The organism is Legionella quateirensis, assembly GCF_001467955.1.
Lineage (GTDB): Bacteria > Pseudomonadota > Gammaproteobacteria > Legionellales > Legionellaceae > Legionella > Legionella quateirensis.
Genome location: NZ_LNYR01000034.1, coordinates 33,007 through 76,464 on the forward strand (window position 1 = coordinate 33,007; position 43,458 = coordinate 76,464).

A 43,458-nucleotide genomic window follows, 5' to 3' on the forward strand; every position below is an offset into this window, starting at 1 on the left:
TGCATGTGGCACTGTGCCTGCATTTGGAGATCCTTCACTGCGTTCAGGATGACGAAATTCTCGGAATTGAACACATCACGTCATCCCGAATGTAATGAGGGATCTCCTGCATGTGGCACTGTGCTTGCATTTGGAGATCCTTTACTGCGTTCAGCATGATGAAATTCTCGGAATTGAACACATCACGTCATCCCGAATGCAATGAGGGATCTCTTGAATGTGGCACTGTGCAAGCTCATGTATGCGGCAAAAAAAAAAGCAGGCATCAAAGCCAAGAAGATGGCGCAGTTGTTTATTGATAAAGCATTGGGTAGTCTGAGTAGTTGAAGCTGCATTGTGCACATCGCTTATCATGCCCAATCAATCGAATGGGCGTAGTAATTAGGCCAAAATTTTTCTCATAAAATGGCAATCTCTATCATCAACCCATTTTGAGATAGTGCCAACACATTCAAACCCTAATTTTTCATAAAAAGGACGTGCTTGGAAATCAAAAGTATCCAATTGAATATAAAGACATCCTTTCATTTTACTAAACTGTTCGAGTTTAAAAAATAATTTCTTACCTAAACCCTGATTGCGAAAATGTTCATGCACCCAGAATAAATCAACACGCGCATATTTTCCTTTATAAAAACCTGTTAAGCCTGCTATGACGTCGGATCTGGAATCTATTATGTATATATTAAATGGTTGTGAAGGCTTTGAACCGAAATAAGGGGAATTAAAGTCAATTATTCCTTTTTTAATGACATTATAAACAGCAGAGTTTTCTGTTTCATCCACAAAGATTTTTTCATTTGCAACATTATCCATAGTCTTTACCCTCTAATATATGTTTACAGAACCGCAGTCTATTGTGATTTCGTTATTAGCCACTGGAAGAATAAAGGCAATGAGAAGGTGGCAGCAGACCCTAACTCAACATAATAAATTTTCTTTTGATAAAAGAAAATAAATTCTGAAAATTGGGTGTTTGAGCAGGATAAGAATTTTATATTGTTTTTGGAATGTTGAAATTTCCAAGTGTACTAAATACAAAGAATTAGTATCGATAAGTTCAACTGCCTTATTTTGTTAAAGGCAGATTCAAACTACTTCAATTTCAACAGGAGCAAGGCCTTTTATACCGAGTTTTTTAGCGGCACCATAGGATAAATCAATTATCCTGTTCGATAAAAAAGGACCTCGATCATTTATTCGAACCACAATCGACTTGCCATTATTCAGGTTTTTAACTCGTACCCGGGTAGCAATTGGGAGTGTTGGATGAGCAGCCGTCATCCCATACATGTTGTAGCGCTCTCCGGTCGATGTTTTTTTATTCCGACCATTTGACCCATACCAGGAAGCCACTCCTTTTGCTTTATAATGTTTGGCTGATTTCATCACATGATATGTTTTCCCTTTGATTACATAGTGACCGGGACTATTAGCTTGCTGATGCGTACAAGCAACCAGTAACAAGGGGAGTAAAACGGTAATGAGTCGGTAAATATTCAAAAAAATCGCATGATAGTTCATATAGTTATCTTCTACTTCCACTACAGATATTTAAAATATACGTAATTAATAAATCACGAGAAACAAGGTCATTTCTTGCTAAGAAAATCGTCAATAAGTAACACCTTTTTATCATTTGCCTTCATCATTGTTTTATTGATTATCTCTGTTTTTGGATGAAGTTGTACCAACAAATTGTGCTGTATAACTCGCTTATTATATCACAACAAGGATAACTCTATACCCCCCGGGCTTTTCATGTGGGGATGCACCCGGCTAACTTGGTTTTAGTGTGTTTCAACCAGAGGCGAAACGTTATTCAGATCACACACTAAATAGGAATAATACCTTGGTAAATACCAACCTAGTTTTTGGAGTAGGGCTTGTGTTTTGCTGGGTTCTAATTGATTCTTGTCTATCGAAAAGACTAACTCATGCTGATCGGTTTCTGGCAGATAAAGAAGTTTGACTTTGGCTTCTTTGAGGCCGTAATGTTGCATGATTGCTTCAAGTAATTCTATTGAGGCAGTGGGCAAGATCTGCTTTGGTACGTCGCTGATGAGGATATCCATCCCTTCTCGAATAATAGAAACCTGTGGTTTATTTGTATTGAACACGTGATCTTCTGGTTCAGAAAAAGTCCGATAAAGATGAAAACCAAGGATGTCGCCATAACTGAGATCGATAGCTTGTTTTGGATTGCGTGCCTCAATGGCTATGCCAACTCCTTCATTGATTAAGAAGGTATCGATGAGCTCAGGAATAGTATAGATTGTTATGTTACTTCGATCTTCAACTATGCTAGTAAGCTCAAGATTATAATAGGTGAGGCCCGCTGGATTAAAGATGATCTCAGGTTCACCACTAGTGAAGACAGCATAGGGCAGGCAATTTGTTAGACAATGATACCAAGCAGCGCGTCTGTTTGCATGTTCGATCTCTAGCAGTGCTCTTAGTTCTTGGGTGGCTGTAACAGAAGTCGAAGTATTCATAAAGTATGTATTTATTTATAAAAATACATTGTATCAAAATAGCACAACAAATAATATTAAATGTCCCAAAAGCATGTAATTTTTCGGAGGGGCAGCAAGCGTAGAGCCTGTTTTGAATTACTTGGGGGAGCGGTGGAAGTACCTCTAACCATGGGCTATACTGTTCATACTGTTAACGAAACTGAGGCTCATCATGCAACAAAAAACTCCAATAGAATTAATAAAAATTAAAAAAATTGTTGCAGAGATCCACGAGTTTCCAGCTAAGATTGATTCTACAGAGCAGGCTAACAATGCACGAAAGGTACTGAAACAATACGCGTTATTATCTGAAAAAATTGAGAGGAACGTATTAATCACTATTGCACAACAAACAGATCTTGCAAAAATTCGTACAGAAGAGTTCAAAGCTATAAGACGTTCATTAAAAGAAAAAGCAAATTTAATTCTGCATGCAAAAGACAGCAATAAGGTTCAAAGTGAACAACGTGCAAAAAAATCCGTAAAAACATCAGCTCCCAAAAAAACCTCAAAAGCTACTGAAGTAACGGCGGCAAAAGAAACAAAACCCCAAAAAACCGTGAAAAAATCGTCATCTTAACCTAAAAATCCACTGCTTATTGTGTTAAAACTTAATAATCAGGCGAATTATTAGATGAAATTGTAGGATAGGGGGCAAGTCCTTTGATAAAGTGATGGACTACTTCTGTATCAGGAAAATTCTTTCTAGCCCGGGATCTGAATTTAATTCAGCCACAAGGTTTAGCTCTTCTTTTGTTAACAAGCTCAGAAGTGTGCGTTGGGTTTCGATTTTTAGCAGCAGAGTATAGTTCCCAGCGAAATGAGTTATTGAGTCAAAGATTCAATTATGATGATTGCTGACGTGATAGTATAATCCAACTCATCTATGTATAAAAAATGTGATGTAAAAAATGCAATTCACGGACAGAGACTGGTTTTTGGAAGAGTTACCTGAACACGTTGATTATAGTTGGTTGTTAAGGTTAATGAAGGTTTGGGTAGAGACAGAAGCTTTGCCTTTTAAGATGGGTGTTTTAGCGACAGTAGATGAAAAAGGGTTTCCAATAAGCCGTACAGTCGCAATCCGAGAAATAAACGAACAGGGATTGCTTTTTTTTACCCAGCTGGGTAGCGCAAAAGTGACACATTTTTTAGTTAATCCCTATGTTTCTTTTACTTTTATGTTACCGAATACACAAAGACAAGTTACTGTCTTGGGTAGAATTAACCCACTTGGCGAAAGCGAAAATATTAAAAACTGGGAGACTTATGAGCTAGAGCGAAGGTTGCGTTTTTTAGTCTATGGCACAAAGTCCGGACAGGCGATAAAAAAACAACAGGAGTTAGATGACGAGTTAGTTGCTCTAAGGGAGCAATATAAAAAGACTCTCCCAGAAAGACCTCGAGAGTATGTTGGTTATACGATTGTTCCTGAAGAGATAAAATTTTATCAATTAAATGAACATCGGTTGTCGGACTCAATAACTGCAAAACGTACTGATGAAACCTGGATTTTACGGCGATTTGTTCCTTAATCAGTATACTTGGATATAAGTACGTGCAAGAGAGTGTAATGTCCCTAAACCCCATGAGATTGAGATATAGCCTATTATTGAATTAAGATGGGTGTTATTTAGTCATATTAAGGTTAAATAATGGAAAATCATTCAGGTATTATGAACTGGGCAACCGCTAGTTTGAACTCTAAAGGTTATTCTTTAGTAGGACAGCCTGAAATGATTCAAGAGACACCCTGGTCTAATGTGATTCGTTTGCCTACTTTACAATGTGATGTTTTTTTAAAGCAACCTGCGCCATTACTTGCTAATGAGGCTCGTGTTATCCAATTTTTGGCCCATCAATTTAATTCAAATGTGCCCTGCATCATTGCTGATAACGATGAATTACACTGCTTCCTCATGAAAGATGCCGGAATTTCACTACGTAAATACCTCAATGAAGAGAATAAGCCAGACTTACTGTGTCAAGCAATCAAGCAATTCACTGCTTTTCAACGATCCACCGAAGGCTCTATCCAACCCTTTCTTAAGCTAGGAATTCCTGATTGGCGATTAAATCAATTGCCTGGTCTATATTGGGAGATAATCAATGACAAAGATTTTTTAAAAGAGGATGGAGTGACAGAATCAGAGTTGGAACAGTTGAATTATTTATATCCACTTGTAATAGAGCAAATTAAGGCCTTATCCCAATTTGGGATTTGTGAGACCTTGGTTCAGCCAGATTTCAACACAAACAATATATTAATTGATCCTGACACACAGAAATTCACCCTGATTGACTTGGGTGAATTGGCCATTTCCCACCCATTTTTCTCCTTACACAATTTCCTATATACCGCTACTGTCCATCATGAGGTAAAAGAACAGGATTTAATATGGCATCAAATGTTAGAGGCATGCCTTGAAAATTGGTCAGACTTGTGGCCAAAAGCTAAATTATTAGAAGGATATTTGTTATCCAAAACGTTGTGGCCTATATATTCTGTGTGCGTTAATTATCATTTCATGCATTGCGTGGATCTTCAGGCTTTAAATTCCTGGTATGTAGATAAACCTAATCGATTAGCCAGTACTTTTAGGCATTACATTAATTCAATGCATTGCTCCAAACTCCTATGATTTGGGTGTGGTACTTTATTGCACTTCGGGCTATCCTTTAATGCTCATTATTTAGCACCTCTTTTTTTGCAGACTATTTCAACAGCTCAATGCTATATCTATCACATTCTTTATTAATTACCTATACGAAAAGTGCATACCCTATACAGCATCGGCCTCTTTATCTTCAGATTTGTTTAATACTCTCTTTGTAAGATTGTCCATTCGAGTTTCTCTGATTCGTCCTAAAGATCCAGAGTGTATTGAAAAAACTCATGCAACATCGCAACTTAAATTATAGGAATTATATTATGCCAACCCTTTATGAAGTCCTTGGAGTCGAACCTTCAAGTACGTTTCAGGAACTTAAAAAAGCCTATTATAGAAAGGCCATTATACTGCATCCGGATAAAAATAAAGACGAAGATACAACAGAACGCTTTAAAGCGTTACAAAATGCTTGGGCTCACATTGACAGTCCAGATAAAGCCCAAAAATATTATGATGCTTATGAGCGGTATCCGTCTGATAAGAAACCGGATTTTAATGAGGATATTGTCAAGGAGAATTTTGCAGATTTTGACTGGAATGATCGGTCATCCAGTTATTCATCCAGTCCAGGGCCTTCATTCTCAGCGCCTAGGCGAGACACTCCTGTTTTTGAAGAGCCAACCGAAGGCTTGCGTGTTTACCGTGATGATGTTGCCGATCTCTTCATTCCAGTACCACTACCCAAGCAATTCGTAGACACACTGTCGCCGGAAACCTTTCAAAACCCAGCGCTGTTTTCTAGGGTAGCAGATCTGTTGAATGAACATTTTATGAATAGTGGTGCCCAGGTTGGAGTATCCGAAAAAGAAGCTTTGGATATTATCAATCAGCATAGCCAAAGGAGTGCTCATATTATCGTTCGAGTACATGTACATTTCAGAGATATGATGGATGACAGAATTAGCGAAAAGAACATGAATGATTATCGTCTTAATGCAAAAAGAGGCAAATATCTCTATGTTTTTAAAGGCACACAATTTGTCGAGGACAGTATTTTTTCAATAAAACCTGTCACTATTGGGGATTACACAGATACTTTAAGAGATCAAGACTCAATTTGGAGTATAATGCTGCATTGGCCGGAATTGTATGTTCATCCCCTATCTGATGCTAAAGATATCTTTACAATTCCACTTACATCTCAAGCTGGTCTTATAACCCGACAAAATCGTTTGGAACTCGATGGAGCAAAAGTCGTAGACTTAATTGCCGCTCAGGATGATAAGGTACGTTTAGTCAGTTCAGTACATGAAACCAGTGACTCAGGGACACAATTAAAACAAGGTACTACAGAAGAAATAATCTTGGAACAGAGTAGTATTTTGGAGCAATTTAATGAGGAGAGTGTAAAGGAACAATCAGAGCTTGTACCTGTTGAACAACCTCTAGAATCCATTTATAAGGAATTGCAAATAGAAAGCCAGGTTCATAGTGTTTCAGAGGCCAGGATTAATGAAGTCGAGGAAGAATTAAATCACCAAAGGCATGTAAAACAAACGCCATTAATTCAAAGTGAGCATGAGGATTTAAAAATACTTCAAGGCAATGAAGATGCCTCTGCTATTGCAACGATTGATTCACTTATTAAAATTTCTAAAGAATATCTATATCATTTGAATCAATCTCATGACAAGAGTAGGTTATTGCATCTAAAAAAATCTGCAATATGCGATCTGATCCTCTGCCTGAAAGATAATGAGAAGTTACCTAAGGAACGATTGGTCGCATTTCATAACACCTTAGAAGGAACTAAGGAAACAATTAAAGAGCATCGAGATCCCTTATGGCAACGATTTATGAGAGATAGTATTCGATTTCTATCTTTAGTTTTTAGCGGCGTCGGATTCTTTCGAATGGCTACCGGTCAATCACCACAATTCTTTAAACCAAGCCACGGTGAGGAGTTTATAGAGGATGTGTCTAAGAAAATGAGTAATACCTTCTTCACCAATTAATTATTCCACTTAATAGTACTTAGCTTCTCCCAATGTTCGGAGGAGCTAAAATATCATCAGCACGTTCTCGGCACCTTAATAATGTATGATTTAATAGATAAAATAATGATGTATCTATAGATTTAGATCGGGCTGGCTGGAGATCCCAATAGAACACGAGTTCAGGCGGGGTAAAAAAATGTTGCTTCATGCTTGTTATAAAATAAATTCAAAATACGCGAGTTCGTGAGTTCCTGAAATTGTTTTATCGATGCCAAATCGGATTTTCCTTGGAGTTTAATAGTAAAAATCAATTGTTTTGCTTTGCCAGATTCTATCCATTTCTTGATGAGGGCATAAGCGCGATCAGGATAGCAAGCTACGTCCGATAACACCCAATCATAACTGTGTTCTATAGTCCGAGGATCTAAAGCAAAAGCGCTCTGTTGTAAAAAATGAACTCCAGGAAGTTTCGCTATTTTTTCATCCAGTTTCGCTTTATCAACCGCAGTAACGGTTGCGCCCAGAGATTGCATGACGTATGTCCAGCCCCCAGGTGATGCGCCAAGATCTAAAACTGTATCACCTGGTTGGGGATATTTTCCCAGCAGAAACAATGCTTCCCATAATTTTAAATAGGCGCGGTTGGGTGGATTAACTTTATCTTCTATGAAGAAACATTGCCCCTGTGGCCATTTCTTTAATCGTTGAGCACTATAAATCAGGGTATTGTGATCCAGAAGACAAAAGGCACCAATTGTAGGCAGTTCAATATCTCTGGCGAAATGGCGAGTAATGGAAGGGCATTTGCGGAGTTGTTCTTCAATTAAACGGGATCTTCTGATGTGATTCACCGGGTGTAAATACCAGAATTTTCCAGCTTGACGAAGTATTTTAACCGCCTCTGAAATGGATTGAAATGATGCAATTACGGGTTCAAGCCAAATATCTTGTGCAAAACAAACATCGAGTTTTTTGTGGGGAGAAAAGACTAAATCTTCAACTGATTCCGTTAGCCCTCCTAGCTCGACACAAAGTTCAGTACGAAATTCAGGTTTGGTAACGTATACGGCAGCAAGATTTTTCAAAGTTTCCATAGGATTTGTCTAATTTAATAATAAAACCCGAGAGGGGATTTTTAATACAGCTATAAATCAGTACTTACTAAAAAGTCCTCACAACGTAGGAGCTGAGCGATTTTCGTAAGTCCTGTAAATAATAGAAACAGATTAAGTATACACAATACGGGTGCAGTAAGTAATCATTTGATTCTAATTAATAATGGAATATTATGAATGGTGACAGGGATGGTTTGTGTTGTTTTGATCAAATTGATTTTTATATTATCACTTTGATTTTTAATTGGTGATTTATGCCGTCTTCTCAGATTATTGGAACTTCAGAACAGGTCGCGCAACTGGCTTGTGACTATTCGCGATCCTACATTTTGATGGGCAGTACCCAGCTTGTTAATAATTCTTATCTTGCAATTCAAAAATATTCCCTGAACAGAGCCATATTTGATTTGAGATACGCGTGCAGGGAGTCCCGGTTATATGCGTTGGAAATAGATAAAGCAATCAAGCGATTTTACGATACCATTGAACTCTGTAAAAAATATTCATTAGGCAATTGTTATGAACTGGCTTTAATGGCTTTAGATTATGTAGTTCATTTCGCGCCTCAGGTTGAAGCGGAAGTGTACACTATCACTGGAGGGGATCATGCACTTTTAGTGATCGGAAAGGAGAAAAACAGTCATCCTAATAAGCCAGAAACATGGGGTAATAACGCATATATTTGTGATCCCTGGGCTAATGAGATCTATCCAGCCTTACACTATAAATCCAGGACTAAAAATTTTTATCGTACTGTAGACAGTCAATCGGGTACTTATATTAATCACATACAGAATTTTAATCCGCTGAGACACTCCTTGTCGCCTATGAAGGATGCGAATACTCATCATATCCGGCAAACACAATCGGAAGATCATCTTAAAAAAATTGTTAAATTCTTTGAGGAAAAAAACACGTATATTCTTAATGCAATGAATTTTCTTGAAGGAAGGTTAACGGCAATAGCAAACCGATTAATTGAGAAATATGGAAAGGACAACGAAAAAAGTAGGGTAATTAGCAAAGTAATGGAGCAATTGAACAATTCAGCAGCCGCTATCAGGGAAAGTATCAACAAACATTATAATCTCGGTGATTACAGAAATTTACGGGATACATTAGAGAATTCTTTAAAACAGAATGTGAACGTGTACGCTCAGGCCATTAAAATAAGCCAGAAAGAAAATGAAGCTTTATCTCAATATCATAATAAAAACGCGTTCAGTACCTTGATACTCCAATTTTTTAATATTCCTCCCACTACAGCACGATTAACCAAAGAGGCTTTACACACAGCAACAGATGAAGTTCAACGAATTTTGCATGAGGAACGTAGTACCTGGTCAATTAAATAAGGTCACAGAGTGCTTTGGATTAAAATGGAAGTCGCTAATTAATAGTGCTAAAGGAGAGATTATGTTAGGAGTAGCAATCGTTCTATTTTTGATAGCAGCTGTTTTTGGGATTGTGCTTATAATAGCAGTATTACAAGATAAGCCTGTTTTACTTTCTGCATTGTTTTTGCATGGGACTTTTGCTGCAATAGCGCTGTTGATTTTGTTCTGTTATCTGCTTGTATCAGGGATATCTGGATTATTTATTACCAGTTTAGGAATACTCACTGTTGCGGCACTGCTGGGAGCTAGTCTGGTGTTTATCGATATTAAAAATAAAACAGTGCTAAAACTGGTAGCAGTTTTACACCCATTTATTGCTATTGCGGGTTTAATTATGTTGATTATCGATGTTTTGCCTTAACTGCGCTGGATAGATAACATAAGCAAATTCATTTTGAAACTCCGTTTCAATTGAGGACCATAAAGAATCCTCCAAAGCAGGTTGAGCTTTGGGGATTTCAAGAAGAACGAAGAGGCATAATTGCTGAGTTGTTTGGATGCAGCAGACCTTAAAACCGGTTTTTTTTATACTTTAGAGGCCTGTATTGCTCGCTTATCCTGGGTTTTATCGGTGCTTTTCTTGGATTCATTAAACAGTAAAGAGCTATGGATGCTAAATACGGTAATCCAAATAAAATGAGCAGATGTTTTATTGTGCCGGAAAGTGCTATATCCAAAGGGATGCTGAGAGCAAGACTGAATTGAACAATTCGGTTTTTGATAAAATCAGGGATGAACAGTTGTATCATATTTTTTTTATCCATTACTTATTTAGTCAAGACTTACGATTCAACTTCCCAAGTTAAGATGATGGGACTTTTCGTAAGTCCTGTTCGTGTTAAAAAATCAGTAAAGTCTGTTTAATCATGTACACGATTAATTGCAGACCCATTTGTTCTCTGCGATGATGGAGTAGACTTCATTGTCACCTATAACTATATGGTCCAGTAATCGAACGTCTACCAATTCAAGCGCATCGCGAATGCGTTCGGTAACTTCCAGATCCTGGTGACTTGCATCTGAAACTCCAGAAGGATGGTTGTGAGCAAGAATTAAAGCCGCTGCGTTAAGTTGAAGAACCCGCTCTATAATTGGCCGTGTATGTACTGTTGCAGAATTAATTGTCCCTGAAAATAATTCCTCATAGGCTATAATTCGGTGTTGATTATCAAGGTATAGGGCAGCAAAAGTTTCATTTTTATAATCCCGTAACCTTTTTTTCAAATAGGCATAGGTCTGTTTGCTGTTGGTAATCTGAGAGTCTTTTTGTAAATGGATAAAGTCACTACGCCGGCAGATTTCCTTTACTGCCTGTAATTGCAGGTAGCGGACTTCTCCCAGGCCGGGAATCTGCTTGAAGTTCTGGGCAGTGGCATTCAGTATTGCCCGTAAATCACCAAGATGCTTTATCAGATCATAGGCTAATTGCAAACATGATTTTTTTCTGCTTCCGGAACTGATAAATACTGCTAATAACTCAGTATCAGAGAGGCTTTGAACGCCGTAATTAAGTAATTTTTCACGCAGATCGAACCGCGGTGTTGATTGGACAACCGTCATTTTGTATTCCTTTTATATTCCTTTATTGCGAAGTTTATGCTTTGATCGGTGGTATTCTTATAAAAAATGGTCAGTCATGCAAGATTTTATTGATAAAAAAATCCTTCTGGGGGTTTGTGGCGGTGTTGCTGCTTATAAGTCAGCCTATCTGGTAAGAGAGTTAACTCGACTTGGAGCCGATGTCAAAGTGGTAATGACTCAGTCCGCTCAGCAATTTATCAGCCCTTTATTGATGCAGGCTTTATCCAGTAATGAGGTACGTACCGATTTATTTGATATGCAATCAGAACATGCTATGGGGCATATCGAATTGGCGCGATGGGCTGATTTTTTGTTAATTGTGCCGGCCTCCGCAAATTGTCTTGCTAAAATGGCTCAAGGCATTGCAGATGATTTATTATCTACTTTGTACCTGGTAGCTGAAACGCCAGTAATCGTTTGCCCAGCCATGAACCGCAGTATGTGGGCTCATCCAGCAACCCAGGCAAATTGCGAACTTTTGAAAGAGCGTGGCGTACTTTTTGTTGGACCCGAAGAGGGGTCTCAAGCCTGTGGTGAACATGGATTGGGACGGGTCAGTGAAGCTGAACAGGTCATTAGTGCTTTGCGTTTGTATGAGGTTCATCAGCTGCTGGCTGGAAAAAATGTGTTGATCACCGCTGGACCCACTCGAGAGGCGATTGATCCAGTACGCTATTTAAGTAATTACAGTTCTGGAAAAATGGGCTTTGCTTTAGCTGAGGCGGCTGCCATGGCTGGAGCACAAGTAACACTGATCAGTGGGCCTAGTACTCTATCCGCTTCGGCAGGAGTAGAACTGGTTCGGGTAGAGTCAGCGCAATCCATGTTGGATGAGGTAATGAATCGTTTACAGCAAGGAACTCTATTTATAGGAGCGGCAGCTGTTGCTGATTATAAAATGGTGACTCCTTCAGTAGAGAAAATGAAAAAAAATAATCATGAAGAATTAACACTTAATTTAGTCAAAAATACCGATATTCTCAGTACGGTTTCTGCTAGCGGTAAAGCCGGTTATGTCGTAGGCTTCGCCGCTGAAACGACTGACCTGATTGAGTATGCCAAAGAGAAATTAAAGCAAAAAAAACTGAATATGATTATCGCGAATCAGGTGGGGAAAGGTATGGGTTTTGAGAGTGATGACAATCAAGTCACTGTAATTACAAAAAATAACCAAATTGAACTCGACTTGGCCAACAAAACGCGACTGGCCGGACAAATTATTGCAATCCTTGCAGCAACTCTGCAAAATGACTCCCATTGAACTTATTGGAATTAATGATGCAGCAGGTAATACAATTAAAAATTCTGGACTCACGAATTGGGGACACGATTCCCTTACCTACTTATGCTACTGGCGGCTCCGCTGGTCTGGATCTTAGGGTTTGCATTTCTGAACCCATTCAGATAGCCCCTCAGGAAACGGTTTTGTTACCGACTGGACTCTCTATCTATATTGCGGATCCCAAATTGGCGGCAGTTATACTGCCTCGATCGGGTTTGGGGCATAAAAATGGCATCGTATTAGGAAACCTGGTGGGTCTGATTGATTCAGATTATCAGGGCGAGTTAAAAATCTCTTGTTGGAACAGAAGTCAGGAACCTTTTACGATTAACCCTGGTGAACGGGTCGCTCAATTGGTTTTTATACCGGTAGTCCAGGCTGCCTTTGAAGTCGTTAATTCTTTTACAGAAAGCAGTAGAGGTGAAGGCGGCTTTGGTAGCTCAGGGAGACATTAGATGATGTATCAGCAAGTACAAATACCTCGTTCCGTTTTTCGCGCTTACGATATTAGAGGCGTCATAGGGCAAGATTTGGACGAACACTCTTTTTATACCATTGGTTTAGCAATTGCCTGCTATCTGCAGACTTTAAATCGAACACAGATTTATTTGGCTCGCGACGGTCGTCTTACCAGTCCGAGTCTGTCCATAGCCTTAAAAACGGGACTTCTGGACAGTGGAATTGATGTGGTGGATCTTGGCGCTGTAGCTACACCTGTTATGTATTATGCTACCCATACTCAAGGTCTGGATTGTGGGCTAATGGTTACTGGAAGCCATAATCCAGCGGAATATAATGGCATTAAAATGGTGTTGGCTGGGAAAACCTTAACTCAGGAAGATATAGACACACTTTATGAATTGGTCGAAGAGGGTCAACGCATACAGGGTAAAGGTAAGGAGACGTATCTTGATGTAATGGGTCATTATACCCATCGTATAGTCAGCGACATCCAAATAAAAAGACCGCTGAAAGTTGTGGTTGATTGTGGAAACGGCATCGCGGGACCAATAATTCCTGCAGTATTGTCAGAGTTGGGCTGCGAGGTTATTCCATTATATTGTGATGTGGATGGTCGTTTTCCCAATCATCATCCTGATCCGACCATAGAAGCGAACTTAGCGGATTTAAAGGAAGCAGTAGCTCTTCATCATGCCGATATAGGTTTAGCATTTGATGGAGATGCTGATCGCCTGGGATTGATTACCAATTCAGGGGAGATGATCTGGCCTGATCGTTTAATGATGCTTTTTTCCCGGGAGGTATTAAGCCGAGTTCCCGGAGCTACCATAGTTTATGATGTGAAATGTTCTACTCATCTGGAACAAGTAATTAAGGATGCAGGTGGAACTGCAAAAATGTGTCCTACAGGCCATTCTATTGTTAAGGCAGTAATGAAAGAAGAGCAGGCTGCTTTGGCTGGTGAAATGAGCGGTCATCTGTTTTTCAAGGATCGCTGGTATGGATTCGATGATGCGTTGTACAGTGCTTGCCGATTATTGGAAATTATCAGTTCCTCTGATTTAACGGTTAGCGATCAATTCAAGTTGATACCCAATAGTATCAATACTCCGGAATTAAAGATCACTATAGCAGAGCATGAAAAATTTATTTTTATGAAATTGTTTAGTGAACACGCTGATTTTCCAGATGCGCGAATTCTTACAATTGATGGCTTGCGAGTGGAGTTTGCCAATGGCTGGGGATTATTACGGGCATCGAACACTACCCCTTGCCTGGTCGCTCGATTTGAAGCAACAGATGCTGATAATCTGTTACACATTCAATTATTATTCAGAAGGCAAATTCAATTATTAAATGCTGGACTGGTATTACCTTTTTAAAGTTTAAACTTATCAATCCAGTTTAGAAAGGTACTGATGGGCTTGCAGTTATTTTAAATACGATTGTTTTTTTTGGAGTCATTATCATCAACAACTTCAGGCCTGTTTTCGGTAATAGTAGATGAATAACGTTGAACGAATAATTGATGCGGGTTTACCTTAAGTCGGTATTCTGAATCGTTTATCAGGCTGTTCAGCTCCATTTTGGTTGATGAATTACCGTATAATCCCCGGATGGCCCTGACTATCCAAAGACTGCTGCGTAATTGGCTGATAAAGAGAAACTCTGAAGCTATGGGATTATTTTTTGTTCCATTAAGATCTTTTTTTAATTGTTTTATCTCTTCTGATGAAAATGAGTGTATATGTTGACGGATTACGTTTACCGCAAATATTTTTTTGTTTTTAAGACTTAAATCGTGATCTTTGCTAATCTCGCCCATCACGTCTTTTAAATCAGCATAATTCTCGATCTTTCGATCATAGTATTGGGAGTGAAAACGGTAGTTTTCTATATCAACACCTTTTGATTCGATTACTTCAGCAACTTTCGGTGTCATTTTTGCACCCTGTGCCAGAAGATGTCTGATGACGCAAAAGGGATCTTTGCCTGGATTGATCTTTTCAGAACCCACTTCATAGGATTGGGCCATGTCCGCAGCAGCTTCGATGGGGAGCTGTCCATCGGAGTTTGCAGTATGTAGATAATCGCTAAATGCTTTTTGACTTTCATCAAAACGGTATTCGCCCAAGCGAATAGTAACATGCAGAGGATTATCGCCTTCTTTGATCAGTGTTTCACTTTCAGAGGAAGATAATTTTAAATAATGGTCGGATTGACTCTCGATATCTTTTTGAATTGAGGGGATTAACGATTGCTGGTTTATAAGAGACTCTGCCATGTACTGATTGAATTCTTGTTTAATGGCGTGCAAATCGTTTTTTCCGAGCTCACTGTTTAGGTATGCGCGAAATTCGGGAATAGAGAGTAGTACTGCTCGTAACTTTATGATTCGCTCATGTGTAGCCTGAGTTATCAAATTAATTTCAGAGGCGTCCCTGGGATTGGACGGATCTAAATGTAAGGCCATAGCACTTTTCATTAATTGTTCAGGAACCATCATGCATTTCAGAAATCGTTTCCACTTATAATGATTGAATTCCGGATCATTTTTTAAACTGATAAATGCATTTCGTTCATTAGCATTAGTGTAAACTCTATCATCATTAAATTTGACAGCAAACCGATCTTGAGTCGGCCAATAATGATTTCCAGAATCCCGAAGATCTGGAAAATTGCGCAGATCTCTGGGCGAAATATTAAAAGACTTCTCTCCATACGACCAGTTAGTGGCCCGCAAATCGATAAACGACATAATGCTGTCACTGAGCATCAGATCATGATCTATATTAAAAAAAACGATATGCGGTTTGTTGTTCTTGATAATGGTATAGATCCCGAAATTCCCTTTATGTAAGTCATCTTCTTCCAGCGTGTATTTGTTAACAAAAGTACTGGCAAGAGAATCCATATCGATAGTAAGAGCTCCTTGAGCTCTTTGTTCCATTATGGCGCTGAAAAAGCCATGTGGAAGCTGATTAAGAAATTGATAGGGGATATCTGCGGAATTTTTTACTTTGACATTATCGAAGACATATTGTTTTTTTTCAGATGAATAATTAATTTTTTGAAAAGCTGTGTTTTTAATTTTGACCTGTTGGGCAATAGAAAGATGTATATGAAGACATGCAACACCCGTAATCTTATCTTGTTCCTCATCATGAACCAAATGATACATGGGAGTTGAATGAGGAAGCATGAAGAGACGAGCCATTTCGCTAAACGCTACTTCTTTGATTGATGCTTCAGGTTTGTGATGTTTGTTTTCTTTATAAATAATGGGTACTAGCGTTCCATCTTCAAGCTGATATTTCAGATCGTGTGTTATGTGCCCAGTTAGTTGTGAACCAGAATGGTCATTTAATCCGTCAATATTATTAAATAGATAAGGACTTGGCATCTCTTGATTTCACCATTTTGAAAATGAATTGTACTATTAAAGAGTAGCACAATAAGATTAAGAGATTATTACATCAATACCACTTCCTAACGGTCGCGGCTCGGCTTTTTGCTTTAAGTTAAATAATGTAAATGAAAAATATATGGGCACATTTTGTTAAATGCCCCTGGTTTGGGTCTACTGGCTTTATGCGCAACCTTAGTTCATTAGATTTATGTTACGAAACCCAGTCAGGATGCCTTAGTCTGGGAATACAGAGAGCTTATGACTCAAAACATGAAAAATCCATTGTTTTTCGGCGGGTATAAAGGATATCAGCAACTTGTTATACAGGTTGGCGGAACTCCTGCTGCTTTGCATAATGCTTGTATCGTTCAATTTAAATAACCAGTCATTCTGTTTTGTTTTTTTGAAGTACATAAAGCATCACTTCCAACGGGTGCTGATTGTGTAAACGTGCCGGTACTTTTTCTTTTTTGATGAGTTCAAACCGGCATTCGTTAGCCAGTCTTTTAATATAATCAGGATGATGGTTGAAACGGGCACTGGTTTGGAGTGTCCATGGTTCCTGTTCACTGATTTCGGTAGAGAAAATAAAATAGCCTTCTGCGTTCAGGTGATTATTGATTAATTGGAACAGAGTACTCAAATCACCAAAATAAGGTAAAACATCTGCGGCAACAATCAAATCATAGAGTTGTTTATTTTGATTGAGAAATTCAATGACTTCAGAATGAACCAGTGAGTCATATATCCCCTTTTCTTTAGCATGAGCAAGCATTTTTTCCGCAATATCAATTCCGGTTAACCGTTTACTGATTTCACGAAGTACTACTCCAGATAAACCCGTTCCACAACCTATATCCAAAGTGTTATTGACCTGGAGCAGTTCTAGTTCATGCACTGTTCGACCAATGTGCTGTGGGAGCGAATAATTGAGTTGGTCTTTCATATGTTGTTCGTAATAAAGGGCGTAATTATCAAACAGATTTTTGGCATATTCCGGAGTTGTTTCAGCATCTGTTGTTCCATTCAGAGCATTTAACATGTGTTTGCTGATGGTATCCTGAGGATTTATTGCCAAAGCTCTTTGTAAATATTCTTTTGATGTTTCTCTCATATCCATTTTTAAATAAATGGCCGCCATGTTATTCAGGGAGGGGGTGTGGGTGTTATTTAAATTCAGTACCTGTTCAAAAAAAATAATCGCTTCATTTAAATGGCCTAAAGCCATCTGAGCTACACCCGAATTATATAAATACTCTATATTATTGGGTTCCTTTTTTAGCAAGACATCGTAGTGCATTAAAGCGTTTTCAAAACGGTCATGATGCATGAATGTGGCTGCCAGATTGTTGCGAGCATCAATGTCTTCATTGTCCAAAGCTAATGCTTTAGTGAAATAATCGACCGCAATCTGGTTTTGATCTTTTTTGAGAGCAATAACACCCAGATTGACGAGAGTCTGAACTTGTTCGTGATCATGTTCCAGAACTTTTTGAAATGCGCGTTCTGCTTCTGTAAGCATATTCTCTTCAAGATATAAGATTCCCAGATAAAAATAGGCTTCTGTATGTTCAGGATTTAGGGAAATGACATTATTAAATTGGGTTTTAGCCGCAACCAATTGGTTATTTTGGAGCAACAGTAATCCCAGATTAAAATGTGCAGCGCCAAAATCCGGTTCTGCATTGACTGCTTTTCCATAATGGATCAGCGCCTGTTGGTAATTATTCTGTAATGCATATACCGTTGCCAGGTTATTATGTGCCTGTGCGTATTCAGGTTTTAGTTGAATCGCCTTCAGATAGGATTGAATGGCTTTATCCAGTTGATTGGATTTTTTATAAGCATTGGCAAGATTATTTAATAAAGCAGGATCATCCGAGTTTATCTCTTGTGCCTGTAACAGGTATAAAATTGCATTCTCCATGTCTCCTAATTGAGCATAGGTTAAACCCAGAAAATGCAGGGTGTCATAATGTTTTCGGTCTCTGGAAAGGATGTGCTCATAGAGGCTGATCGCTTGGGGAAGTTGGCCTTCATATTGAAGCTTATAGGCTTGAGCAAAGAGATTTTCTAATTCTGCATTCATTTTAAACTGGGAATAAATTCGCGTAAATGGTGTAAGGCTTTTGCGCGATGACTGATGGTATTTTTAATTTTAGCAGGTAATTCAGCTGCTGTGCATTGATATTCTTTTATAAAAAACACAGGATCATAACCAAATCCACCCGTCCCTGAGGCGGCCAGGCTAATCATTCCATGGCAAATGCCCGTAGAAATCACAGGAGCTGGATCCTTGGCATGCTGAACCAGAGCTATGGCGCAATAAAAATAAGCCTGCCGCTGTTCGGCAGGTAAGTGCAGCATATTGTGTAACAAGAGTTGGATGTTTTCCTGATCACTGGCCTGCTCTCCGGCATAACGCGCGGAAAAAATACCGGGTTCACCATCAAGGGCAGGTACTACCAATCCGGAGTCATCTGCTAACGCAGGTTTATGTGCCAGGAAGCTGGCATGACGTGCTTTGATGATGGCGTTTTCTATAAAACTTAATCCGGTTTCTTCAGGGCTGTCTATGCCTAGAGAGGTTTGTGATATGCATTGAATGGGTGCTAGTAAATCGTTTAACTCTTTTATTTTTCCAGAATTACTGGTGGCAAGAATAATTTCTTTCATCATCGTTTTCTTTAGAATTTTTGGCCATTGTAACGTGAGTGAGGAAATAACTAAACTACAGGACTACTAGGATGTGTTGACAATTCATCTATTTATTTCCAACGTCCCGCGAACAAGTCGCGTGACGTCGAAATCGGAAGTGTCAACAGCCCCTAAATAAGTTTATAATCTTAAAGAAAAAAATAAAGCCGGGGTAGTCAGTCTATACCCGGCCTTAATGATAAATCAGAATTAATTGAGATTAATAAGCGCAGTATACTTAATTATTCAATGTGACTTGAATTTCGGAATCCTGGTCTAATTTACCCTCTTCACCAAAATTAACTTCTGCTCTGAACTCTTGTGATTTAATTAAATAGTCAGCAACCTCTTGCATATCATCCGCTTCTTCTTGCGTGATTTCTAGAGCATGTGCTGGCGCAAGATAATTGATTTTGATCTCTTGAGGGATACATTCTTGAGGATGATTCTGGATGTATCGGTCTGATCGTTCCAGATATTCATTGATATATCCTTCATAAACAGACTTACCATTGAGCAACTCCAGTTCGCACAAATCAGCGAAATGAGCATTCACATTACCAAATTTATCTGTGCCAAATTTTTTACCCAAACGTTCTTTTGCTTTTTCAGAAACCCGAACAATATGCATACTGTCCAGTGCGTCACGATCTTGCTTGTATTCCTCAGGACAATTATCAACTTTGGCTGGTCTTTTCTCTGAGCTGGTTGTACCTGAAACCATTTCACCATGATATTTACTGACTTTACCAGATAAACTTGCTGATATAAGCGTTTGATCGCCACTGTGTTGAATATGACATTGGTAGGGATCAGCCTGGACATAATCTTTACCTGGAGTAATATGCCAACCGGTAAATTGCAATAGTGTTTTGACTATTGCTTTTAATGCGTTGGGTATCCAGGTTGATTGGGTAATCATATCGTATACTGCGGCTTTAAATGATTTAAAAGCATTATTCATGACCACGCGTAATTTAACATTGGATTGATCTTCGAATTGTTTTTTTACTTCCAGAGCAATTCCTGCCCCATAACAGTCACCTTGTAAAATGATGTCATCAGGATGAACGCCTTGTTTTAGTAAGGATTTGACTACAGAGATACCGGCATTGGTTAAGTCATTTGCTTCTCGAACCTGCCCCGTACTTTTTCCTGTGCCCGGGAAATTAAATGCATGAACGGTAGCACCAGTTTGCTTGGCGGCAGCAGTTATATCGCGGAAGCAGGCTTGATAGTATGTATTTGCTCCAGGAAAATAAACAATGTGTTTACCTGTTCCTGGTTTGTTCTCTGTTTTTACTTCCGGTGCGCATTTAAGAACTTCCAATTGACAGTCATTACCGGTAGTTAATTTTGAATCAACCATGGTTAAGTCAAAATTCAAACCTTTAAACGCTTTGTAGTATAATGCTGTCTCATCAGTTTTTTGTTGTTGCAGGAAATCATCAAATGCTGCATTTTCCCCTGGATTAACTGTTTTTGCTCCATAACCTTTCTCTTTATACCAATCACCTTTACCCACAGGAAAGAGCGCACCGGCGACTAAGAGTTGTAATCGACTATGGAAGAAAGAGTCTTGTTTAACTACTTTAGTTGACTGAGCTGTTTTTGTCTTAGCCATTGGTTTCTCCAGATACAAATAAATAGTGGTTATGGTAAATTGTAGCAACCGATTCTTAAGGGAGTATTAATTAACTTCACATGGATTAAAAATAGGTCATTAATTAAAGGTTAATGATATATTATCAAATTTAGCAATAAAAGTGATCTAATTTGGAGCAAAAGTTTTTAATTCTTAGCAATGTTTCTATTTTTAGGTTAAAATAAGGGGGTATTTTAATCTATAGAACTCATAATGCCTATATCTCATTTATTCTTAGCCTTATTGGTAGTGCTTATTTGGGGAATTAATTTTATATTCGTCAAGTGGGGTCTTGATGAAATTTCTCCCTTATTGCTTTGCGCACTGCGATTCCTGTTGGCAAGCGTCCCCGCAGTGTTCTTTATTAAACCACCTGCCGTCCCTTTTCGCATTATTGCTGCTTATGGCCTGGTGATGTTTGCTTTACAATTTGCTCTGCTGTTTATTGGCATGCAAGTTGGTATGACTCCCGGAATGGCTTCTTTATTAATGCAGGTGCAAGTATTTTTTAGTATCTTTTTTGCCGTAATTTTTATTGGGGAAACTCCAACTGTTGGTCAACTGATTGGCGCCCTGGTTTCATTTTCAGGCATAGGCCTGGTTGCCATGCATTTTGATTCGAACGTGTCGTTCCTCGGATTTTTATTTATCATGGGTGCAGCGGCTACCTGGGGTATTGGGAACCTGATAACCAAAAAGATTAAAACAACCCATTTAATTTCAGTTATTGTCTGGGGCAGTTTTATAGCCTGTTTCCCTATGTTTCTTCTTGCTTTAATCTTTGAAGGTACTGGCAGTTTCAGTTATACCTATGAGCATTTAAGCTGGAAGGGTTGTATGTCCTTGGCTTATATTGTGTATATTTCGACATGGATTGGCTATGGGGTATGGAATTGGCTGATTAGTCGATATCCTGTCGGGATGATCGTTCCTTTTACTTTATTAGTACCCGTAGTCGGGATGCTTAGTTCGATTCTGGTCTTAGGTGAGTCTTTTCAGTTATGGAAACTGGTAGCTGGTTTGTTAGTCATCAGCGGGCTTTGTATCAATATAATAAGTACACGCTTCTTTATGGCGAAAACACTTCCTGAAACGGCATAAATTCAAATGAGTCAACTTAAAAACATCATGTTATGTGCCGATGATTTTGGCCTGAATAAAGGGGTTTCACTTGGTATCTTAAAGCTGGTGCGCATGAACCGATTGTCTGCAGTAAGCTGCATGGTGAACGTTCAGGATTTTGCGTTATATGCCAGAGAACTGTTGGATCGGCACAATCAGGTTCGTACAGGTCTGCATTTTAATCTCACCGAGGGTTCTTTTTTATCAAAACCAGAAAGAACCTGTTTTCGTTTAAACGAGTTGATTCTAAGAACCCATATGCGAACTATTAACAAAGCGCAGGTGGTTAAGGAATTGAATGCTCAACTGGAGCATTATATAGAGGTGATGGGTGAGTATCCTGAATTTATTGACGGTCATCAACACGTACATCAGTTTCCAGTGATACGCCAAGCAATTATTGATCTGTATAAGCAACGATCATTAAAAGATAAAGGAGTATTCATACGATCCACCTATCCAGCTTTAACTCTCCCTCAATTTAAAGTGAAATCAGCCATCCTGGCCAGAACCGGTGGGAAAAAGTTCAATGCTCAGCTAAAGCAATTGAACATACTGCACAACAGTTGTTTTTCTGGAGTGTATGATTTTGCTCCTGACTCAGATTATAGATCTTTGTTTCGTCAATGGTTGGCTCGTGTGCCATCTAATGCCCTAATCATGTGTCATCCAGGTGAGGGTGACGATCCTGCGGATGTGATTTCCAGTACTCGAAAACAAGAAATGAATTATTTTATGAGCGATGAATTTTTGTTTGATTGTGAGGAGCTTCAAATTTCTTTAAATCTAACGACAAGCCCAGAATCTTGAGAGCAAATAGCTGTAGATGGCAACTAATCCTAAAACCAGGATCAGGGCAATCAAATAATTGAGTTGAGTATAACGTAATAACAGAAAATACAGTGATTCATTAAGTATTCCCGCAGAGGCAGCGACCAGAAAAAAATGGGGTAAACTTAATTCTTTTTGATCTTGAAGTTTGGAAAAAGTTAGGTATTTGTGACCCATAAAACTGATGTTAAAGGCGATCAGGAAGGCAAAAACATTCGCGATTAGAGGATTTAAATGAATATAAGCAACCAGATTCAGTACGATCAGAATGTGTACGATTGCTGAGGTTGCACCGATACCTGCATAGAACATCAGTCGATGAGATAAACTAAGGGCGGCTGTCATCGAAACTGGAATCCTCATCAACAATATAATGTGGTCTATGTTTTACCTCATCAAAGACACGACCTATGTATTCTCCTACCACTCCTAAAGCAAATAATTGCAGCCCGCCAAAAAAAGTTATGGCAGTGACTATCGTTGCCCAACCAGGTGTCTGTATCCCAAAGATTAAGGTGCTTGCAATTATCCATGCAGCGTAGAGCAATGCTATTGTGGCGACGCCTATTCCGCCAACAGCTATCATTCTTAAAGGAAAAGCGGTGAATGAGGTAATGCCCGTGATTGCCAAATCCAGTAACGAATAAAAACTCCACTGTGAAGTACCTGATTTTCTAGGTTGTACTTCAAAAGGTATGGCAATTTGTTTGAAACCAACCCAACTATATAAACCTTTCATAAAGCGATTACGTTCTGGTAATTTTTGCAGGGCATTCACAATTTTTCGATCGAGTAATCTAAAATCACCGGCATTTGCAGGGATATTGATGCGGTTTATTTTTGAAGTAAATTGATAAAATGCTTTTGCACAGGTTCTTTTTAACCAGGATTCATCTGCTCTGTTTTGGCGAACAGCATAAACCATATCATAGCCTTGCTCCCATTGATGTACAAAATCGCTTAATAATTCAAGCGGATGCTGAAAATCCCCATCCATCAGAATTACAGCATCTCCACGAGCATGATCCAGTCCGGCACTTAGTGCTTTTTCTTTTCCAAAATTACGACTAAAACGAAGGTATCGAATGGGAAATTGTGTTCTTAATTGCTGAATGATCGTAAAGGTATTGTCCTGACTGCCATCATCGATAAGGAGCATTTCATAAGGGTAACTTAATTCTTTTAGTGTTTTATCAAGTGCGGCAACGAATTCTGCAATGACTTCTTCCTCGTTAAATACAGGAACGACACATGTAATCAGTTTTTTTTGTTGTGTAGTTTTTGACATAGTGATTTTAATGGCTGTACCACTGATATTAAGACAGCGCATATTAACCCAAATTAGGAAGTTGCGTCTACGCCAGCGATAAAATGCAGTTTGGGTTGTTTTCGCGTTCACTGCATATGCACGATGCTTCCCATGTTATGGGGTGTTGGAGTACTCTAATACTCTTTCAAATGGGAAAGACATCAGGGCGAAGTGTTGCTTCATCGAATCGGGAATTTGTGATGCATGAATTATGGTTGTGCAAGAGCATCCTTGAACTTATTACTCAAGAGGCTGCAGCTAAAAAGTGCCATCGGGTAAAGACTATTATTTTGGAACTTGGCCAGCTAAGTGCCGTTGACCTGGATTCATTGAATTTTAGTTTTAAGGTAATAGCTCAGGGTTCCGTCGCACAAAATGCCGAGTTGCTGGTTATTGATGTTCACGGTGAAGCAGTGTGTAATGCCTGTCATGCAAAGGTACCTGTAAAACAATACTACGATGATTGTCCCAAATGTGGTAGTCATTCATTAAGTATTACTCAGGGTGAAGAGTTACGAATTAAATCCATGGTGGTTGAATAATGTGTGGAATCTGCGGATGTACTGAAGAAATGGATCAAACTACGGATCATGACCATCATGACCATCATCACCATGATCATCATGAACACGAGGGGCATTTGGTTCAGATAGAACAGAATATTCTCGCAAAAAATAATCAGTACGCTGAAGACAACGAACGTTATTTTTTGAAAAAAAATATTTTGGCTTTAAATATGATGTCCAGCCCAGGTTCAGGAAAAACGACTCTGCTTGCCAAAACAATAGGCGATTTGAACACGATTATTAATATCGCTGTAGTCGTTGGCGATCAACAAACAGATTTCGATGCCAGGAAAATTAAAGAAAGTGGTGGAACTGCCATCCAAATCAATACCGGGAAAGTATGTCATCTGGATGCTCACAGGGTTGGGCATGCAGTTGAAGCACTCCCCTTGAAAGAACAGTCGATATTAATTATTGAAAATATCGGTAATCTGGTTTGCCCCGCATTATTTGATTTGGGCGAACACTTTAAAATCGTCATACTTTCAGTTACTGAGGGTGATAATAAACCCCTTAAATATCCGGATATGTTCTATGCCGCAGATTTATTAGTGATCACCAAAACTGACCTCCTTCCCTATGTTGATTTTGATCTGGAGCAATGTAAAGAGTATGCGCGCAGAATAAATCCGGAACTTGAAATTTTATCACTTTCTACGAAGAATGGAGAGGGTCTGCAAGAATGGTATGAATGGTTGAATACGAAATTGCTGGGGCTTTCCTGTTTAAAGAAGATGTAAATGGAATTAAAAAGGCTGCAGATTACTATCCAGGGCCAGGTTCAGGGAGTTGGTTTCAGGCCTTGTGTGTATCGCATTGCGAAAACACTGGGTTTAACTGGTTGGATTCAGAATAATGCAGCTGGGGTGTTTATTGAAATTCAGGGAAGACAAAGTGTTCAATTTATAGATGAGTTAAAAAATAATTTACCACCTTTGGCAAAATTAAGTAATGCCCAGTCACGATGCATTCCATTAATACCAGAGGAAACCGGCTTTAAAATAAGGGAGAGCACACCGGGAAAAGTAAGTACTGTAATTAGTCCGGATACCTGTGTATGCCCCCAATGCCTGAATGAATTATTTGATCCGCAAAGTCATTATTCCCAATATCCCTTTTTAAATTGTACTCATTGCGGCCCAAGATATTCTATAACACGCGGTTTACCTTATGATCGGTGTCAAACCTCTATGGATGCATTTCCGCTTTGCGGGACGTGTACTGCTGATTATTTAAATCCTGAAAACAGACGTTATCATGCTCAACCTACAGCCTGTGCCGACTGCGGTCCGCAACTGTCTTTATCCATTGATGATGTGGCGAAACGATTGCTCCTCGGAGAGCTGATTGCTTTAAAAGGTCTGGGTGGATATCAGTTAATTTGTGATGCGCGAAATGAAGCCAGTATTTTAAAACTTAGAGCATGTAAAAACAGAGAAGCCAAACCATTGGCACTGATGGTGGCGAACGGTGTAAGTGCTGAAGCTCTGGTTGACATGACGGAACAGGGTAAAACTGTTTTGGAGAGTAGGGCAAGACCCATAGTCTTGTTTGCTAAAAAAGATCAAACCGTACCTGATGCGCTGGCTCCGGGGTTAAATCATCTCGGAGTGATGTTGCCTTATACTCCAATTCATTATCTTTTGTTTCATACCTTTGCGGGAAAACCTGATGGGTGTCAATGGCTGGATGAATTTCAAGAAATGATTTTGGTAGTAACCAGCGCCAATATCGGTGGAGAGCCGTTAATTATAGATGATCATGAAGCCGGACAAAACCTTTCAGGTATAGCGGATACAATCGTATCGTATAATCGCCAAATAGTGACCCGAGCTGATGATTCGGTTGTCCATATGTTGAATGATACTCCCGTTTTTATACGACGCTCCCGTGGATACGTACCCCATCCCATTCAATTGCCCCGTGCCATTCCTTCAATTTTGGCTGTAGGTGGACATTTAAAAAATACGTTTTGTATTACTCGCGGGGATGAAGCCTTTGTGTCACAACATATTGGGAGCTTGACCAACAAGGCAACGATCGAGTTTTTTCATGAGTCACTGGATCATTTACTACGTTTTCTCGATGTTGAACCAGAACGTATCGCTCATGACCTGCATCCTGATTTTTATACCACTCGTTTTGCGGAACATTATGGGATTCCAGCTTATGCCATTCAGCATCATCATGCGCATCTTGCCTCAGTAGCTGCAGAGCACCATATTGACGATCCAGTTATTGGTTTGGCTTTGGATGGTTATGGATATGGATCAGATGGCACTGCATGGGGTGGGGAGTTGTTGTTATTGGAAGGAGCTGAATTTACAAGGCTTGGGCATTTAGCATGTATTCCGCAACCCGGAGGGGAGATCGCTGCACGTGAGCCCTGGCGTATGGCGGCAAGTGTTTTGCATCATTTAGGAAGAGGTCATGAAATCGCAGAGCTATACGCTGAACACCCCCCGGCTCACGCATTACACGTCCTTCTGGAACAAGGCATTAACTGCCCACTAACCTCAAGCTGTGGGCGTATATTTGACGCAGTAAGTGCTTTATTGGGAATACAGACGCTGTCTTTTTATGAGGGGCAAGCACCCATGCGATTGGAGAGTCTGGTAACTGTTCCTCAAATTTTAAAACGAGGTTGGCGGATAAAAGATAATATTTTTGATATGATGCCCACCCTGGACTATTTATCTGATCTTGCCGATCCGGTCATAGGAGCCAATGTTTTTCATGGAACCTTAATCGCTGGTCTTGCTGAGTGGATTATAGGGGCTTGTCAGGAGAGAGGGCTCGTTAAGGTTCTATTAAGCGGCGGTTGCTTTTTAAATAAGGTCGTGACGGAGGGATTAACCAAAGCATTAATCAACTCCGGAATTACTCCACTGTTCCCACGAAATCTGCCGCCTAATGATGGTGGAATTTCATTGGGACAGGCATGGATTACTGGAATAATGTAAGGACAATTTATGTGTTTAGCATTGCCGGCACAAATTACTCAGATTCTTGAAGACGATAGAGCCATTATTAATTTAGGTGGTATCACCAAAGATATTTCAATAGCCCTGGTGAAAGAGATTTGCGTGGGGGATTACGTCATTATTCATGCTGGATATGCATTAACTCGTCTGGATGAACATGAGGCTCAAAAAACCCTGAGTCTCTTTGCTGAAATGCTTAAGGAACAGTGCGTATGAAATACATTGAAGAGTTCCGTAATGCAGATTATGCAAAAGCACTTGCTCATGAAATCGCCGTATTGGCAGACACTGAACGCCAGTATCATTTGATGGAATTTTGTGGTGGTCATACTCATGCAATTCATCGTTATGGCATACCGGATTTATTGCCGGATAATGTTGAACTGATCCATGGCCCCGGTTGTCCGGTCTGTGTGTTACCTATGGCTAGAACCGATAAAGCAATCAGTCTTGCCATGATGCCTAATGTGATCTTGTGCAGTTACGCGGATATGCTGCGCGTTCCTGGCTCGGGTCAACAAAGTCTTTTAACAGCCAAGGCTTCAGGTGCCGATGTTCGGATGATTTATTCTGCAGATGACGCGCTAAGAATAGCTTTGGAAAATCCGCTTAAGGAAGTGGTGTTTTTTGCGATCGGATTTGAAACCACAACACCTCCAACAGCTTTGGTGATTCAGCAGGCAAACCGATTAAAGCTAAACAATTTTAGTGTTTTTTGTAATCATGTGCTTACTCCTGTTGCTATGGACAGTTTGTTGCAATCCAGGGAGGTCAATCTGGATGGTTTTGTGGGGCCAGCGCATGTCAGCATTGTTATAGGAAGCCAACCCTATGAAGCGGTTTGTTCTACTTATAAAAAACCCATTGTCATTTCCGGATTTGAACCCTTGGATGTTCTGCATTCCATTTTGATGTTGCTTCGGCAGCTTAATGAGGGTCGATGTGAGGTGGAAATTCAGTATTCACGTGCAGTGAATCAGTTGGGAAACAGAGTATCTCAACAGATTATGGCGGAGGTTCTCGAATTAAGAGATCGTTTTGAATGGAGAGGCCTGGGCTACATTCCCCAAAGCGCTCTGCAAATAAAAGCTCAGTATGCAGAGTTTGATGCTGAACGACGTTTTGAATTACCTGAATCTGTGGGAGAAGAACACAAGCAATGTCTTTGTGGTGATGTGTTGCGTGGAATAAAAAAGCCTAAGGAGTGTAAATTGTTTGCCAAAGTCTGTATGCCAGAAAATCCGCTGGGTTCTTGCATGGTTTCATCGGAAGGTGCTTGTGCCGCAGTTTATGCGTATGGCCGGGTGAATTCACTATGACAGAAGCAGTGCTTAGCCGAACATATCAAGGTCCCAAATTGAATTTTAAGGACGGTGTAATCAATTTAACTCATGGCAGTGGAGGTCGTGCCATGGCCCAGTTAATTGACCAACTGTTTTTACCTGCTTTTAATAATCAGTGGTTAGATCAAAAAAATGATCAGGCCTGTTTTGCTGTGGCGTCTGGGCGTATGGTGATGAGTACTGATGCGCATGTCATTTCCCCATTGTTTTTCCCCGGGGGCGATATTGGGTCATTATCAGTACACGGTACGATTAATGATATTGCGATGTCGGGGGCAAAACCCTTGTATTTGACTGCCAGTTTTATTTTGGAAGAAGGCTTTCCTCTGGCTGATTTAAAAAAAATTGTGGAATCTATGGCCTCAGCCGCAAAAGAGGGGCAGGTTGCCATTATTGCTGGTGATACCAAAGTCGTTGAGCGAGGAAAAGGGGATGGTGTTTTTATCACTACGACAGGTATTGGGGTACTGCCTGAGGGGATTCATATCTCGGGTGATCGCGCAAGACCGGGTGATCGCGTTATAGTCAGTGGTTATATTGGAGATCATGGTGTTGCCATCATGGCTCATCGAAATAATCTGCAATTTCAAACTCAGGTTCAATCCGATACGGCTTCATTACATGGTTTGGTTTCACAGATGGTACACGCTGTACCGGACATTCATTGTCTGCGAGATCCTACTCGAGGAGGGCTTGCTACAACTTTAAATGAATTGGCACGTCAATCAGGAGCAGGATTTCTTATTGATGAACATAAAATACCCGTTCGTACTGAAGTAGCCAGTGCCTGTGAATTGCTGGGTCTGGATGCGTTATATGTAGCGAATGAAGGAAAACTGGTCGTGGTTTGCTCTGCTGCTGATACCGAATTATTATTGGCTTCAATGCGCTCCCATCCTTTGGGGGCGCATGCTGCAGTCATCGGTGAGGTGATTGAGGATCCTCGGCATTTTGTTCAGTTAAAAACAAAATTAGGGGGGACGAGGATTATAGATTGGTTGATTGGGGAGCAATTACCCAGAATTTGCTAGAACTTCTGTTATTGTACGGTCGCTACATCTTATAAGGATTATCCGGATGCATGATACGAGCAGTTATTTTTTACCCCATACCCGATTGCAAGCGTTATTGGATGCTCTGCAAGGAGCAGGGTATTCCTGTATTGGTCCACAGGTACGCGATCATGCCATAGTGTATGATGTCCTGACACGTGCAGATCAATTGCCCTGGAGTATTCGTGATCATCAAGCTCCCGGAGAATATCGGCTGGAACACATCCCGGAGCGTAAAGCCTTTGCTTTTGCCAACGGCCCTCAAGCCATCAAGCCTGTTTTATTTAAAGCGCAGGAAACGTTATGGACGGTTGTTCGTAATGAAGAGGGGAAATTAAATTTTAAATCACATCATCCTGATGAATTACCTGTCGCGATTATTGGCGCGCGTTCCTGTGATTTAGCGGCAATGCGTATCCAGGACAAAGTATTTGTCGAAAGCAGTAAACCCGATCCACGATACAAGAAGAGACGAGAACACTTATTTGTTGTTGCAGTAAACTGTACGTATTCTTCTTCAAACTGTTTCTGTGTTTCGGCTGGTACCGGACCAGAAGTCAGGGACCCTTTTGATATTCTTATGACCGAAGTGGATGATGGCTTCGTAATTAAAACGGGCAGTGAGCGAGGTCAAGGAATTATTGATGCATTAACCTTAACTAAGGCAAAAAAAGCTCAATGCACGAATGCAGCTGACCATGTTAAACATGCTGGAGAAATGCAAACAAAAAAGATCCCTTTGGATAACCAACGGGCTTTACGTGATTTATTATTTGCCAATTTAAATCATCCTCGTTGGGACGATGTTGCTGAACGCTGCTTGTCTTGTGGTAACTGTACTTCGGTATGTCCAACCTGTTTCTGTCATAGTGAAGTAGAAAAGCCGGCTTTGGATGGTACGAGCAGCGAACATCAGAGAGAGTGGGATTCCTGTTTTACTACCGGTCACAGTAACTTGAATGGAACCGTCATCCGGGATGATACTAAAAAACAATATCGTCAATGGTTAACGCATAAGGTGGGAAGCTGGTTTGATCAATTTGGAACCAGTGGCTGTGTCGGTTGTGGACGATGCGCTACCTGGTGCCCGGTCGGTATAGATATTACTGAAGAACTGGCTGCGATTTCCGGAGAGTCCAATGTGAGGGTTAAAAAAAGTGATTAATACTTGTCCTGATCCTTATTTGCCTTATGAGGTTGAAATTGTAGATAGAGTACAGGAATCAAACTCTATTTTTTCGTTGCACCTGCGTTTTATTGATAATGAGCTTCATAAACTGTACAGCTTTTATCCGGGGCAGTTCAATATGCTTTATCTCTATGGCGTGGGGGAAGTTGCCATATCCATAGTTTCTGATCCCAAGGAAACGAGCGTACTCACCCATACCATACGTGCTGTTGGCCGAGTGACCAGAGCTTTACAGCAATTGCGTGCTGGGGACAGACTAGGCATTCGCGGGCCTTACGGACGCGGCTGGCCTCTTGAACAGGTTAAAGACAAAGATGTGGTTGTCCTGACGGGTGGGTTAGGTTGCGCCCCTTCCATTTCAATTATTAATTATATTTTAGCCAGAAGAAAACAATACGGTCATCTCAGTATTTTGCAGGGTGTGAAGCATAGTGATGACTTTATCTTTCGCAAGCAATACGCCAAATGGCAGAAGTCACCTCACACTGAAGTACATATTGCAGCGGATCAAGCCGGTCCAAAATGGCCATGGAGTGTGGGCTATGTGACTGATATGATAGACAAAATACCGCTTAATCCTGAGCAGACAGTAGCCATGATGTGCGGACCAGAAATGATGATGCATACCGCGATTAGAGTGCTTACCGGAAAAGGACTTTCTGAAGATCAGATTTTTTTGAGTATGGAACGAAATATGGAATGTGGGATTGGGCAATGCGGACATTGTCAATACGGCGGACTTTTTGTATGTAAGGACGGCCCTGTATTTGCTTATTCTCAAATTAAAGCTTTATTTAAAGAACCGGGATTTTAATTTTTTAATCGCCTGAGAACCATATGAAGCCACGTGTAGCTGTACATAAATTTACATCCTGTGATGGATGCCAATTGGCCTTTTTAAATGCAGGAGAAGCGTTGCTTACTCTGGCAGAATTGGTGGATATGGTGCATTTCGCTGAAGCAGGTGCAATAGAAGTTGACGCGACAGTTGATATTGCTTTTGTTGAGGGCAGTATTTCTACGCCACATGAAGAAGAACGGATTAAAAAAATTCGGGAACAAAGCAAATACATTATCACTATAGGCTCTTGCGCTACTACTGGAGGAATCCAGGCCTTACGCAATAGCGCTGATGCAAAAGAATGGATGGCCAGCGTTTACGCATCTCCTGACTACATCAAGACCCTGAGTACCTCCACTGCTATTTCCCAACATGTTCATGTTGATTGGGAATTATGGGGATGTCCGGTGAATGGGAAACAGGTATTAGAGGCCATTCGTTTTCTCCTGTCGAATGCGACCCCGCGGATTAAAAAAGATTCTGAATGCATGGAATGTAAACGCAAGGGCAATGTGTGTGTTTTAATCACTAAAAAACAACCGTGCATGGGACCGGTAACCCAATTAGGGTGTGGCTCGCTTTGTCCTACGCTAGGTCGTGCCTGTTATGCCTGTTATGGTCCTAAAGAAAACGCGAATACGACCTCTTTAGGCACTCGGTTTGAGTCTTGGGGCATCGATAAAGAAGCGGTTGCAAGACAATTTTTACATATTAATAATCAAGCGCCCGCCTTCAATAAGGCAGGCAATTACTTTAAGGGAATTCGGATTATCAATGAGTAATAATATATCGATTAATGTTCCTATTTTGGCACGAGTTGAAGGTGAAGGTGCGCTGGAGTTGCATATTCGAGATAGCGAAATTGAAACATTAAAGTTAAAAATATATGAACCACCACGATTGTTTGAGAAATTTCTGGAAGGACGTAGTTATACTGAGGTATTGGATATTGTCGCCAGGATTTGCGGCATATGCCCTGTTGCCTATCAAATGAGCGCAACTCAGGCTATTGAACAGTGTTTTGCTATACAACCCAGTCCCTGGGTGCGAACCATGCGTCGTTTGTTTTATTGCGGCGAGTGGCTGGAAAGTCATAGCATGCACATTCATTTTTTGGCTTTGCCTGATTTTTTAGGATTTCAATCAGTACCTGAAATGGCAAAACGCTATCCTGAAGAAGTGCGCAGAGGCATGCGCTTGCAGGCTTTTGGCAATGATTTAATCAAATTATTGGGTGGTCGCTCGGTGCATCCGGTTGGCGCGTGTGTCGGTGGCTTTTATAAAGCCCCTCAGCATACAGAAATAAAAATCATGCTGGAAAAAGCCAGAGAGCGAGTGGTAGATTGTGTTGCATTAATTCAATGGCTTGCAACGCTTGGATTGCCCGATAATTCACATGAATTTACTTCGGTGTCCTTGTATCATCCTACGGAATACCCCATGAATGAAGGACGGATAGTTTCTGATCATGGTTTGAATATTCATATTGATGAGTTTAATGCGTACTTTACCGAGAGTCAGGTTCCTTATTCAACTGCCTTACATTGTTTGTTACAGAACAAGCCTTATTTAGTAGGCCCTTTGGCAAGACTTAATAATTGCTTTGGGCATCTTCCAGTCCCTATCCATCTTTTGTTACAGAATCTGAATATTCATTTTCCTTCAAGAAACATGTATCACTGCATTATTGCCCGCGCAGTCGAAATTTATTATGCGGTTCTTGAGTCCATACGTATTTTGGAGCAGTATGAGTTTCCCGAAAATTCATATCCCGAAGTTTTGCCTCAGGCAGGTGAGGGTTTTGGTTGTACGGAGGCACCCAGGGGAATGTTATGGCAGAATTTAAAACTGGATCAACAAGGTAAGGTCAGTTTCGCGCGAATTGTCCCGCCTACCAGTCAAAATCAGGCGCGAATTGAAGAGGATCTGGGAATCTCGTTACGGCAATTTGGTTTGGATAAAGGGGAAGATGAAATAAGGCATTTTAGTGAAATGATAATTCGTAATTACGACCCCTGTATTTCATGTTCCACGCACTTTTTAAAGTTAACCCTTAATAGAACATGAATTATATAAAAGTACTCGGGATTGGCTCACCTTTTGGCGATGATCAGGCAGGTTGCAGGGTGGCTCAACTATTAAAACAGAACGATTTGATACGCCGTAATTGCAGTGCTGTACTTATCGAGGCACATGATAGGCCGGGTGTTCGTTTACTTGAGTTAATGCGTCAGGCGAATAGAGTCTATTTAATTGATGCGATTCAATCAGGGAATCAACCAGGAACTATTCATCGTTTCATGAATGAACAAATTTTCGAGTTAAACTCTATGCTGTCCACTCATGATATGGGAGTCGCTCAGACACTCGCTTTGGGGCGTAGCCTTGAAGAATTGCCTGAGCAGATCATTCTGTATGGGATTGAGATAGGGTCTATTGAATATCATGACGAACTTTCTGAACCTATAGAACGAGCAATTAATGAAACAGCAGTTTTATTGGCAAGGGAACTGTTAAATACGTTCTACATATTTTAGCAGTACTCACAATCTCTTTGTTGTATTGAATAGCAAAGAGATTGTGGATTAGCAGAGTGCGTCGCGATTAATTAGGCTGCGTGCATTTGCATCGAGCATTTCCATTTTCATCACAATAACAACCACATCCATGTCCCGGGCAGTCTATCTCGTCAGAAGCTTTTGTACCTTTACAATCACTTACATTGCAATCATCGGCAAACACCAGGGCAGGGGTAAAGCCTAGAGCTAAAACGAATAACAATGGCCTGATATAAGCGTTCATAATAAATACTCCTTGGGGCAATTAATAAGAAAGAAAATAGATGAAAATACAATTATTCGCTCTCTTAGTTTCTAATTATAGATTGAATTTTGGACACCGTTTAATATATTTCTTGAGAAGCTGATTGCTGATTATTATTTAATATTAATTGCGACTCCTTCGTGTTGATGGCTCCTAAAATTAAACTGAGTGATTGCTTCATCTCCTCTTCTGATTGTGATTTTTTAAATTCATCCATAGATGATAGTAAAACTGAGAGAGGATATGCTTCTCGCAATGCCGGCATAATGTACGTTTCTTCATCAAACAAATGCTGTAAATAATGAGAAATAAATTCATTGAACGCGAGGTAAAAATTATTGCCCAACTCATCGCAAATGGATTGTTCCTGACATTCGCATGTTATTCGCAACATCTGTTCCAGCCTCTGAAGATCTGCTTCTAAATGTTCATGATCCTGTTCAATAGATGGAGCTATTTTTTTTTCAATCAGGAGCGGAAGAATATAGGTATCTTCATTTAATGAGTGATTTTTTAGTAAACTCATCAAATCGGAGAATTTCTTAATGAAGGTCTCCCTTTTATCGATATCAAAAAAGTCGGTCTGTCCGGCGAGTACAGCCGTATCGAATAGACTTTTTCTAATGGCCTTATGAATTATGGTATAAAAGCTGAATTTTGGCGTAACCGATCCTAAAGAATAATTATTTATAATCCATGCAACCAAGGTAAAACCAATTTCGTGAGGGTAGTCCTCTGCGTGATTATAGACACCTTTACCTAAATAGCAGGGCGTTACAGCACAGGCTTGTTGTACGAATTGGTCAACTGCTTCTTTAGTGAAAAAGGCCGCAGGGTCGGTATAAAAAAATAATTGCGGGATGGTTGTTTTTTTCATCCAGGAGAAATTAGTGTCTACAAGCGTCACGACATCTGCTGGATTATGTGCTATCGGTAATTCCTGAGGCGCTCTCCAGGCAGCTTTCCGTCGTTCTATTGCTTGAAAAGGATTGATGTAATGTGCGTTCTCCTCAGGAGAAAGTGCTCGCATTGATGCATTTATAAAAATCTGTTCGAGAAACATATTTTGATTTACGATGAGCTCCCATCCTTCAGGAGATCTAAATTTCTTAAAGAGATCCTGAGCTGCGGAGTTATTTGGATTGAAATCCTCCCAATGGTTCCAGGCGCCCAACATAGGTTCCAGGTAGCTTAAACCTCTAATATTGTGTTCGTGTGTTTTGGCGTAAGCAATTCCAAGTGATGCTCCCCAGCTGTGCCCTACAATCAAAATGTCTTTTAAATCGAGCTGTTCAATAAATTCGGTCAGATAGGCTAAATGATCTTCAACACGAAATTCTATATCGGGTGAATCCGAATTCCCGTGACCGATAAGATCAAGTGCTATGCATCGGCCATAAGCTTTTAGATGGGGAATAATGTTTCGCCACATGTACGATGAAGATGGCATACCATGAAGGAACAGGATGGGTTTCCCTTCGCCTTCTTCAATATAATGTAAATTTGCCCCTTTAATACTAATAAATCGGGATTGAAATGGGTAGTCTGCATTAATAAATTGATGGTTGTGCATCATGTAAGGTCTCCATAGAGTTTAGTAGTATGAATCAGAGAGTTAATGATGCGATAATTGAGCTCATTCTTATTGTAAAAATCCGACAGATTAATTTCTTATAAAATATGGCTTGATCCTGTAGGTATTAAGAAATCAATTGAGAAGCGTGTTAATTAACTCGGGACTTCGTTGGCGGATTTATGAGCAGAGCGTTATAATAAGCAGGGTAACAGTTTTTTTAAACAGGTTTAACTCAAGAGTTTCTGATGCAAGTATTACCCATATCCGATATTTTAAATCCCGTGTTGTCTTCTCTTATAAAAAGTATTGGGATTGATTCCCAAGAAGAACAGACAAACAACCAACCCTATAGGGTTATGCCTGATTGTTATGTGGTCATGGGCTTTCAATATACGGGTTCATTGTTATTGCTCCAGGAGCATCAGCACATTGAACTGGGACGATGTGGAATCAGTGGACTGCAAACAAAATATAAAGATTTTAAATACTCAACCAGTGATACCAAAACCCTTTTAATCACTTTTTATCCCTGGGCTGTCCCTGTTCTCTTTAATGAATCTGCAAGCGCATTGACAAATCAGGCGCTTAACTTATCCGATATTTTCGGTAAAACCCTTCAAGACATTCTTGAAGAGCAGCTTTTATCTGTGCAAACTGTAGAAGATATTGTGCCGACACTGGAGGCATTTTTTAGTGGTTTAAATACCAATAAAGGTAAACGTGTCGATGAGCACTTTATGCAGCAAATTAAACAAATAATGAATCTTGGTGTGCCTAGTAGCGTGAATCATATAGCGTCGGATTTTGGCTACACCAATAGAACTCTGGAAAGACGCTTTAAGGATTATGTTGGTATCAGCCCACAAAAATTTTTGCTCCTGAAGCGATTTCAAAATACTTTAATGCATATACGGAATGGGATGGATTGGGAGGCAATTATGGAGATTAACAATTATTATGACCAGGCCCACCTTATTCATGAATATAAGGCTTTTTCAGGATTAACTCCCTCCCAAAGTAATAACTGATCACATTGAGCCGCATGTTCATTAAATCTTGGCAGTGAGTGAGTACTCCCATCATTGTTTTACCCGCTAATCGATGTGAGGCTCAGTTCTGGATTTAATCTTATAAAAAATACAATAAAGGGTCGGTACTAAAAACATAGTCAGTATGGTCCCGAAAGTTAAACCAAATATGATGGTTACAGCTAAAGAAACCCAAAATACATCTTGCAAAAGGGGTATTACGCCAAGTATGGTCGTTAACGCGGCATTAACCACTGGCGATAAGCGACTTATTCCTGCCTGAATTACTGCATCATAGGGCTTCATTCCTTGATCTAAATTGATATTGACCTGATCAAGCAATACCACTGAATTTTTAATCATCATCCCTGACAAACTCATGGCTCCCAGCAATGCAATAAATCCAAAGGATACCCCGGTAATTAATAAACCGGATGTAATACCTATCATGGCAAAAGGAATAACAGCGATGATGATAAGCATGGGCCTATAGGCATTAAATAATATGACTATGATGAGTAGCATGATAATAACGGATGGAAATAATCCCGGCTTTAATGCTTCGGCTGATTCCTTACTGCTTTTATATTCGCCATCCCACGTTAACGTATAACCTGGAGGAAGTTTGATTTGTTCAAATTGAGGGAGGATAGTTTCTCTCAGTGTGTTTGCGGTAACTCCGTTTGGAGAGCATTGTACGGTAACGGCTCTTTTTCGATCCCAACGCCAGATAATGGGATCTGTCCATTCCAGTTTAATACCGTCTGTTACTTGTGATACGGGTACTGTTTTGGTACTTACCTGAGAGTTAATTTGTAACAGAGGAAGATCAATTGCTGCTGTATCCCGTTCAGACTGTGGTTGGCGCAATAATATGGGAATTAAATCGTCCTGTTCACGATAGAGACCTACAACAATACCATCACTGGCTCTGGAAAGTGTTTGTGCCAAATCCAGCCGTGAAATATTGGCCCAGCGTGCACGTTCCTGTTGATATAACGGGACAATTTGCAGTACACGTTCCCGCCAATCTGTTCTTACATCTATGGTATTGGGATTGGCTTTTAAAATGGCTACGGCTTCATCAGCCAGCTTCCGCAAAACAGCGGGGGAAGCATTTGCCGGTCCGCTAAATCGTGCAGCTATTTTCCAGTTATTAAAAGCTCCAACAGCATATTTTCTTACTCTGACCATGGATTGTGGAAAGGTTGTTTTATTCCACGCTGGCAGGGTAGTTACCAGTTTGTCTACTTCAGCCATGTTTTTTACGTTGACAATGAGTTGAGCATAAGATGAATAGGGGAACTCAGATTCAACTGGCAGGTAAAAACGAGGTGGTCCTTGACCGATAAAAGTACTGACACTAGCCACTCCCGGATCAGATAATAGTTTTTTTTCCAGTTTCTGAACATCTGATGAAACTGCCTGGATTCGCGTGCCTTCTGGGGCCCAATAATCAATCATTACTTGTAGACGCGATGAGTCTGGAAAATAGGTAATAGGGACGTATTTAAATCCGATAATTGAAATGACTAATAAAGCACACATCGATAATGTAAAAGTCACACGGTAATGAACAGCGGATTGAAGTAGTTTTTTGTAGGATTTATAAAATCTGCTGTTGTATTCATTATCGGAGTTTAATTGTTCTTTTGGCGGAGTAATGAATAATAGACACAGGAGCGGGGTTGCTGTTTGTGAGAGTACCCAACTGAAAATTAATGCAACAGCAATAACCGTAAATAAACTGCCTGCATATTCTCCAGTGTCATAGCTGGAGGAAAAAATGGGATAAAACGCCATACAGGCAACAACAGTTGCACCTAAAAGAGGCCATGCTGAAATTTGAGCAGCATTTACTGCTGCTTGTTCTTTTTCTTCACCCTGTTTCAAGCGGCTTATATAACCATCGACTACAACTATGGCATTATCAACCATCATACCCATGGCAATGATCAACGCTCCCAAGGATACACGCTGCAGATCAATGGCCAGGATCTGCATCACAATGAACGTGCCTAATATCGCTAAAATCAACCCTGAAATTCCGATAATCATCCCTGCTCTGAGTCCCATGGTGAACGCCAGAACAAGCAGCACAATGATAATTGCCTCAAGCAGATTAATGAGAAAGGCATTGATAGATTCTGCAACAATGTCGGATTGCCATGAAATTTTGTGGACTTCTATTCCTCTGGGCATGTGTGCTTGCAGAGCATCAATTTTTTTATTGATTTCCTTACCCACTTGAATGGCATTTACTCCTGGTAATGGTGCCAAAGCAATACCAATAGCGGGTAACCCATTATATCGCATCAGTTGTTGTGGTGGGTCGATGTACCCTTCTTTGACAACAGCAAAATCACGAATTCTGATGATTTCATCACTTTTTTGAGTGGTATGAGCTTTTAATTGAGGAATTATGGACAGATCCTCAATAGCATCTACGGTAGAAAATTCACCTGTTGGTACTATTCTCATGCGTTGATACTGATAATCTACCTGACCTGAATCGACGACCTGGTTTTGTAGTTTTAATGTTCTCTCCAGATCTGCAATGGTTATTCCTAATTGGGAAAACTGGGTATTTGATATATCAAGATAGACTCTTTTTTGTTGAACTCCCCATAAGTCAACTCGTGCAACACCTTTAACTACACTTAATTCTTTTTGAAGCGCTTTGGTGAGTTGTTCTAATTGAGCGTAACTGTATCCATCTGAAGTAACTGCCAGTAAAAAACCAAATACATAACCGAAATCATCACCAACAATGGGTGTTTCAGCGCCAGGAGGTAACCGATCTTTGATGTCATCAATTTTTTTTCTCATGGTATCCCAGACCTGTGGCAAGCGGTCTGACCAGTATTCATTTTTTATATTGACTTTGATGATGGATAATCCGGCTCTTGATATGGAAGAAATGTCCTTAACCTCAGACATTTCCTGAATTTTTTTTTCAATAAGATCAGTAACTTCCAGTTCTACTTGTTCTGCATTTGCACCAGGGTAATGTGTGGTAATAGTTGCTGTTTTTACCGTGAATTCCGGGTCTTCCAGACGACCCAGATTAAAAAAGCAGATAATCCCTGAAATGGTTAATAAAAGTATAATAAAAGAAGTTACAACTCGATTTTTAATGGCATAACCCGCGAGTGAAAACATATTTTAATTACCCGGTTGATTTAAAATGGTGACTTTTTCACCCTCATCCAGACTATGTACGCCTGCTGTTACCACCCAATCATCAGGATTTAATCCACTGAGTACAGTGACTCCAGTTGGACTTAGTTCGCCTATTTGAACCTGTCGCCTGTGCACCTGAAAGGTTTTACTGTCAATTATCCAGACATAGCTATTGTTATCAGAGCCTAGAGTAACCAATGCCGAAACTGGAACTGTAATGGTATTGTTTGTTGCTGATTTATATTCAACACTACCCGTTGCTTTACCTGCCATCCCGGGCAATATTTCTATGTCTTTAGGTTGTTTCATGGCCAATGTAACTGGGTAGGTTCGCGTATCTGGGGAGGCCTCATTACTGATTTCTTTAATTTGAGCGGGGATCATATGTGTTGGAAATGCATCAAATTGAACGACTATATTTTGCACTTGAGGAATCAGGCTTATTAAATTTTCCGGTATCTGGATAACCATCTCAATCTCGGATGTATCAAGAAGTCGTGCTATTGCTTGCTGGGTGGATACACTCTGATAATTTTCAACGTATAAGTTGGCAATTTTTCCATTGAACGGTGCTTTAATTATCGTGTCCCTCAGGGCTTTTTCTGCCAGATCCAGGTTTGCTTGAGCAATGGCTAATTTGGATTCAAGCAAATCATAATCTACTTGAGAAATATTACCTTTTTTAATGAGTTGTTTTGCGCGCAGGAAATTTTTTTCATCTCGCATAAACTCAGCCTTGGCGGAGTTCAGTTTGACCTCAAATTCTTTAGGATCAAGTCGAGCTATTAAGGCATCTGTTTTTACTTTGTCACCGACATGTACTGGTAATTCAATTAATGTTCCACTGACATTAAACGCTAAATTGACTTCCTGAGTAGCTGTAGCTCTGCCTGGAAAAGAGCGTCCGTTAAAATTTTTGGAACTGCCTACCTGAAGTGCCTGTACAGGTCTGGCTTGAGTTATCTCATTTTTTTTTGTTGTATCACTACATGAGATGAGGAGACTTCCTGTAATCAGGCATAAACAGTAAAAACTGATTGCAGAAACAGAAGTTATATTCATAACAATCATCCTTTGATTTTCAAGTGATCGGCAACATAACGTCCAACCAGTTGTCCAATAATTACCGCCAGGTAACATTGTCCAGTGAATGCTTCGAGCCAAACAACCGTTTGCGCTACAGGTTTAAGCGGTACTATTTCACCGAATCCAACAGTGGTTAGAGAGATGAAAGAAAAATACATGGCCTGCGCCTCATGTTGTGTTTGTAATCCAGAAAAAGACATTGGACTAACCCATTCAATGAATAGATAAATATATGCAAAAACAAAGCCAATAAATAAATAGGTTGATAAAGAACCAAACAAAGTGGTTACACTAATGGTTTTATCCTGTAAGGTAAAATAAAGACAGAAGGAGGTCATCAGAATAAAAAAAGCAATAATGACTAACAACTTTAATGCATAAATTGTCGCCTGATCCCAGTACAGTGACAATAAGAATAATAGAATCTCTGCTGAAACAAGCCAACTAATGAGCATGATCAACGTGTTGTTTTTTTGACCGATAATTAAGAGACTTGAAGCAATCAAGATTGCAAAAACAATATCTGTTCTATCAAACCAACCTAGTTGTGAATTCACTGCTTTAAATAAACAAAATAAGATCAATATGATAAATAAGGCGAGAAATCGATAGCGTGACAGTAGGTTAATCATGTCGTTCCTTGACTTGATAAATCAAATTCTATATTAAAAACTCTACAACCATAAGTAGATAGTAGTCAAATTAACCCACAATATGAAATCCACAATCTAGGTATAGGGTATCGCCAGTCATATTTTTAGAATAATGGCTGGCAAGAAAAACCAACATGGCTCCAACATCATTGATATCAATAAGGGTTTTTAAAGGGGATTTTTCTTTTGCATGTTCTATTGAATGGTATTATTACCAAAGAATATGAATTTGAAAAAAAAGAGAGCGCACGGAATTTATTTATTGAGTTAATGGGATTATTTAAGAATTTAAATTATTCGCCACTCGATTCTGATAATTACACCAATTACTACAGGCAAATTTTTGAGTTAACTAAATTGACCGATTGAATTTGGATATTAATTGAAAAAAAACACTGAATAATAGAGTGTGTTGACAATTCATCACATTATTCTCAACGTCCCGCGACTTGTTCCTGAAAGCTCCTCTTTTTTATATGCCCCCTTCACATGCCATACCTGTCAATCCCTGCGATCTCCCTCACTCTTAGCAATTTCCCATCACCCTCCGCAATTTCCCGTCACCCTCAGCAATTTCCCATCACTCTCCGCAATTTCCCGTCACCCTCGGCAATTTCCCATCACTCTCCGCAATTTCCCGTCACCCTCCGCAATTTCCCATCACCCTCCGCAATTACTCGTCACCTTCTACAATTTCCCGTCACCCTCCGCGAAGGCGGAGGGTCCATAAATGGTAAGTCAGATACCGAAAATCCATAACACACTTTTATATCAGTACATTGCAACTTATAAAAAAAAGGAATGTTATATTCTCAAGTCTCATCAAAAGGCTTGGGGAACACACGAATAATGCTGTAATGAAAATCACAGACAAAATGATAACGAATGGACCCTCCGCCTTCTGTATAGCAGCGGGAGATGGGTAACACTTGGAACGGCAGATAGGTAACACTTAAAATGGCAAAATCATAACTTATAAGGGGATGATTTTGCCATGGAGTGAGGAAAGTGTTATGTCTCAACGACAACGATTAATAGACCAACTATTACTACCTAATGCCAATGTCAGTGAACTCTGTAAATCCTTTAACGTTAGTCGAAAAACGGCCTACAAATGGTTATCTCGATACCGTTTAGGAGGTTTTTCCGCATTGAGCAA

The 43,458-nt window shown here is 39.9% G+C and carries 43 protein-coding genes; 25 read left to right on the forward strand and 18 right to left on the reverse strand.

The annotated features are described in order from the left end of the window. Positions 1 to 381 precede the first annotated feature (381 nt). The 3 genes from Lqua_RS11605 to Lqua_RS11615 all read right to left on the reverse strand — a co-directional run bounded on the left by Lqua_RS11605 (position 382) and on the right by Lqua_RS11615 (position 2,495). The gene (locus tag Lqua_RS11605; RefSeq protein ID WP_058474452.1) at positions 382 to 816 is read right to left on the reverse strand and encodes a GNAT family N-acetyltransferase; all 435 of its coding nucleotides are present in this window, start codon (positions 814 to 816) and stop codon (positions 382 to 384) included. 273 nt (positions 817 to 1,089) lie between these two features. Next, entirely contained in the window at positions 1,090 to 1,524 is a 435-nt protein-coding gene (locus Lqua_RS11610) for a septal ring lytic transglycosylase RlpA family protein (protein WP_058474453.1), read from the reverse strand. Between the two features lie 266 nt (positions 1,525 to 1,790). Continuing rightward, complete coding sequence (locus Lqua_RS11615) at positions 1,791 to 2,495, reverse strand: hypothetical protein (protein ID WP_058474454.1); 705 nt, start codon at positions 2,493 to 2,495, stop codon at positions 1,791 to 1,793. Between the two features lie 193 nt (positions 2,496 to 2,688). Between Lqua_RS11615 and Lqua_RS11620 the strand changes: the two genes are divergently transcribed. The 4 genes from Lqua_RS11620 (at position 2,689) to Lqua_RS11635 (ending at position 7,143) form a co-directional block, all read left to right on the forward strand. Next, positions 2,689 to 3,096 (forward strand): hypothetical protein, encoded by a 408-nt coding sequence (locus Lqua_RS11620; protein WP_058474455.1) that lies wholly within the window; start codon positions 2,689 to 2,691, stop codon positions 3,094 to 3,096. A gap of 331 nt (positions 3,097 to 3,427) precedes the next feature. Beyond that, a complete protein-coding gene (locus Lqua_RS11625) occupies positions 3,428 to 4,051 on the forward strand; it encodes a pyridoxamine 5'-phosphate oxidase family protein (RefSeq protein WP_058474456.1) in 624 nt (207 codons plus the stop codon). A 120-nt stretch (positions 4,052 to 4,171) separates the two neighbouring features. Then, positions 4,172 to 5,158, forward strand: coding sequence for a phosphotransferase (locus Lqua_RS11630; protein WP_058474457.1), 987 nt, complete (start codon positions 4,172 to 4,174; stop codon positions 5,156 to 5,158). 290 nt (positions 5,159 to 5,448) lie between these two features. After that, entirely contained in the window at positions 5,449 to 7,143 is a 1,695-nt protein-coding gene (locus Lqua_RS11635) for a J domain-containing protein (protein ID WP_058474458.1), read from the forward strand. A gap of 161 nt (positions 7,144 to 7,304) precedes the next feature. Here Lqua_RS11635 and Lqua_RS11640 read toward each other — a convergent pair whose 3' ends face one another. Then, on the reverse strand, positions 7,305 to 8,219 hold the full coding sequence (locus Lqua_RS11640; protein WP_058474459.1) for an SAM-dependent methyltransferase: 915 nt from the start codon (positions 8,217 to 8,219) through the stop codon (positions 7,305 to 7,307). Positions 8,220 to 8,494: 275 nt separating this feature from the next. On the opposite strand from Lqua_RS11640, the gene Lqua_RS11645 reads away from it, so the two are divergent. Both Lqua_RS11645 and Lqua_RS11650 read left to right on the forward strand, forming a co-directional pair. Beyond that, positions 8,495 to 9,595: a hypothetical protein gene (locus Lqua_RS11645; protein WP_058474460.1), complete on the forward strand. Its 1,101-nt coding sequence runs from the start codon at positions 8,495 to 8,497 to the stop codon at positions 9,593 to 9,595. 61 nt (positions 9,596 to 9,656) lie between these two features. Further along, positions 9,657 to 9,998, forward strand: coding sequence for a hypothetical protein (locus Lqua_RS11650; RefSeq protein WP_058474461.1), 342 nt, complete (start codon positions 9,657 to 9,659; stop codon positions 9,996 to 9,998). Between the two features lie 148 nt (positions 9,999 to 10,146). Here Lqua_RS11650 and Lqua_RS11655 read toward each other — a convergent pair whose 3' ends face one another. After that, positions 10,147 to 10,386 carry a hypothetical protein gene (locus Lqua_RS11655; protein ID WP_058474462.1) on the reverse strand — a complete coding sequence of 80 codons (240 nt, stop codon included), beginning with the start codon at positions 10,384 to 10,386 and terminating at the stop codon, positions 10,147 to 10,149. A 127-nt stretch (positions 10,387 to 10,513) separates the two neighbouring features. Next, positions 10,514 to 11,197 (reverse strand): RadC family protein, encoded by a 684-nt coding sequence (radC, locus tag Lqua_RS11660; protein ID WP_058474463.1) that lies wholly within the window; start codon positions 11,195 to 11,197, stop codon positions 10,514 to 10,516. A 76-nt stretch (positions 11,198 to 11,273) separates the two neighbouring features. Here radC and coaBC point away from each other — a divergent pair, with 76 nt between their 5' ends. From coaBC to Lqua_RS11675, 3 genes are read left to right on the forward strand one after another with little or no spacing between them, the layout of a single operon-like run. Then, positions 11,274 to 12,479, forward strand: a complete 1,206-nt coding sequence (gene coaBC / locus Lqua_RS11665; RefSeq protein WP_058474464.1) for a bifunctional phosphopantothenoylcysteine decarboxylase/phosphopantothenate--cysteine ligase CoaBC — start codon at positions 11,274 to 11,276, stop codon at positions 12,477 to 12,479. A 17-nt stretch (positions 12,480 to 12,496) separates the two neighbouring features. Beyond that, a complete protein-coding gene (gene dut / locus Lqua_RS11670) occupies positions 12,497 to 12,955 on the forward strand; it encodes a dUTP diphosphatase (RefSeq protein ID WP_058474465.1) in 459 nt (152 codons plus the stop codon). Continuing rightward, entirely contained in the window at positions 12,956 to 14,344 is a 1,389-nt protein-coding gene (locus Lqua_RS11675; RefSeq protein ID WP_058474466.1) for a phosphomannomutase/phosphoglucomutase, read from the forward strand. Positions 14,345 to 14,397: 53 nt separating this feature from the next. Here the strand turns inward: Lqua_RS11675 and ankK are convergent, their stop codons facing one another. Further along, on the reverse strand, positions 14,398 to 16,365 hold the full coding sequence (ankK, locus tag Lqua_RS11680) for a Dot/Icm T4SS effector AnkK/LegA5 (protein WP_058474467.1): 1,968 nt from the start codon (positions 16,363 to 16,365) through the stop codon (positions 14,398 to 14,400). A 264-nt stretch (positions 16,366 to 16,629) separates the two neighbouring features. Here ankK and Lqua_RS18895 point away from each other — a divergent pair, with 264 nt between their 5' ends. Continuing rightward, a complete protein-coding gene (locus tag Lqua_RS18895) occupies positions 16,630 to 16,752 on the forward strand; it encodes a hypothetical protein (protein WP_274519361.1) in 123 nt (40 codons plus the stop codon). Between the two features lie 4 nt (positions 16,753 to 16,756). Here Lqua_RS18895 and Lqua_RS11685 read toward each other — a convergent pair whose 3' ends face one another. The 3 genes from Lqua_RS11685 to sdbB all read right to left on the reverse strand — a co-directional run bounded on the left by Lqua_RS11685 (position 16,757) and on the right by sdbB (position 20,692). Then, entirely contained in the window at positions 16,757 to 18,460 is a 1,704-nt protein-coding gene (locus Lqua_RS11685; RefSeq protein WP_058474468.1) for a tetratricopeptide repeat protein, read from the reverse strand. Beyond that, a complete protein-coding gene (rdgB, locus tag Lqua_RS11690; protein WP_058474469.1) occupies positions 18,457 to 19,047 on the reverse strand; it encodes an RdgB/HAM1 family non-canonical purine NTP pyrophosphatase in 591 nt (196 codons plus the stop codon). Before rdgB ends, Lqua_RS11685 begins: the two co-directional genes overlap by 4 nt. Positions 19,048 to 19,306: 259 nt before the next feature. Next, positions 19,307 to 20,692, reverse strand: coding sequence for a Dot/Icm T4SS effector alpha/beta hydrolase (gene sdbB / locus Lqua_RS18360; RefSeq protein WP_065240175.1), 1,386 nt, complete (start codon positions 20,690 to 20,692; stop codon positions 19,307 to 19,309). A 234-nt stretch (positions 20,693 to 20,926) separates the two neighbouring features. Here sdbB and Lqua_RS11700 point away from each other — a divergent pair, with 234 nt between their 5' ends. Further along, complete coding sequence (locus Lqua_RS11700; protein ID WP_058474470.1) at positions 20,927 to 21,814, forward strand: EamA family transporter; 888 nt, start codon at positions 20,927 to 20,929, stop codon at positions 21,812 to 21,814. Between the two features lie 6 nt (positions 21,815 to 21,820). Then, complete coding sequence (locus tag Lqua_RS11705; protein ID WP_058474471.1) at positions 21,821 to 22,645, forward strand: ChbG/HpnK family deacetylase; 825 nt, start codon at positions 21,821 to 21,823, stop codon at positions 22,643 to 22,645. Here the strand turns inward: Lqua_RS11705 and Lqua_RS11710 are convergent. Continuing rightward, positions 22,622 to 23,011, reverse strand: coding sequence for a GtrA family protein (locus Lqua_RS11710; RefSeq protein ID WP_058474472.1), 390 nt, complete (start codon positions 23,009 to 23,011; stop codon positions 22,622 to 22,624). The two genes, Lqua_RS11705 and Lqua_RS11710, sit on opposite strands and share 24 nt — an antisense overlap. Beyond that, positions 22,995 to 23,954, reverse strand: a complete 960-nt coding sequence (locus Lqua_RS11715) for a glycosyltransferase family 2 protein (RefSeq protein ID WP_058474733.1) — start codon at positions 23,952 to 23,954, stop codon at positions 22,995 to 22,997. Before Lqua_RS11715 ends, Lqua_RS11710 begins: the two co-directional genes overlap by 17 nt. A gap of 221 nt (positions 23,955 to 24,175) precedes the next feature. Between Lqua_RS11715 and hypA the strand changes: the two genes are divergently transcribed. The 11 genes from hypA to Lqua_RS11770 are packed head-to-tail and all read left to right on the forward strand — an operon-like array spanning position 24,176 to position 34,487. Then, entirely contained in the window at positions 24,176 to 24,517 is a 342-nt protein-coding gene (gene hypA / locus Lqua_RS11720; protein ID WP_058474473.1) for a hydrogenase maturation nickel metallochaperone HypA, read from the forward strand. Next, the gene (hypB, locus tag Lqua_RS11725; RefSeq protein ID WP_058474474.1) at positions 24,517 to 25,281 is read left to right on the forward strand and encodes a hydrogenase nickel incorporation protein HypB; all 765 of its coding nucleotides are present in this window, start codon (positions 24,517 to 24,519) and stop codon (positions 25,279 to 25,281) included. Before hypA ends, hypB begins: the two co-directional genes overlap by 1 nt. Further along, the gene (hypF, locus tag Lqua_RS11730) at positions 25,282 to 27,504 is read left to right on the forward strand and encodes a carbamoyltransferase HypF (protein ID WP_058474475.1); all 2,223 of its coding nucleotides are present in this window, start codon (positions 25,282 to 25,284) and stop codon (positions 27,502 to 27,504) included. A gap of 9 nt (positions 27,505 to 27,513) precedes the next feature. Beyond that, complete coding sequence (locus Lqua_RS11735) at positions 27,514 to 27,741, forward strand: HypC/HybG/HupF family hydrogenase formation chaperone (RefSeq protein WP_058474476.1); 228 nt, start codon at positions 27,514 to 27,516, stop codon at positions 27,739 to 27,741. Further along, a complete protein-coding gene (gene hypD / locus Lqua_RS11740) occupies positions 27,738 to 28,844 on the forward strand; it encodes a hydrogenase formation protein HypD (RefSeq protein ID WP_058474477.1) in 1,107 nt (368 codons plus the stop codon). Before Lqua_RS11735 ends, hypD begins: the two co-directional genes overlap by 4 nt. After that, the gene (hypE, locus tag Lqua_RS11745; protein ID WP_058474478.1) at positions 28,841 to 29,899 is read left to right on the forward strand and encodes a hydrogenase expression/formation protein HypE; all 1,059 of its coding nucleotides are present in this window, start codon (positions 28,841 to 28,843) and stop codon (positions 29,897 to 29,899) included. The genes hypD and hypE overlap by 4 nt, the downstream gene beginning before the upstream one ends. Positions 29,900 to 29,945: 46 nt before the next feature. Then, on the forward strand, positions 29,946 to 31,085 hold the full coding sequence (locus Lqua_RS11750; RefSeq protein WP_058474479.1) for a 4Fe-4S dicluster domain-containing protein: 1,140 nt from the start codon (positions 29,946 to 29,948) through the stop codon (positions 31,083 to 31,085). Continuing rightward, positions 31,078 to 31,923, forward strand: a complete 846-nt coding sequence (locus Lqua_RS11755; protein ID WP_058474480.1) for an FAD/NAD(P)-binding protein — start codon at positions 31,078 to 31,080, stop codon at positions 31,921 to 31,923. The genes Lqua_RS11750 and Lqua_RS11755 overlap by 8 nt, the downstream gene beginning before the upstream one ends. Before the next feature lie 23 nt (positions 31,924 to 31,946). Further along, on the forward strand, positions 31,947 to 32,732 hold the full coding sequence (locus Lqua_RS11760; protein WP_058474481.1) for an NADH-quinone oxidoreductase subunit B family protein: 786 nt from the start codon (positions 31,947 to 31,949) through the stop codon (positions 32,730 to 32,732). Further along, a complete protein-coding gene (locus Lqua_RS11765; protein WP_058474482.1) occupies positions 32,725 to 34,017 on the forward strand; it encodes a Ni/Fe hydrogenase subunit alpha in 1,293 nt (430 codons plus the stop codon). Before Lqua_RS11760 ends, Lqua_RS11765 begins: the two co-directional genes overlap by 8 nt. Beyond that, on the forward strand, positions 34,014 to 34,487 hold the full coding sequence (locus Lqua_RS11770; RefSeq protein WP_058474483.1) for a hydrogenase maturation protease: 474 nt from the start codon (positions 34,014 to 34,016) through the stop codon (positions 34,485 to 34,487). The genes Lqua_RS11765 and Lqua_RS11770 overlap by 4 nt, the downstream gene beginning before the upstream one ends. 67 nt (positions 34,488 to 34,554) lie before the next feature. Here Lqua_RS11770 and Lqua_RS11775 read toward each other — a convergent pair whose 3' ends face one another. Further along, the gene (locus Lqua_RS11775) at positions 34,555 to 34,752 is read right to left on the reverse strand and encodes a hypothetical protein (RefSeq protein ID WP_058474484.1); all 198 of its coding nucleotides are present in this window, start codon (positions 34,750 to 34,752) and stop codon (positions 34,555 to 34,557) included. Between the two features lie 100 nt (positions 34,753 to 34,852). Continuing rightward, positions 34,853 to 36,349 (reverse strand): haloalkane dehalogenase, encoded by a 1,497-nt coding sequence (locus Lqua_RS11780; protein ID WP_058474485.1) that lies wholly within the window; start codon positions 36,347 to 36,349, stop codon positions 34,853 to 34,855. Positions 36,350 to 36,594: 245 nt separating this feature from the next. Here Lqua_RS11780 and Lqua_RS11785 point away from each other — a divergent pair, with 245 nt between their 5' ends. Then, positions 36,595 to 37,377 (forward strand): helix-turn-helix domain-containing protein, encoded by a 783-nt coding sequence (locus tag Lqua_RS11785; RefSeq protein ID WP_058474486.1) that lies wholly within the window; start codon positions 36,595 to 36,597, stop codon positions 37,375 to 37,377. Between the two features lie 66 nt (positions 37,378 to 37,443). On the opposite strand, the gene Lqua_RS11790 is transcribed toward Lqua_RS11785, so the two are convergent. The 4 genes from Lqua_RS11790 to Lqua_RS17980 form a co-directional block, all read right to left on the reverse strand. Continuing rightward, positions 37,444 to 40,539, reverse strand: coding sequence for an efflux RND transporter permease subunit (locus Lqua_RS11790; protein WP_058474487.1), 3,096 nt, complete (start codon positions 40,537 to 40,539; stop codon positions 37,444 to 37,446). Between the two features lie 3 nt (positions 40,540 to 40,542). Continuing rightward, complete coding sequence (locus Lqua_RS11795; RefSeq protein ID WP_058474488.1) at positions 40,543 to 41,622, reverse strand: efflux RND transporter periplasmic adaptor subunit; 1,080 nt, start codon at positions 41,620 to 41,622, stop codon at positions 40,543 to 40,545. Positions 41,623 to 41,627: 5 nt separating this feature from the next. Then, on the reverse strand, positions 41,628 to 42,278 hold the full coding sequence (locus tag Lqua_RS11800) for an ion channel (RefSeq protein WP_058474489.1): 651 nt from the start codon (positions 42,276 to 42,278) through the stop codon (positions 41,628 to 41,630). A gap of 70 nt (positions 42,279 to 42,348) precedes the next feature. Continuing rightward, on the reverse strand, positions 42,349 to 42,498 hold the full coding sequence (locus tag Lqua_RS17980) for an SDR family oxidoreductase (RefSeq protein WP_083501323.1): 150 nt from the start codon (positions 42,496 to 42,498) through the stop codon (positions 42,349 to 42,351). A gap of 814 nt (positions 42,499 to 43,312) precedes the next feature. Here Lqua_RS17980 and Lqua_RS19040 point away from each other — a divergent pair. Then, on the forward strand, positions 43,313 to 43,458 hold a 146-nt coding region (locus Lqua_RS19040), incomplete at its 3' end, for a helix-turn-helix domain-containing protein (RefSeq protein WP_420798066.1).

Excerpts from the sequence above, each read along its gene's own strand:
- Lqua_RS11605 (WP_058474452.1), bottom strand. The coding sequence starts at position 816 with ATGGATAATGTTGCAAATGAAAAAATCTTTGTGGATGAAACAGAAAAC.
- Lqua_RS11610 (WP_058474453.1), bottom strand. The coding sequence starts at position 1,524 with ATGAACTATCATGCGATTTTTTTGAATATTTACCGACTCATTACCGTT.
- Lqua_RS11615 (WP_058474454.1), bottom strand. The coding sequence starts at position 2,495 with ATGAATACTTCGACTTCTGTTACAGCCACCCAAGAACTAAGAGCACTG.
- Lqua_RS11620 (WP_058474455.1), top strand. The coding sequence starts at position 2,689 with ATGCAACAAAAAACTCCAATAGAATTAATAAAAATTAAAAAAATTGTT.
- Lqua_RS11625 (WP_058474456.1), top strand. The coding sequence starts at position 3,428 with ATGCAATTCACGGACAGAGACTGGTTTTTGGAAGAGTTACCTGAACAC.
- Lqua_RS11630 (WP_058474457.1), top strand. The coding sequence starts at position 4,172 with ATGGAAAATCATTCAGGTATTATGAACTGGGCAACCGCTAGTTTGAAC.
- Lqua_RS11635 (WP_058474458.1), top strand. The coding sequence starts at position 5,449 with ATGCCAACCCTTTATGAAGTCCTTGGAGTCGAACCTTCAAGTACGTTT.
- Lqua_RS11640 (WP_058474459.1), bottom strand. The coding sequence starts at position 8,219 with ATGGAAACTTTGAAAAATCTTGCTGCCGTATACGTTACCAAACCTGAA.
- Lqua_RS11645 (WP_058474460.1), top strand. The coding sequence starts at position 8,495 with ATGCCGTCTTCTCAGATTATTGGAACTTCAGAACAGGTCGCGCAACTG.
- Lqua_RS11650 (WP_058474461.1), top strand. The coding sequence starts at position 9,657 with ATGTTAGGAGTAGCAATCGTTCTATTTTTGATAGCAGCTGTTTTTGGG.
- Lqua_RS11655 (WP_058474462.1), bottom strand. The coding sequence starts at position 10,386 with ATGATACAACTGTTCATCCCTGATTTTATCAAAAACCGAATTGTTCAA.
- radC (WP_058474463.1), bottom strand. The coding sequence starts at position 11,197 with ATGACGGTTGTCCAATCAACACCGCGGTTCGATCTGCGTGAAAAATTA.
- coaBC (WP_058474464.1), top strand. The coding sequence starts at position 11,274 with ATGCAAGATTTTATTGATAAAAAAATCCTTCTGGGGGTTTGTGGCGGT.
- dut (WP_058474465.1), top strand. The coding sequence starts at position 12,497 with ATGCAGCAGGTAATACAATTAAAAATTCTGGACTCACGAATTGGGGAC.
- Lqua_RS11675 (WP_058474466.1), top strand. The coding sequence starts at position 12,956 with ATGATGTATCAGCAAGTACAAATACCTCGTTCCGTTTTTCGCGCTTAC.
- ankK (WP_058474467.1), bottom strand. The coding sequence starts at position 16,365 with ATGCCAAGTCCTTATCTATTTAATAATATTGACGGATTAAATGACCAT.
- Lqua_RS18895 (WP_274519361.1), top strand. The coding sequence starts at position 16,630 with ATGACTCAAAACATGAAAAATCCATTGTTTTTCGGCGGGTATAAAGGA.
- Lqua_RS11685 (WP_058474468.1), bottom strand. The coding sequence starts at position 18,460 with ATGAATGCAGAATTAGAAAATCTCTTTGCTCAAGCCTATAAGCTTCAA.
- rdgB (WP_058474469.1), bottom strand. The coding sequence starts at position 19,047 with ATGAAAGAAATTATTCTTGCCACCAGTAATTCTGGAAAAATAAAAGAG.
- sdbB (WP_065240175.1), bottom strand. The coding sequence starts at position 20,692 with ATGGCTAAGACAAAAACAGCTCAGTCAACTAAAGTAGTTAAACAAGAC.
- Lqua_RS11700 (WP_058474470.1), top strand. The coding sequence starts at position 20,927 with ATGCCTATATCTCATTTATTCTTAGCCTTATTGGTAGTGCTTATTTGG.
- Lqua_RS11705 (WP_058474471.1), top strand. The coding sequence starts at position 21,821 with ATGAGTCAACTTAAAAACATCATGTTATGTGCCGATGATTTTGGCCTG.
- Lqua_RS11710 (WP_058474472.1), bottom strand. The coding sequence starts at position 23,011 with ATGACAGCCGCCCTTAGTTTATCTCATCGACTGATGTTCTATGCAGGT.
- Lqua_RS11715 (WP_058474733.1), bottom strand. The coding sequence starts at position 23,954 with ATGTCAAAAACTACACAACAAAAAAAACTGATTACATGTGTCGTTCCT.
- hypA (WP_058474473.1), top strand. The coding sequence starts at position 24,176 with ATGCATGAATTATGGTTGTGCAAGAGCATCCTTGAACTTATTACTCAA.
- hypB (WP_058474474.1), top strand. The coding sequence starts at position 24,517 with ATGTGTGGAATCTGCGGATGTACTGAAGAAATGGATCAAACTACGGAT.
- hypF (WP_058474475.1), top strand. The coding sequence starts at position 25,282 with ATGGAATTAAAAAGGCTGCAGATTACTATCCAGGGCCAGGTTCAGGGA.
- Lqua_RS11735 (WP_058474476.1), top strand. The coding sequence starts at position 27,514 with ATGTGTTTAGCATTGCCGGCACAAATTACTCAGATTCTTGAAGACGAT.
- hypD (WP_058474477.1), top strand. The coding sequence starts at position 27,738 with ATGAAATACATTGAAGAGTTCCGTAATGCAGATTATGCAAAAGCACTT.
- hypE (WP_058474478.1), top strand. The coding sequence starts at position 28,841 with ATGACAGAAGCAGTGCTTAGCCGAACATATCAAGGTCCCAAATTGAAT.
- Lqua_RS11750 (WP_058474479.1), top strand. The coding sequence starts at position 29,946 with ATGCATGATACGAGCAGTTATTTTTTACCCCATACCCGATTGCAAGCG.
- Lqua_RS11760 (WP_058474481.1), top strand. The coding sequence starts at position 31,947 with ATGAAGCCACGTGTAGCTGTACATAAATTTACATCCTGTGATGGATGC.
- Lqua_RS11765 (WP_058474482.1), top strand. The coding sequence starts at position 32,725 with ATGAGTAATAATATATCGATTAATGTTCCTATTTTGGCACGAGTTGAA.
- Lqua_RS11770 (WP_058474483.1), top strand. The coding sequence starts at position 34,014 with ATGAATTATATAAAAGTACTCGGGATTGGCTCACCTTTTGGCGATGAT.
- Lqua_RS11775 (WP_058474484.1), bottom strand. The coding sequence starts at position 34,752 with ATGAACGCTTATATCAGGCCATTGTTATTCGTTTTAGCTCTAGGCTTT.
- Lqua_RS11780 (WP_058474485.1), bottom strand. The coding sequence starts at position 36,349 with ATGATGCACAACCATCAATTTATTAATGCAGACTACCCATTTCAATCC.
- Lqua_RS11785 (WP_058474486.1), top strand. The coding sequence starts at position 36,595 with ATGCAAGTATTACCCATATCCGATATTTTAAATCCCGTGTTGTCTTCT.
- Lqua_RS11790 (WP_058474487.1), bottom strand. The coding sequence starts at position 40,539 with ATGTTTTCACTCGCGGGTTATGCCATTAAAAATCGAGTTGTAACTTCT.
- Lqua_RS11795 (WP_058474488.1), bottom strand. The coding sequence starts at position 41,622 with ATGAATATAACTTCTGTTTCTGCAATCAGTTTTTACTGTTTATGCCTG.
- Lqua_RS11800 (WP_058474489.1), bottom strand. The coding sequence starts at position 42,278 with ATGATTAACCTACTGTCACGCTATCGATTTCTCGCCTTATTTATCATA.